Source organism: Metabacillus lacus (assembly GCF_009674805.1).
Taxonomy (GTDB): Bacteria; Bacillota; Bacilli; order Bacillales; family Bacillaceae; genus Metabacillus_C; species Metabacillus_C lacus.
In genome coordinates, this window is the sequence record NZ_WKKI01000008.1 from 57,672 (window position 1) to 107,346 (window position 49,675).

Annotated in this window: 56 protein-coding genes and 1 riboswitch (1 of these 57 running past the window's edge); of the genes, 23 read left to right on the forward strand and 33 right to left on the reverse strand. The window is 41.9% G+C overall.

Going from position 1 to position 49,675, the window contains the following annotated elements:
• The 3 genes in view from GJU40_RS06830 to GJU40_RS06840 are tightly spaced (at most 49 nt apart) and all read right to left on the reverse strand, a layout consistent with a single transcriptional unit that may run on beyond the window.
• On the reverse strand, positions 1 to 143 hold the beginning of the coding sequence (locus GJU40_RS06830; protein ID WP_154307001.1) for a MetQ/NlpA family ABC transporter substrate-binding protein. Its footprint begins 682 nt before the window's first position; 143 of the gene's 825 nt are visible here — the first part of the coding sequence; it begins with the start codon at positions 141 to 143; the stop codon falls past the left edge of the window.
• 49 nt (positions 144 to 192) lie between these two features.
• Positions 193 to 858, reverse strand: a complete 666-nt coding sequence (locus GJU40_RS06835; RefSeq protein ID WP_154307002.1) for a methionine ABC transporter permease — start codon at positions 856 to 858, stop codon at positions 193 to 195.
• Positions 848 to 1,861 carry a methionine ABC transporter ATP-binding protein gene (locus tag GJU40_RS06840; RefSeq protein WP_154307003.1) on the reverse strand — a complete coding sequence of 338 codons (1,014 nt, stop codon included), beginning with the start codon at positions 1,859 to 1,861 and terminating at the stop codon, positions 848 to 850. The genes GJU40_RS06835 and GJU40_RS06840 overlap by 11 nt, the downstream gene beginning before the upstream one ends.
• Positions 1,862 to 2,063: 202 nt before the next feature.
• Positions 2,064 to 2,171, reverse strand: a riboswitch (SAM riboswitch).
• Between the two features lie 233 nt (positions 2,172 to 2,404).
• On the opposite strand from GJU40_RS06840, the gene GJU40_RS06845 reads away from it, so the two are divergent.
• On the forward strand, positions 2,405 to 2,947 hold the full coding sequence (locus GJU40_RS06845) for a PadR family transcriptional regulator (protein ID WP_154307004.1): 543 nt from the start codon (positions 2,405 to 2,407) through the stop codon (positions 2,945 to 2,947).
• 280 nt (positions 2,948 to 3,227) lie between these two features.
• Here the strand turns inward: GJU40_RS06845 and GJU40_RS06855 are convergent, their stop codons facing one another.
• The 3 genes from GJU40_RS06855 to GJU40_RS06865 form a co-directional block, all read right to left on the reverse strand.
• A complete protein-coding gene (locus GJU40_RS06855; RefSeq protein ID WP_170289344.1) occupies positions 3,228 to 3,782 on the reverse strand; it encodes a GNAT family N-acetyltransferase in 555 nt (184 codons plus the stop codon).
• An 87-nt stretch (positions 3,783 to 3,869) separates the two neighbouring features.
• Positions 3,870 to 5,093, reverse strand: a complete 1,224-nt coding sequence (locus tag GJU40_RS06860) for an MFS transporter (protein WP_154307007.1) — start codon at positions 5,091 to 5,093, stop codon at positions 3,870 to 3,872.
• Positions 5,090 to 6,142 (reverse strand): ArsR/SmtB family transcription factor, encoded by a 1,053-nt coding sequence (locus GJU40_RS06865; RefSeq protein WP_154307008.1) that lies wholly within the window; start codon positions 6,140 to 6,142, stop codon positions 5,090 to 5,092. Before GJU40_RS06865 ends, GJU40_RS06860 begins: the two co-directional genes overlap by 4 nt.
• 586 nt (positions 6,143 to 6,728) lie before the next feature.
• On the opposite strand from GJU40_RS06865, the gene GJU40_RS06870 reads away from it, so the two are divergent.
• The 6 genes from GJU40_RS06870 to GJU40_RS06895 all read left to right on the forward strand — a co-directional run bounded on the left by GJU40_RS06870 (position 6,729) and on the right by GJU40_RS06895 (position 12,365).
• Positions 6,729 to 6,866 carry a hypothetical protein gene (locus tag GJU40_RS06870; protein ID WP_154307009.1) on the forward strand — a complete coding sequence of 46 codons (138 nt, stop codon included), beginning with the start codon at positions 6,729 to 6,731 and terminating at the stop codon, positions 6,864 to 6,866.
• 191 nt (positions 6,867 to 7,057) lie between these two features.
• Positions 7,058 to 7,741 (forward strand): response regulator transcription factor, encoded by a 684-nt coding sequence (locus tag GJU40_RS06875; protein ID WP_343031442.1) that lies wholly within the window; start codon positions 7,058 to 7,060, stop codon positions 7,739 to 7,741.
• On the forward strand, positions 7,738 to 9,147 hold the full coding sequence (locus GJU40_RS06880; protein WP_154307010.1) for a sensor histidine kinase: 1,410 nt from the start codon (positions 7,738 to 7,740) through the stop codon (positions 9,145 to 9,147). Before GJU40_RS06875 ends, GJU40_RS06880 begins: the two co-directional genes overlap by 4 nt.
• A 167-nt stretch (positions 9,148 to 9,314) precedes the next feature.
• Positions 9,315 to 9,863, forward strand: coding sequence for an SCO family protein (locus GJU40_RS06885; protein WP_154307011.1), 549 nt, complete (start codon positions 9,315 to 9,317; stop codon positions 9,861 to 9,863).
• An 18-nt stretch (positions 9,864 to 9,881) separates the two neighbouring features.
• Positions 9,882 to 11,276, forward strand: coding sequence for a PepSY-associated TM helix domain-containing protein (locus tag GJU40_RS06890; RefSeq protein WP_154307012.1), 1,395 nt, complete (start codon positions 9,882 to 9,884; stop codon positions 11,274 to 11,276).
• Positions 11,277 to 11,522: 246 nt separating this feature from the next.
• Positions 11,523 to 12,365: a methyl-accepting chemotaxis protein gene (locus GJU40_RS06895; protein WP_281350670.1), complete on the forward strand. Its 843-nt coding sequence runs from the start codon at positions 11,523 to 11,525 to the stop codon at positions 12,363 to 12,365.
• A gap of 73 nt (positions 12,366 to 12,438) precedes the next feature.
• On the opposite strand, the gene GJU40_RS06900 is transcribed toward GJU40_RS06895, so the two are convergent.
• From GJU40_RS06900 to GJU40_RS20960, 4 genes are all read right to left on the reverse strand, one after another.
• Positions 12,439 to 12,963: a DoxX family protein gene (locus GJU40_RS06900; RefSeq protein ID WP_154307013.1), complete on the reverse strand. Its 525-nt coding sequence runs from the start codon at positions 12,961 to 12,963 to the stop codon at positions 12,439 to 12,441.
• Positions 12,964 to 13,296: 333 nt separating this feature from the next.
• Positions 13,297 to 14,142: a GNAT family N-acetyltransferase gene (locus GJU40_RS06905; RefSeq protein WP_343031443.1), complete on the reverse strand. Its 846-nt coding sequence runs from the start codon at positions 14,140 to 14,142 to the stop codon at positions 13,297 to 13,299.
• A gap of 42 nt (positions 14,143 to 14,184) precedes the next feature.
• Positions 14,185 to 15,345, reverse strand: a complete 1,161-nt coding sequence (locus GJU40_RS06910; RefSeq protein ID WP_154307014.1) for a hypothetical protein — start codon at positions 15,343 to 15,345, stop codon at positions 14,185 to 14,187.
• A gap of 398 nt (positions 15,346 to 15,743) precedes the next feature.
• Entirely contained in the window at positions 15,744 to 16,007 is a 264-nt protein-coding gene (locus tag GJU40_RS20960) for a hypothetical protein (RefSeq protein ID WP_246188291.1), read from the reverse strand.
• 374 nt (positions 16,008 to 16,381) lie between these two features.
• Here GJU40_RS20960 and GJU40_RS06920 point away from each other — a divergent pair, with 374 nt between their 5' ends.
• Complete coding sequence (locus GJU40_RS06920; RefSeq protein ID WP_154307015.1) at positions 16,382 to 16,750, forward strand: hypothetical protein; 369 nt, start codon at positions 16,382 to 16,384, stop codon at positions 16,748 to 16,750.
• A gap of 129 nt (positions 16,751 to 16,879) precedes the next feature.
• Here GJU40_RS06920 and GJU40_RS06925 read toward each other — a convergent pair whose 3' ends face one another.
• The 4 genes from GJU40_RS06925 to GJU40_RS06940 all read right to left on the reverse strand — a co-directional run bounded on the left by GJU40_RS06925 (position 16,880) and on the right by GJU40_RS06940 (position 20,636).
• Complete coding sequence (locus GJU40_RS06925) at positions 16,880 to 17,614, reverse strand: anti-sigma factor (protein ID WP_154307016.1); 735 nt, start codon at positions 17,612 to 17,614, stop codon at positions 16,880 to 16,882.
• A complete protein-coding gene (locus GJU40_RS06930; protein WP_154307017.1) occupies positions 17,611 to 18,171 on the reverse strand; it encodes an RNA polymerase sigma factor in 561 nt (186 codons plus the stop codon). The genes GJU40_RS06925 and GJU40_RS06930 overlap by 4 nt, the downstream gene beginning before the upstream one ends.
• Positions 18,172 to 18,322: 151 nt before the next feature.
• Positions 18,323 to 19,252 (reverse strand): class F sortase, encoded by a 930-nt coding sequence (locus GJU40_RS06935; protein WP_212029809.1) that lies wholly within the window; start codon positions 19,250 to 19,252, stop codon positions 18,323 to 18,325.
• Positions 19,253 to 19,304: 52 nt separating this feature from the next.
• Positions 19,305 to 20,636, reverse strand: coding sequence for a copper amine oxidase (locus GJU40_RS06940; RefSeq protein ID WP_154307019.1), 1,332 nt, complete (start codon positions 20,634 to 20,636; stop codon positions 19,305 to 19,307).
• Between the two features lie 560 nt (positions 20,637 to 21,196).
• Between GJU40_RS06940 and GJU40_RS06945 the strand changes: the two genes are divergently transcribed.
• On the forward strand, positions 21,197 to 21,523 hold the full coding sequence (locus GJU40_RS06945; RefSeq protein WP_154307020.1) for a cyclic-phosphate processing receiver domain-containing protein: 327 nt from the start codon (positions 21,197 to 21,199) through the stop codon (positions 21,521 to 21,523).
• Positions 21,524 to 21,977: 454 nt separating this feature from the next.
• Here GJU40_RS06945 and GJU40_RS06950 read toward each other — a convergent pair whose 3' ends face one another.
• The 6 genes from GJU40_RS06950 to GJU40_RS06975 all read right to left on the reverse strand — a co-directional run bounded on the left by GJU40_RS06950 (position 21,978) and on the right by GJU40_RS06975 (position 25,584).
• Positions 21,978 to 23,114 carry a zinc-dependent alcohol dehydrogenase gene (locus GJU40_RS06950; RefSeq protein ID WP_154307021.1) on the reverse strand — a complete coding sequence of 379 codons (1,137 nt, stop codon included), beginning with the start codon at positions 23,112 to 23,114 and terminating at the stop codon, positions 21,978 to 21,980.
• Positions 23,115 to 23,129: 15 nt separating this feature from the next.
• On the reverse strand, positions 23,130 to 23,492 hold the full coding sequence (locus GJU40_RS06955) for a spore coat protein (protein WP_246188292.1): 363 nt from the start codon (positions 23,490 to 23,492) through the stop codon (positions 23,130 to 23,132).
• A 16-nt stretch (positions 23,493 to 23,508) separates the two neighbouring features.
• On the reverse strand, positions 23,509 to 23,715 hold the full coding sequence (locus GJU40_RS06960; RefSeq protein ID WP_154307022.1) for a spore coat protein: 207 nt from the start codon (positions 23,713 to 23,715) through the stop codon (positions 23,509 to 23,511).
• A gap of 168 nt (positions 23,716 to 23,883) precedes the next feature.
• Positions 23,884 to 24,129 carry a DUF2164 domain-containing protein gene (locus tag GJU40_RS06965; RefSeq protein ID WP_154307023.1) on the reverse strand — a complete coding sequence of 82 codons (246 nt, stop codon included), beginning with the start codon at positions 24,127 to 24,129 and terminating at the stop codon, positions 23,884 to 23,886.
• Between the two features lie 12 nt (positions 24,130 to 24,141).
• A complete protein-coding gene (locus tag GJU40_RS06970; protein ID WP_154307024.1) occupies positions 24,142 to 25,020 on the reverse strand; it encodes an SMP-30/gluconolactonase/LRE family protein in 879 nt (292 codons plus the stop codon).
• Between the two features lie 21 nt (positions 25,021 to 25,041).
• The gene (locus tag GJU40_RS06975) at positions 25,042 to 25,584 is read right to left on the reverse strand and encodes a histidine phosphatase family protein (protein ID WP_170289345.1); all 543 of its coding nucleotides are present in this window, start codon (positions 25,582 to 25,584) and stop codon (positions 25,042 to 25,044) included.
• An 848-nt stretch (positions 25,585 to 26,432) separates the two neighbouring features.
• On the opposite strand from GJU40_RS06975, the gene GJU40_RS06980 reads away from it, so the two are divergent.
• A complete protein-coding gene (locus GJU40_RS06980; RefSeq protein ID WP_154307026.1) occupies positions 26,433 to 26,675 on the forward strand; it encodes a DUF6154 family protein in 243 nt (80 codons plus the stop codon).
• A 116-nt stretch (positions 26,676 to 26,791) separates the two neighbouring features.
• On the opposite strand, the gene GJU40_RS06985 is transcribed toward GJU40_RS06980, so the two are convergent.
• Positions 26,792 to 27,127 carry a hypothetical protein gene (locus GJU40_RS06985; protein ID WP_154307027.1) on the reverse strand — a complete coding sequence of 112 codons (336 nt, stop codon included), beginning with the start codon at positions 27,125 to 27,127 and terminating at the stop codon, positions 26,792 to 26,794.
• A 173-nt stretch (positions 27,128 to 27,300) separates the two neighbouring features.
• Here GJU40_RS06985 and GJU40_RS06990 point away from each other — a divergent pair, with 173 nt between their 5' ends.
• Positions 27,301 to 27,918, forward strand: coding sequence for a cupin domain-containing protein (locus GJU40_RS06990; RefSeq protein ID WP_154307028.1), 618 nt, complete (start codon positions 27,301 to 27,303; stop codon positions 27,916 to 27,918).
• Between the two features lie 551 nt (positions 27,919 to 28,469).
• Here GJU40_RS06990 and GJU40_RS06995 read toward each other — a convergent pair.
• Together GJU40_RS06995 and GJU40_RS07000 are read right to left on the reverse strand one after the other, a co-directional pair.
• Entirely contained in the window at positions 28,470 to 29,765 is a 1,296-nt protein-coding gene (locus GJU40_RS06995; RefSeq protein WP_154307029.1) for a hemolysin family protein, read from the reverse strand.
• 329 nt (positions 29,766 to 30,094) lie between these two features.
• A complete protein-coding gene (locus GJU40_RS07000; protein ID WP_154307030.1) occupies positions 30,095 to 30,718 on the reverse strand; it encodes a YhcN/YlaJ family sporulation lipoprotein in 624 nt (207 codons plus the stop codon).
• Positions 30,719 to 30,830: 112 nt separating this feature from the next.
• Here GJU40_RS07000 and GJU40_RS07005 point away from each other — a divergent pair, with 112 nt between their 5' ends.
• The 3 genes from GJU40_RS07005 to nagB all read left to right on the forward strand — a co-directional run bounded on the left by GJU40_RS07005 (position 30,831) and on the right by nagB (position 33,274).
• Positions 30,831 to 31,166: a DUF3889 domain-containing protein gene (locus GJU40_RS07005; protein WP_154307031.1), complete on the forward strand. Its 336-nt coding sequence runs from the start codon at positions 30,831 to 30,833 to the stop codon at positions 31,164 to 31,166.
• Positions 31,167 to 31,347: 181 nt separating this feature from the next.
• On the forward strand, positions 31,348 to 32,556 hold the full coding sequence (gene nagA / locus GJU40_RS07010) for an N-acetylglucosamine-6-phosphate deacetylase (protein ID WP_154307032.1): 1,209 nt from the start codon (positions 31,348 to 31,350) through the stop codon (positions 32,554 to 32,556).
• On the forward strand, positions 32,537 to 33,274 hold the full coding sequence (gene nagB, locus GJU40_RS07015; protein WP_154307033.1) for a glucosamine-6-phosphate deaminase: 738 nt from the start codon (positions 32,537 to 32,539) through the stop codon (positions 33,272 to 33,274). The genes nagA and nagB overlap by 20 nt, the downstream gene beginning before the upstream one ends.
• A 106-nt stretch (positions 33,275 to 33,380) precedes the next feature.
• Here nagB and GJU40_RS07020 read toward each other — a convergent pair whose 3' ends face one another.
• Positions 33,381 to 33,839: a FixH family protein gene (locus tag GJU40_RS07020; RefSeq protein ID WP_170289346.1), complete on the reverse strand. Its 459-nt coding sequence runs from the start codon at positions 33,837 to 33,839 to the stop codon at positions 33,381 to 33,383.
• 184 nt (positions 33,840 to 34,023) lie between these two features.
• Entirely contained in the window at positions 34,024 to 35,124 is a 1,101-nt protein-coding gene (locus GJU40_RS07025) for a gluzincin family metallopeptidase (RefSeq protein WP_154307035.1), read from the reverse strand.
• A gap of 141 nt (positions 35,125 to 35,265) precedes the next feature.
• Here GJU40_RS07025 and GJU40_RS07030 point away from each other — a divergent pair, with 141 nt between their 5' ends.
• Together GJU40_RS07030 and GJU40_RS07035 are read left to right on the forward strand one after the other, a co-directional pair.
• Positions 35,266 to 35,820, forward strand: coding sequence for a tyrosine-type recombinase/integrase (locus GJU40_RS07030; protein WP_343031444.1), 555 nt, complete (start codon positions 35,266 to 35,268; stop codon positions 35,818 to 35,820).
• Positions 35,821 to 35,835: 15 nt separating this feature from the next.
• A complete protein-coding gene (locus GJU40_RS07035) occupies positions 35,836 to 37,320 on the forward strand; it encodes a potassium/proton antiporter (protein ID WP_343031446.1) in 1,485 nt (494 codons plus the stop codon).
• A 71-nt stretch (positions 37,321 to 37,391) separates the two neighbouring features.
• On the opposite strand, the gene GJU40_RS07040 is transcribed toward GJU40_RS07035, so the two are convergent.
• Positions 37,392 to 38,312: an LCP family protein gene (locus tag GJU40_RS07040; protein ID WP_154307036.1), complete on the reverse strand. Its 921-nt coding sequence runs from the start codon at positions 38,310 to 38,312 to the stop codon at positions 37,392 to 37,394.
• A 137-nt stretch (positions 38,313 to 38,449) separates the two neighbouring features.
• On the opposite strand from GJU40_RS07040, the gene GJU40_RS07045 reads away from it, so the two are divergent.
• A complete protein-coding gene (locus tag GJU40_RS07045; protein WP_154307037.1) occupies positions 38,450 to 39,145 on the forward strand; it encodes a DUF421 domain-containing protein in 696 nt (231 codons plus the stop codon).
• A 42-nt stretch (positions 39,146 to 39,187) separates the two neighbouring features.
• Here the strand turns inward: GJU40_RS07045 and GJU40_RS07050 are convergent, their stop codons facing one another.
• The 3 genes from GJU40_RS07050 to GJU40_RS07060 all read right to left on the reverse strand — a co-directional run bounded on the left by GJU40_RS07050 (position 39,188) and on the right by GJU40_RS07060 (position 41,402).
• Entirely contained in the window at positions 39,188 to 39,976 is a 789-nt protein-coding gene (locus tag GJU40_RS07050; protein ID WP_343031447.1) for a formate/nitrite transporter family protein, read from the reverse strand.
• A 210-nt stretch (positions 39,977 to 40,186) separates the two neighbouring features.
• On the reverse strand, positions 40,187 to 41,086 hold the full coding sequence (locus GJU40_RS07055) for an MBL fold metallo-hydrolase (RefSeq protein ID WP_154307038.1): 900 nt from the start codon (positions 41,084 to 41,086) through the stop codon (positions 40,187 to 40,189).
• Between the two features lie 61 nt (positions 41,087 to 41,147).
• Positions 41,148 to 41,402 carry a hypothetical protein gene (locus GJU40_RS07060; RefSeq protein ID WP_154307039.1) on the reverse strand — a complete coding sequence of 85 codons (255 nt, stop codon included), beginning with the start codon at positions 41,400 to 41,402 and terminating at the stop codon, positions 41,148 to 41,150.
• A gap of 142 nt (positions 41,403 to 41,544) precedes the next feature.
• On the opposite strand from GJU40_RS07060, the gene GJU40_RS07065 reads away from it, so the two are divergent.
• Positions 41,545 to 43,818, forward strand: coding sequence for a UvrD-helicase domain-containing protein (locus tag GJU40_RS07065; RefSeq protein WP_154307040.1), 2,274 nt, complete (start codon positions 41,545 to 41,547; stop codon positions 43,816 to 43,818).
• A gap of 40 nt (positions 43,819 to 43,858) precedes the next feature.
• Here the strand turns inward: GJU40_RS07065 and spoVIF are convergent, their stop codons facing one another.
• The 4 genes from spoVIF to GJU40_RS07090 all read right to left on the reverse strand — a co-directional run bounded on the left by spoVIF (position 43,859) and on the right by GJU40_RS07090 (position 46,518).
• The gene (gene spoVIF / locus GJU40_RS07070; RefSeq protein WP_154307041.1) at positions 43,859 to 44,113 is read right to left on the reverse strand and encodes a sporulation-specific transcription regulator SpoVIF; all 255 of its coding nucleotides are present in this window, start codon (positions 44,111 to 44,113) and stop codon (positions 43,859 to 43,861) included.
• Positions 44,114 to 44,237: 124 nt separating this feature from the next.
• Positions 44,238 to 44,372, reverse strand: coding sequence for a YjcZ family sporulation protein (locus GJU40_RS07075; RefSeq protein ID WP_154307042.1), 135 nt, complete (start codon positions 44,370 to 44,372; stop codon positions 44,238 to 44,240).
• Between the two features lie 109 nt (positions 44,373 to 44,481).
• Positions 44,482 to 44,691, reverse strand: a complete 210-nt coding sequence (locus GJU40_RS07080; RefSeq protein WP_154307043.1) for a hypothetical protein — start codon at positions 44,689 to 44,691, stop codon at positions 44,482 to 44,484.
• Positions 44,692 to 46,164: 1,473 nt separating this feature from the next.
• On the reverse strand, positions 46,165 to 46,518 hold the full coding sequence (locus GJU40_RS07090) for a DUF1360 domain-containing protein (RefSeq protein ID WP_154307044.1): 354 nt from the start codon (positions 46,516 to 46,518) through the stop codon (positions 46,165 to 46,167).
• 180 nt (positions 46,519 to 46,698) lie between these two features.
• Here GJU40_RS07090 and GJU40_RS07095 point away from each other — a divergent pair, with 180 nt between their 5' ends.
• From GJU40_RS07095 to GJU40_RS07115, 5 genes are all read left to right on the forward strand, one after another.
• Complete coding sequence (locus GJU40_RS07095) at positions 46,699 to 47,115, forward strand: spore coat protein (RefSeq protein ID WP_154307045.1); 417 nt, start codon at positions 46,699 to 46,701, stop codon at positions 47,113 to 47,115.
• 36 nt (positions 47,116 to 47,151) lie between these two features.
• Positions 47,152 to 47,439 (forward strand): hypothetical protein, encoded by a 288-nt coding sequence (locus tag GJU40_RS07100; RefSeq protein WP_154307046.1) that lies wholly within the window; start codon positions 47,152 to 47,154, stop codon positions 47,437 to 47,439.
• Between the two features lie 91 nt (positions 47,440 to 47,530).
• Positions 47,531 to 48,016 (forward strand): spore coat protein, encoded by a 486-nt coding sequence (locus tag GJU40_RS07105; RefSeq protein WP_154307047.1) that lies wholly within the window; start codon positions 47,531 to 47,533, stop codon positions 48,014 to 48,016.
• A 280-nt stretch (positions 48,017 to 48,296) separates the two neighbouring features.
• On the forward strand, positions 48,297 to 48,782 hold the full coding sequence (locus GJU40_RS07110) for a CotY/CotZ family spore coat protein (protein ID WP_154307048.1): 486 nt from the start codon (positions 48,297 to 48,299) through the stop codon (positions 48,780 to 48,782).
• A gap of 227 nt (positions 48,783 to 49,009) precedes the next feature.
• Positions 49,010 to 49,450, forward strand: coding sequence for a CotY/CotZ family spore coat protein (locus GJU40_RS07115; RefSeq protein ID WP_154307049.1), 441 nt, complete (start codon positions 49,010 to 49,012; stop codon positions 49,448 to 49,450).
• Positions 49,451 to 49,675 lie beyond the last annotated feature (225 nt).

Sequence of the window (49,675 nt, forward strand, 5' to 3'; positions counted from 1 at the left end):
TTGACCATATCACTGTAAGGACCTGACGTAGCACCTATTGTGATATCCTTTGATTCTCCACCCTCTGTTGAAGCAGTGCTGCCGCATGCAGCCAGCAGGGCCATCATGCTTACTAATAGTATAAAACCAGCTAATTTTTTCATTTTGTTTTGTTCCTCCAAGTTGATATTTTATATATTTTCCAAACGGCAATTACCGTTTATCCACAAGCTTCGCCACTGTGTCTCCGCCCCATTGCACAAGCTGCACCAGGCAGATTAGGATAACGATCGTTGCTATCATGACTGTATTGTCATAGCGGTAATAACCAAACCGGATGGCCAAATCACCGACCCCGCCTCCGCCGACAATCCCTGCCATTGCTGAGTAGGCAACAAGAGAAATGAGTGTGATGGTGACTCCTTGAATAATCCCGGGTCTTGCTTCGGGAAGCAGAACATCGGTAATGATCATTCCGGGAGAAGCACCTGCTGCCACCGCCGCTTCGATCACACCTTTGTCTATTTCTCTTAATGATGTTTCTACAATTCTTGCAAAAAACGGCACTGCTGCAACTGACAGGGAGACAGAGGCAGCTGTAGGGCCGATGGTTGTCCCTGTCAACAGGTTTGTCAGCGGCAGAAGAGCCACGAGCAAAATAATAAAGGGAATTGACCTGATCATGTTAACAAAAAAACCAAGTGTGCTTTTCAGCGGAACATTTTCAAGAAACAAGCCCTTGTCAGTGACAAACAGCAAGATACCAAGCGGCAATCCGGCTATAATGGCTACCAGTATGGATATGCCCACCATATACAGCGTTTCAAAAAATGCTTTATTCAGTTCCGGGAGAATGCCGATCAGCGACTCAAGCTGCATGGTGAATCACCTCCAGGCTTTTTGTTCTCTCAGTGATATAATTGATAGCTTTTGCGATTTCACTCTGCTCACCTATGAGTTCCATCACAAAGATGCCGAGCGGAATTTCCTGGATATATTCAATTTTTCCATGAAGAATATTCCCTCTGACTTTAAACTTCTGAAACACATCAGAAACAACAGATTCTTCAGCAATGGACCCTTTAAATTGAATTTTGATGATTGTTCCTGCAGGGTTCTCCAGCAGATGCGGAGGGAGGTCAAACTGCAGTACAGTACTAATGAACTGCTGAGTCAGCGGCTGCGTTGGATTCGAAAAAATTTCATACACATTTCCTTCCTCCACAATCTTTCCATCCTGCATAACAGCCATTCTGTCGCAGATCTCTTTCACAACTTCCATTTCATGAGTAATCAGCACAATGGTCAATCCCAATTTCTTGTTAATTTCTTTTAGTAAACCAAGAATCGCTTTCGTTGTACCGGGATCAAGAGCTGACGTTGCTTCATCACAGAGCAGAACAGCAGGATTGTTTGCCAGAGCCCTTGCAATTCCTACTCTTTGCTTTTGCCCGCCGCTCAGCTGCGAGGGATATACATCCCTTTTATCTGAAAGCCCCACAAGGCCCAGCAGCTCAGTCACTCTTGCCTCAATTTCTTTGCTGGATTTACGGGCCGCCTTCAGGGCGAAGCTAACATTCTCAAATACCGTTTTTGAACTGACAAGGTGAAAGTGCTGAAAAATCATGCCGATCTTCAGCCTCTGACTCCTCAATTCCCGGTTAGACAGCGCTGTGAGTTCGACGCCATTTATGAGTACCTGGCCCGAGGTAGGTTTTTCGAGAAGATTTAAGCAGCGAAGCAGCGAGCTTTTGCCCGCCCCGCTGTACCCGACAATGCCAAACACTTCTCCTTTATTAATTTTTAAAGAAACAGCATCAACTCCCGTTACAGTTCCTTTTTTTGTTGTATACACCTTACTTAGATTTCTTACTTCAATCATGCTTTACCCTCCTTTAACTTAGCTGCACAGAACAGCGGTAAAGTCCGAAAATGTGTTGAGTCAGCCTGCCTGGGATCTTAAGAGCCCGGCTGGTCTATGTATTTAGCCAATCAATAGATTCATTGAGTATCCCGTTTTACAGTAGAGTGAATAAAAAAAAGCCCCTCTCATCTGAAAGGGGCATCGTTAATGAATCAATAACGACTTATCTCTCAGAATAAATACATTCTGCAGGAAGTGGCACCGTTCCTCATAAAAGGAGGTTGCCGGACGTCAAAGGGCCTGATCCCTCGGTCTCTCTGGATAAGTGAGCTTATATAATTGTCGTCGTTACAGCGGTCTTTATTAGATAAATAACATATTAATTTGAATTGAAGCAATTGTCAATAGATTATTTCAATTACTCTTTTCCTGCACCAAACTGTGTTTTGGATAAAATTAACAGATTTTTCTTAAAAATAGATAATTTCGACTATTGTCATAGTTCCTCTTGAAATTATACAATTTCTTATCGGAGAAGTATATTTTGAAAGGAGGACCTCTATGTCCTTGCGTTACGGCCTGTTGAGTATGATTGCAAAAGATCCCCAAACCGGCTATCAGATGTTTCAAAATTTTCAGGAGCAGTTTTTATATTTTTGGAACTCCAATTCTTCACAAGTGTATAAAGAACTGGTGAAGATGGAGGGAGATCAGCTTATTTCTTTTGAATATATCTATGAAAAAGGAAAACCTGTTAAAAAGCTATATCATATTACTCCAAAGGGAGAAAAAGAACTGATTGACTGGGTTATTGAATTTGAATCAAAAGCCGCTAAAATTAAAGATGAGTTTCTGCTGAGAGCCTATGCTTTTCATATGATTTCAACCGGTGAGGCAATAGCTCTTCTTTATAAAATGAAAGCTCGTGAAGAAGGAGTTTTGTATGAAACTTCAAGGTGGAATGAAGAACGTTTTAAGCAGATACCCGAAAAGATTAAATTAGGCGAATTTGTAACAGCCGAGTTTGGAATTAGATATTCCAATATGTATATTGATTGGTGCAAATGGGCAATCGAGTTACTGGAGAGCTATCAGGAAAGCTAAAGAAATAGATGATAGCTGAAAGCTGCTTTCACAGGAAAAATCCTGTTTACTCACTTTGAGTCCTTCCCGGCCTGGCAGCCTGATACATGAAGAAGTTCTCCTATTTCGCTTACCTCCCCTCAATTTTCCTGTTTTATTTTTGGGCTGCCCCATTTCTCGCATTCTACTGCTGCTCCTTTCTGGCGGTGATCCCCGCCTGTCAATTGTGCAAATGAATTGAAAGGCAGTGTCAGCCTCACTGGAAAAGAGCTTAGTTCCTGCACCAATGCACAAAGCTGCTTCAGCTTTTAGTTTCTGTGGCCATGAGAATCAAATCATCATAATGAGTTCCGCTTTTTATCTGATCTATCAGCCTGCCCTCTTCACGAAAGCCAAGCTTTTTATATAACGCAATTGCCGGAGTGTTCGCTCCCAGCACTTCAAGCCTTACTTTTTCAATCTCTGGATTTTCCCTGCACCATTGCAGCAGGTCTGCTATCAGCTGTTTTCCAACACCCTTGTTTCTCCAGGCAGAGGTAATGCTGATGCCGAAAGAGCCCTGATGTTTTGTTTTCAGCTTTTCACCGCCATCAAAATTCAAAAACCCGATTACCTTTTTTTCATGAACCGCTACAAGAAACAGCTTGCTCTGTTGATTGGAAATATAAGATTTAATCCATTCCCTTTCACTTTTCATAGAATGATGAAACTCTTCTATACTCGTAATGCCGAGCCCCTCTTTCAGAATTTCTTCCGCGATGCTCATTGTGCTCACACTATCAGCTGCTTTCACCGGCCTTATCACTATGATTTCTCCAGTTTTCAGCATGTATTTTTTTTGTAGTTTCCCTGCCAATCGTACCACCCCGTTACCTATCATTAGCTATGATATTCGACACAGACCAGTCATTTTCATGCTGCCATTTATAAAAAATGAAGACTGCTATTTTGTCATTGATTCTTTTTTCTGCTCTCCTCTGAGAAAAGAAAAGTATGGAAGAATCAATCCTGCTGCTGAAGCCGTACAGATGATCAGTCCGATGAGAACGAACAAACCCCTGATGCCGATTATGTCTGAAAATAATCCTGCCGCAGCTACGCCGGCCGGCATGGCTGCCCTGATCATAAACAGCCTGACGGAAAATACCTTTCCCATTAAGTTCTGAGGCACTATTTTCTGAACAAGCGACGTGTTATAAATATGAAAAAATGCCATGGCTATCCCTGCTGCAGCTTCTATGAACACCGATAAGTATATACTGAAGCTAAAGCCAAGGAAAATATAGGTGCTCCCTCCTGCAAGCAGTGAAAGCAGAATAACGTATTTTGAATTAGCATTCACAAGCTTTCCCGCCAGAACTGCACCACATATATACCCGGCAGGAAATCCTGCTGCAAAATAGCCATAATCCCTGTAGTTTCCGGATAGTTCTTCTGTTATGTAAGGCAGATTTATGACCATTGAAACCCCTACTCCAAATTGGACAACTGCCAGGAACATTCCCAGCCATAAAATTGTCTTTTGACTGCAGTAAAAAGAAATTCCCTCTGCAAACTGCTTTATCCAAGTAGAACTAGGCTTAACCGCTTTCCTTTTTTCTTTTAATACAAGCAGGAAAACACTGCTGAGAAGGTACAGAGAAGCTGTCGTTGCAAGCACAGCTGTTGTTCCTGCAAACTGTATTGCAACGCCGCCAAGAACAGGTGCTGTAAACATCATGAGTTTTAACAGGCCGTCCAAGTAAGCATTTGCTGTTTCAAGCTTTTCCTGATCTATCAGCTCAGGCAGTATAGCCTGACTGGCCGGGACATACAAAGGCATAATCAATCCTATGATTATTTGTACAGTAAGAATATGCCACACTTGCAGACTGCCCTGAAAAATAGCAAGGAGAGGCAGCAAAAAAACAATACCCCTTGCTGCCTGTGAGACAAACATGATCCATTTTTTGCTCCACCTGTCAATAAAAGGACCGATAAAAAGCTGAAGCAGCAAAGAAGGCAGAAAATAAAGCAGCCACATACTACTTAGCGCTGCTTTAGATTCTGTCATTTCGTAAATTAAAATTGAGCAGCTGAACGTTCCGAACGCTCCGCCCAGTTCAGATACCGCACTTCCTGTCCACAAAATGAAAAACGGAGGATGTTTCAATAAAGATGCAGTCATGGTGTTTCGCCTTTTAAATATCCATTCAGCTCTGTCAGCAAAGCTTCCAGGGAGTTTTTCCGGATCCGGTGTTTTGATCCCTGGCTTTCAATCAGACGGGCAGCCTTCAGCAATTTTAAATGATGATGAACTGTTGACTTACCCAATTCAAGCTTCTCAGTTAATTCCTGCAATGTATGTTCTTTTTCAAAAAGCATTTTAAGTATGCGCAGCCGTACCTCATCACCAATTGCTTTGTGTTTTAACACAACCTGCTGAGGAGGGGCGTACCTGTCTTTATGGTGCAGGCTTTCATTTGAAACCGGATAGTAAAAAACCTTGGTATGTTCTATATCTGCTTCTACTGCCCATGGCCGGTAAATGAGTTGCGGAATGAGAAGAACCTCTGGGACGCCCGGTTCAGGAAGGTACTCCACCCCTCCCGTTGCACGCTCTACAAAAGCTTCAGCATGAAGTGTTTTACTTAAAGTCAGCATACTATCATAATCCCTTTTCAATACTTTCAGAATTTCTTCCTCTTGCTCTCTTACCACTTCCTCATACCAGAACGACAAAACATTCAGCAGATGCTTTTTTAAATTGCCTGGCTCCTGCTTTGCTATATATGTGAGATAATCCGGAAAAAAAGAATGGCTGCCTGCCTCTTCTATTAGTGTCTGAAGTGCAGCATCTTCCCCGTTTGCAGCTTTTTTCCTGATTTCCTGAAAAGCTTCTCCAAGATAAGGAAGGCAGATAAACAGCAGCTCAGCATCTTTTAGGCTGTTTACAAAGCTTGAAAAATCATCAAGAGAGTCCATCTTTTCAGCATGAAGAAGCTGAAGAAGCGCTTTCCATGTATTATGCCTTTCAACTCTATGCAATTCTGTCTGCAGTTCTAGGGATAAACTTTGTCCAAGATCTTCCCATTCATTTTCAGGTTTACTTAAGGTATGCAGCAGCGGTTTATTGGTATAAGCCGCTATTCCCAAAGCTGTTTCCCATAAAATACTATAGTGAAGTTGAATCGTGTAAGTACCTCTCTTTTTGGCAGTAAAATGCAATGATTTCATAAGTATCCCTCCAATTATTTCCTTCTTTTATTCTAAATGTTTAGAATATATAATTCAATATATTTAGAATTATAAAATCTAACTAGGTATCCTCACTTTTCTATACACTTTAATAGGGGATTGGCTGAGAAATCAGGTTAAGCTTCTATATGGGTAATATGTAAAAAAGCCTATAGCCGACCCTTCGTTTATGTATAAGTAGTGGCTTTCATATGGCGCCTCCTACCCTAATCAGGCAAAATAAGGGAACGCATTCCGCTTAAGCTGCTGAAAACCATCCATTTTAAGGTTTTTTAGGTGCTTAGACGGAAACCCTCCGTTTATGTCAGTCCATTTTGATTGTTTTTTCCTAATAGGCGGAGTTCCTCCGTTTATATAGCTTTTATATGGTGCCTCCCACCCTGCCAAATGTTCAATACATGTGAATAAGCATTCACACAATAAGAGTTTCAAAACGATACTGCAAACACTCTTTCACTTAGGAATACCGCGCATTCTTCTCCTCCCGATTAACTGCAGGGCATAATGGGGTAGTATAAAACAAAACGGACACACAAACACAAATTTGTTCAAAGAAGGTGAAAATATGTTCAAGCGCAGGTCATCAGAATCTCTGCTTCAAAGCACAACTCTTGCCAATACGCTCAGTTTAACCATTCTGCTGTTAACTGTTATTCACCATCTCAGCATGCAGCAAAGCATTCGCAAGCTGGAGCAAAAGTAAGACTATAAAAAATCCGCGGCCTGTTCACGAGGCTGCGGTTTTTTTGTGCTCACAATTTTTTCACAATTTGTCCTTTAAAATACATTATACTTTGATTATAAAGAGAGGCTGTTTTATGATGATTTCTACTATTCGAAGTAAAATTTCCAACAATCATATTAAAGCAGTCCATAGAAGAGAAGCGAGGAAACATGATGGATAAAGCAAATATACTGCTGATTGAAGACGAAAAGGAAATGCGCTCGCTGTTAAGGACGTTTCTTGAAAAGGACGGCTACACAGTTTTTGAGGCAGTCGACGCAATGCATGCTTTTGAAATACTAGATACTGTAACGCCTGATTTGATGCTCGTCGATGTTATGATGCCTTACCTAAACGGATTTGATTTTGCAGCTGAAGTAAAAAGAGTAAAGAATATCCCGCTTATTTTTGTGTCAGCAAGAGGGGAAGAATGGGACAAAATTAAAGGCTTAAAGCTTGGTGGAGACGACTATATTGTAAAGCCGTTTCATCCTGGGGAACTTCTTGCGAGAATTGAATCTGTGCTAAGAAGAACAAAGTCCCTGAACGTTGAAAATGAAGTCTTTACATCAGGTCCTCTTTCTTTTCAGCTTTCCTCCTACTCAGCAGAGCTGGAAAGAAAGCCGCTCAGCCTTACATTAAAGGAGTTTGAACTGCTTCTCTACCTTGCCAGGAACAAAGGCAGAGTATTTACAAGAGAGCAGCTGCTTCACAATATATGGGGAGATGATTATCAGGGAACTGAACGCACCGTCGATACTCATGTGAAAACTTTACGTCTCAAACTCAAACAGCACAGCTCAATGATTGCGACTGTTTGGGGCATTGGCTATAAATTTGAGGCAGGCACTTGAAAAGTGCACAGCTCACCATCAGCAAAAAAGTTCTCCTCCTCTTGCTGATCTCGAGCGCGGCAGCCATTTTGTTTTCTTTTTTCTTTCTTCATTATTTATATAAGGAATTGTATCTTAACACTGTCAAAGAATCGGTCATATATCAGGGAGAACGAACCGCTTCACATTACCATTACGGAACACTGAGTGATGAAATTATTGAGAAAATTCATTGGTATAACGTTGTATCACAATACGAAGTGGTGGTTATAGATAACCTGGACGATCTATCCAGCTATTTTCCTTATAAAATTAATTACGAATCCCTGCTGGGCGAAGAAGACCGGAGAGCTCTTGAAGCAGGTAAATATGTCATAAAAGATGGCTATGTGAAAGAATTTGACAGAGAAATTGTCGGGGCCGTGTTCCCGGTTTCTAATGGAGAAAGCATGATTGGCTTTATTTATGTTTATGTTCCCCTGGCCGATCTGCTTGAAGTATTTAAGGGCATTATCCCTATCCTGGTCATTGCGGGAACTTTTACATTTCTTCTATTATTTTTCATTCTCAATTCTATGACTCAGACTCTTTTCAGGCCGCTCGAGGAAATTCAGCGTTTGTCAAATGAAGTAGCAAACGGCAATTTTTCATCAAGAGTATTGCTTTATCGTGAAGATGAAATTGGCCAGCTGGCAAAGTCTTTCAATGAAATGAGTTCTTCTCTTGAAAAGCAGGAAGAATACAAAAGAGAGTTTTTAGCAAATGTTGTTCATGAAATGAGGACACCGCTAACCTATATAGGAGGTTATGCCGAAGTATTAAAAAAGGAGATGCATGCATCATCTGCTGACGCCGACCGCTATCTGCAGACTATCGGAAATGAAACACATCGGCTCAGCAAACTGCTGAATGACTTGATTCTGCTGGACCAAATGCAGGACAGTTTATATCAGCTCCACAGAGCACCTCTTTCCGCAGCACAGCTTTTATATGACACTATGAATGTATTTACCCTGCAGATTACCCAGAAAAATTTGGCGGTAGTATCAGAAATTGATGAGAATCTCATTGTGTTTGCTGATGAAAAGCGGATGCAGCAGGTGTATTACAATCTCCTTGATAATGGTATTAAATATGCAGCTGATGGAACAGAGATCAGAGTGAATTTGCGGGCTGAAGGCAATAACATGCACTTTAGTATAACAAATGCCGGCACCACAATTTCCCCTGAAGATCTTCATAAAATAGGAGAGCGTTTCTTCAGAACTGACAAAGCGCGCAATCGGTCAACTGGCGGCACAGGCTTAGGATTGTCCATCGTTAAAGAAATAGTCAGACTGCATGGAGGCAGGTTTACGGTCAACAGCAGCAAAGAGAGCGGCACAACAGCAAGCATATCACTGCCCTTACATGCTTTAGAAGACTGAGTGAATATTCTCAGTCTTTTTTTGTCTCTCATTTGAACACATTGCATTTTCCTGACTTCTTACAAATCGAGCTTACTTTTATTTTTTAAAAATACGTTTTATCCTCACAAAATTTTCACATATCCGCTTTATTCTATGTTTATAGGGGGGAAAGGAGCCGAACATCATTGAAGCATTTCTTTACAGTTATCATTTTACTATGTTTATCTGCCTGTGCTCCCGGCACCAGCAGCGGCTATCACATGCAGGAATTTACATTTAAGAATCAGAAGGGAGAGGATTTTGGGACAGATCAACTAAAAGGCAAGACCTGGATCGCTGACTTTATTTTCACAAATTGCGAAACTGTTTGTCCGCCGATGACTGCAAATATGGCTTTCCTGCAAAGTAAGCTGCAGGAAGCAGGAATAGAGGCGGAATTTGTTTCATTCAGCGTTGACCCCCAGACAGATTCACCCCAAGTACTATCAGATTATCAGCAAAAGTTTTCAGGAAATCCTGAAAACTGGAATATGCTGACCGGCTACACCCAGAAGGAAATAGAAACATTTGCCCGGGAAGCTTTTCAAACACTTGTCCAAAAACCCCAATCCTCTGATCAGGTCATCCATAGTACAAATTTTTACCTGATTGGCCCTGACGGTAAGATTTTAAGAAGTTACAGCTTTACAGAAGGCATATATGCAGAAAAAATCATCAAAGAAATAAAAAAATAATACAGCGGGAGCAGGATTATGCTGACACCAGAAAAACATTTGGAGAACTTACAGAAAAATGAGAAGAAAAAAAGCAGAGCTTCATTCTATCAATCTGTGTGGAGGTGGCATTTTTATGCAGGGTTGTTTGCCTCTCCGTTCCTTATCATCCTGGCATTCAGCGGAGCTGTCTATTTATTTAAACCGCAAATAGAAGCCAGCCTATATCAGGATCAATACTTTTCAGAAGATATTGAAGGCAGAAGACTTTCTCTTCAAACCCAGGTTGAAACGGCAAGAGAACAATTTCCAGAGGGCATTGTGACTTATGTACGAACCTTTGACGATGCAACTCGGACAACGGAGATAGGGGTGCTGCAGCAGGGAACCATGCTGTCTGCGTATATCAGCCCCTATACAGGTGAATTTCAAGGCAGTATAAAGAATCAGGAAAAATTCACAGAAATATTTAAAAAGCTTCACAGTGAGCTGATTATCGGCGGGACCTTTGCAAACAGGCTTGTAGAGCTTGCTGCCTGCTGGACAGTTATCCTGCTGATAACCGGTTTATATTTATGGTTCCCCCGCAGCAGAGCTTCTATATGGGGAACAATCCTTCCGAGACTGCACAAGAAGGGAAGAATCTTTTGGAGAGATATGCACGCAGTACCTGCATTCTGGCTTTCTATCGGAATACTGCTGCTGATTTTAACCGGACTCCCCTGGTCAGGTGTGACGGGTGAAAATATCAAGTGGCTTTCAGATGCCACCAATACAGGATTCCCCAAGTATGCGCACAGCTTCGGCGAAAAGCCGCAGTCAGCCGTGACTTCCGGAGAGGCAGCTGAGGATATTCCTTGGGCGGTAGAAAATATGCCGGTCCCTTCTTCTTCAGCGCCTGCTTATGTCGCTTTGGATATCAATGATATTGATCATATAGCAGCCACGAAAGGAATCGCGAAGCCGTATACCATTTCATACCCTCAAGGAGATACCGGCGTCTATACTATTGCCACCTCCCACTCAAAACCAGGGGACAATGCTACGCTTCATATTGATCAATACAGCGGCGCAGTATTAAGTGATGTGAGATTTGCAGACTTTGGTTTGCTTGGAAAAGCGATCACGCTGGGTATTGCACTGCACGAAGGCAGACTTTTTGGGTTAGCCAACCAGCTTCTCGGTTTGTTAGTCTGCATTGGAATTATCGGGATCGTCATCAGTTCGTTTCTTATGTGGAAAAAACGAAAAACAAAGGGGGCCCTGACTGCTCCGCCTAAACCCCACAATCATAGAACTTCCCTTGTTCTGTTTTTCACCATGCTGGGACTGGGTGTACTTATGCCGCTCGTGGGCATATCCATTATCATCGTTTTCCTTGTGGATACTTTGCTAATTAAGAAAATACCCAGATTAAAAAAATACTTACACTAATATAGATTCATATGCTGCAGCTCAATGTGATTTGGGCTGTTTTCCTTTTGAAAGAAAGCTTGTCCCACTATCCATGGAATTACAGCATAATAAACGCAGCAGTCAGCACCAGCAACAAAATCAGCCAAAGTAATGGAAAATTAGTAAACTCATTTTCCATGTTATTTGTAACACATGTTTGTTTTTACATTTTTGTAAAGCTGCCGATATCAATAGAGTAGATCAACATAGAAGGAAGGTATTTACTTGATAGCTCAAAATCATCAACTGAAGTCTTCAATAGAATTCCTTAAGCAATTAAACAATTCAATATCAATTCTTGCACCCATGCTTCCCAATGTTGCAGTAGGAATAACAGATCGAGAGCAATGGCTCGATTATTTTCCCAGCAGCAAAATTGATATTGGGGTCAGAAAAGGCACTAAAATTAACCCAAAAGAACCGCTGGCTGACTGTATTAAACATAACCGTTATATTCAAGAAGAAGTGCCGGAAGAATTTTTCGGATTTTCCTTTACCGGTTTCGCTAACCCTATCGTATACGAAGGCAGGGTCATAGGCGCGGTTGCGGTTCAGATACAAGAACAAAATGAAAGAAAACTCCGTGAGATTTCAGAACAGATTGTAGGCGCGATTCAACATGCAAATGAGAGACTGCACGGTGTTCAGCAGGGTGCTGAGGGGTTGAAGGAAATCAGCGCAAATCTTATGCAGCAATCTAACTCGGCAGGGCAGGAGATGAAAAAAACCCAAGAAGTATTAACATTTATCAAGAAGATTGCTGATCAAACAAATCTCCTTGGACTAAATGCTTCTATAGAAGCTGCGCGGGCTGGTGAAATGGGCAAAGGATTTGACGTAGTAGCCAAGGAAATCCGCAAGCTGTCTCATGAGACTGTTCAATCTACTGACCAAATAAGAGAAACACTTGTGAATCTGCAGGCTTGTATTCACGAAATGGCGGAGTCCATTGAAAAGGTAGTTTCAGTGGGAAGAGATCAGGCTCTTTCGACGCAGGAAATTCTAAATTTTGTAGATGTAGTTGAGGAAATGGGCTTGCAACTTAAATCTCATGCCAGCAAGCTATGAAGAGATCTTTCTACCAGCAAAGATAAACAGCTTGAGGAAACTACTCTTCCACAAGCTGTTTCGCTCTTTAAATTTAATGTACCACGGCGTTACCGCCTGTTTTTCCTTTACCATTACGATGCTGATTTCCTCGCTTTACAACCTTTTTAATATAAGGAATCAGCACTCTGTCTCCGCCCCATGCATACGCATCTTTTCTAACAAAGAGCAGGATAAAAGCTGCGGTGATAAGAATCGGATTTGTACTAACTGTTCCTGCCAGTAAAAAGTTTAAATTCATAAAGGCGGCCGCAAGCAGTGCAGGAATTGTTGCCACTCCTAAAATAAGTCCGATGCCGACAAGTACTTCTCCCCATGGAATCAGTATGTTAAACAGCTTCACATTTGGAAGAGCGAAACCTTCCAGAAAAGCAGCGTACCAGCCCGCAACCGCAGGAGAATCTCCTGCTGCTTTTGCGATTGCTCCGTGCAAAAATCCTTCTGCGTCAAACCCATCCACAACCTTATACCACCCTGCTTCCAGCCACTTTACTCCCAGCCAGATTCTCAACACAGTCCATGCCATTGCAGCCAGTTGATGCTCATGCCATTTTCTCATTGTAGCACTCTCCTTCATTATTATTTTGTGAAATATTTCACATAATGATTTAAAAAAATATTGCTGCCTGTTTCAGTCCATCTTTTTCTTTTTGGTTATGTTGATTGTGAAATGTTTCACATTATCTTTACACCCTTATTATACCCCTTTTTCTTTATTCTTTACACCTCTCGTTAAAATAAAAGTACACTTTTTGAACATTCTATGTAAAATTTACAACGTCACAAGCTATGGAAGAGTCACCTGAAAAGTGTTTACAGTAAGGAAGTTCCGCTAAGTGTACGGCATCCAGTGAACTGGTACCAACTCAAAAAACCCTCCATCGCTGGAGAGCTAGTGAACCAAATAATAATCTTGAGCATCGTAGGTTTTGAATCCGCATGTTTCATAAAGTTTTAAGGCGTACGTGTTTTCTGCTTCCACTTCAAGATAAATCTTGTTTTGTTTTTGAGTTTGTTCCCGTATAATGACTGCCAGCGTTTTTCGGCCGATTCCTTTTCCTTGCTCTTTTGGAGTAACAGCAAAACCGTAGATCCAGGCTTCTCCATCTTCTTCCCATATCCGGACTTTGCCTGCTGCGGTTCCTTTATGTTCAATTATGCAATAGGCAGACTGATGATCTGCATTCAGCTGTTTACGGTATCTTTCCGCTTCACTTCGTTTATAACCGAAGCAATCTACATCAAGCTGAACTTCAAGGTCAAAATCTTCGTCTCGGGAAGGACGCAGTGATACATCTGATGAATCAAGAAGTGTACCGCCCTCCCATTTCATCTGATATTCCGCTATGAGGAAGACTGCACTCGTTCCTTCGATAAACATCCTGGCAGAATCCGATTTGGCAGGCGCGTTCAGTAAAATTTTTTGATACTCCAGTTTCCTTGCTTCGTTGATGGCATCCCCAAGCATTTGAGAGAAGATTCCTCTTCTGCGGTAAGCCGGGTCCACCATTCCGCAAATCTCTGCTTTGTTTCCAAATCCGTAAATGGCAGCAAAAGCAATCAATTCTCCATGTTCATATAAAAAGAAGTCTTGTTTTAAGCCGGTCTCCCGTTTCCGAAGCATATCCCAATTCAGCTTCAGTTCAATACCATCGAATGTTTCACATACTTCCTGCAGCTTTTTAATCTCACTAAGCTGGTTTTCATTCAGCATTGCGTAATCCTCTTCTCTATCCACGAACAATATTTCCCGTGAGAACCATGGCTGCTTCTTTGTCTGTTAATGGATTATTTCAAAATCATACAAATGAACACGGCTATTTTGATTAACGATTTTGCCAATATCTTTAACCGGGGTTACTTCCGTAAGCTTGCCGTCCTGCAATCTGTATTTTTCAATCATACCGTCCTGCCCTCGATTCATAGAAAAAAGGAATATTGAGTCTCCCTCAAACTGCAAATTTTTGAGCCCTGAATTTACCGATTTAGAGTTTAGATTGTATGATCCTTCTATCTTTCCATTCTTTTTATTAATTTTTACTACTTCTCCAAAACCATCGGCGAAATAGATAAAATCATTCTTTAAGTAAGCAGGTATTCGGTCAAAAGGGACAGCTTGATGAGCTTGTTCTTTGTATTTTCTATAGGTTTTTATATCAAAAGTTTCAACCACTTTATTTTTTTGATTAATTTTCGCAAGCTGATAAACAGCTTCGCCCTTTGCTCCATTAAAGAGGAAGTAAATAAATTCATCATCAACCATTAATTGTGATAAAGGACTAGCATTCTTACCTAATGATACCTCAGCTACTTCTTCTATTTTCATTTTATTTCCTAAATGAATTTTTTTAAATTTGAACTGTCGTGACTTATCTGCATCATGCGTCTGGGCAGTAAAAATTGTATCGTCATAAAAACCTTTTTCTCTAATATAGTACGGTATAACGTCAGATTTCATTTGGCGCCCGATATTCCAATACACTTCAGATTTATAGCTCTTACCATCATCTGCATATCCCGAGTTATAAATAGTATAGAATGAACCAGTCTTGTTTATATATCCATTTTGATCTCCAGTGTGCTGTGAATTGCGTTTGTACTTCCCTGCTTTATTGCCTAAAATAAAAATATTTTCTTTATCCTCTATGAGTACTTGATCGTCATGGACTGCAACAGAACCTAGTTCAAGTGGCTTCATACTCCGGTAAGAGATTTCACCTTTTTGATCAACAAAAAATGCTATGCTTTTTCCAGGATTTATATCAATAGTTGTTGAAAAAAATAGTATGGCTTTTTTATCTGTTAGAAAATTCTTTTTGGACATCATTCCTTCCTCCGCTGAATATTTCCACGAATTTACATTCAGATAAATGTATGTAATTCCGGAAACTAACACCACAATAGAAATAAATATCAGCCAGATTTTCTTTCTGCTTTTCATTATACCAAGTCCCTACTAAGGATTTCAGAATTGGAGGCAAAACCTCCTCCTCCAATTCTGATATTAGTAATCTTATTGTACAGTATGAATGGTGGTGGTATATATTGATGAGGTTATATCTCTAGGATAAACCCCTAATCCTCCATTGCTATCAATGTCAATATCAGCAGCTTGCGTAAATGCAGACCATAAAAGCTTGGAGCAGTTCTTGTCTCCTTCATGTGGAGTGGTCCGATTTGTAGCAAAATTGTAGGAGTATTTGTCTCCTTTATGCGACCTAGCCCAATACGCAGCGCGGTCTCGCTTATCTGTTGCAACCTTTTGAACAAAAGCCCCTGCTTCAACATTGCGTCCTCTATAATCAATAACGCGAACGCCTATTTCTGGAACTGCTTCGGTTATTTCATTAGTCTTGGTTTAGATTCCGACGTGCCCATGGTTATAGTATGCAATATATGCATTGGTATATATTTTTCTCCTGCAGACCCCCCAAGCATTACCATTCCTTCTTCTGTAGGAGCGTTGGTATTCTTTGCAAGAATGTCCCCCTCCTTTTTACCATCCATAAGTTCTTTATGCATTTGTTCTAATGTCTCGCTTGGAGTTAGTCCTAATTGTCTAGAAGCATCATCAGCAGACCGAATAACTTCTTCACTACTCAAATTCTAATACTCACTTAAATCTTGAACAAATAGCGAATCTGATGCTTGTGCTGGTGAGAACGCAGAAAATGACAACAAATTACAAGATAATACAACTTCGGGCAATAACTTTTTACTTTTCACACTCATTCTGTTCTTTGGATAAATATAAATAATAGCATTTAATTGTATATATTTCCTTTTTTGTATACCTAACAGATTATATACTCCGGAAGATAATTAATATAGTCAATTACTATTTTTCCCTATTAAAATAGTATTTGGATCCGAAGAAAAACGATGGAGAGGAAGATCCCCTTTTTCACGAATTTACATTTGGAGATATAGGGGCGAATGGAAGAAAACTGCTTCAGCATGTACATAAAGGAGATTATTTGTTTTTTCATACAACCATCCACCATAAGCGATACATAACGGCTTTTTATGAAATAGAGACCGTCATGCCCATTGGTGAAGCGAAAAGCAATCCGCTGATTAAAAACAAATACCAAAATCCATATTTACAGCAGAAACACAAGAGCCTAGAAAAGCTCTGCTTCCGGAAAGCTAAACAGCAGAAAGATGATAAGGTGAAATACTGGCTTTATCTGTTGCGGCTTACCTTGACCTTATCTACGGATGGAATTTGGAAAAGGTTTCAATTTGTTTCTCTAAATCTGCTGTGGCAAAAACTGCATTGCCTAATTTTAAAGAGATCGCAAAAAAAGAAACGCCCAACAGGTACCCCCTCAGTCAGATGCTGATAATCTATGGGAACAGAAACAGCAAAACGCTGTTAACTGCCATGGATCATATAGTTGACAAGATTCTTTGCCCAGCTCCAGCCCAACAGCCTTTTCTGCTGAAAAAGAAAAAGAGCCATATGGCCCTTTTTACAGTTCTCCCGCCAGCACAACTTCTCCTTGTGGTGCAGGAAGGTTTGGTTCATTTTCTATTGTGACAGCAAGCGTATGCCAGTTTTCTCTCTTTTCACCAAGATTATATACAAGGCTTCCTTTTCCTGTTTCGTCAGGTGTGAAATAGCCGGTCGGCTCAGGTGTCTCTCCCACAATCAGCCAGGCCTGATAATACTGCCCTTCTTCTAAAGGAGGAAGATTTGCCGCCTGAAGAATAATTTTTTGCTCACCCTGCTGTGAGGTAAGCAGCATTGCCATAGCGTACACGGATGAATCCGGTGAAGTTGGCTGAAGAGAGAGTGCATCTGCCACGACTTCCTGAGGCAGCTGTTCACTGTCAGGAGGAGAATTTAATAAATATATATTTCCCGCCAGAGAGAGCATCAGTGCGGCAGCCATGCCAATGAAAGGCCCTTTTCCCCACGAAGCTATTCCTTTTTGAGGAACTTCTTCAGTAGTCTGTTTCACTGTACCTTGACTACTCTTTGTTTCACCATACACATTTTCCAAAATGCGTGTTTTCATTTCTCGAGGAGGATCCACAGGCTCAGACAAATAAGGCAGATTTTCAGTTAAGTCCATAAGCTCCCGATATTCTTCTTCACATTGTTTACAACCTGCCATATGCTGCTCAAATGCTTCTTTGTCCTGTTCAGTTAATGAACGGCTTATATAATCAATGAGGTGATCGCATTGTTTTTTATCTGTCATTGCAAATCCCTCCCTTCAGCGCTCATATGATCTCTTAAATGTTTTAAAGCCAAGCGTATTCTCCCCTTCACAGTCCCAAGCGGAATTTCACACTGATTTGAAATGTTCTGTTGACTAAGTCCTTTAAAGTAGAATAAGTCAATAATTTTTTGCTGATCTTTTTTCAGTTGTTTGACAGCTGCCAATATACTGCTGCGCTCTTCCTGCCACTCCACTTCTTCCGCTGCTGAAGCTGCAGGCTGCCTTGCATCGTCCTTTTCTAGCAGTTCAAAATGTTCATGCCGCTTATTTTTCCTAATCAGATCAATCGCTTTAAACCTGGCCATTGTCAGCAGCCAGGATGAGAACTTCCCCTTGCTTTCATCATATTTCTCAGCTTCATTCCAAAGCTTAAGAAAAATATCCTGGACCACTTCTTCCGCCAGGCTTTCATCTCTTGTCATTTTATAGGCAAAAGAGTACAGGAGCTTTTCATAACGGTCATATAGTGCTTCGAATGCTATCTTATCTTTTTGCAACGATCTTTTGTATAATGCTGCATCATCAATATCAACCATATGTTTCTCCTTTAATTAAAATTTACCAAATTTACTATATCATTACTGCGGGACGGAGGATAGGAAAAATAGACTACTGCCGGTAAAAGTGCCCAGTCATGTAAGAAGATAAAAAATAGCGACCGTTATATACGCTCACTATTTTTCAACTTTATGGGCTGTTCTCATTCGTAAGGACAGCTTGTGAAGGTTCTGATTCATTGCCGTACACATCTACCGCTGTAACATAATAGACAGAGGAATCCAGATTCTCTATTGTAAAGCTTTTCCGCTCATGTGCAGAAATACTTTTTATATGACTGAAGTTTTCAGCAGAGTCTCCACGATAAATCCGGTAGCCTGCAATTTCCTCATCTCTCACTGCATGCCAGGTAAGAAACGACCCTTGAATCTGAACATTTTGAGGGCTTTTCGGAAAGAGCTCCAGTTTATTTTCTTTTAAGACTGTAAATACAACCAGCCTTTCTTCATGCGTTCCTTCTGCTCTATTAAAGGTGCCCGAACAGGTAATAACATTTAAACTTTTCTGATCTGATGGGCCGAAAATTTCCTGAATGGGGGCATCGCTGCGGGGAAAACTTTCTTTTTTCTGAACTATAAAAGTCAGCGTTTTTCCTTTTTGATCCTTCACCATAATTTCATCATCTTTTTCCAGATGGCCCAGGTTAAAAAAAACAGCCGGACCAGTTTTGCTGTCCACATGTCCTGCGAGTACTGCATTTCCTTTTTCGCCAGGCATTACGCCGGGCTGAAACCAGCCAACCTGCTGAATATCCCCTGGAACACCCATCTGGCCATTTTCCAATATGCCCACAGCTTCAATTGCTGCGTTTACTTTGAGCTTTGGAATTTCAATGAAAGCCGGTTCAATTGGCTGAACAGCTTCCGCCCTTTTTTTAACCTGTTCTTTTATTAACCGGAATTCATCCCCTTGACTCGGAGGCTTTCTATTGATTAACTCCCCTGCCTGCATCTCTTCTCCTCCATCTGAAGAGAGTGAAGAGGAGATAAAGCCAGTGTTGTAGCCTGCAAGAATCAGACAAAGTATACTGCTGATTCCTAATATAGAAGCTCTTTTCAAATTCATCACCCTCCATTTGGAAAAGAAGAGAGGGAACTCCTCTCTTCCTCAATTATTCTGCTGTTTCTGTTTTCCTTCTTGCTGCAAAGCCGGCTCCGATTGCAAAAGCCGCAGCGATTCCTGCCCACATCATTCCTGCAGTATTTGAAGTCCCGCCCATGCCTGTTTTCGGCATTTCTTCAGGTACAGCTGTGCCTGCAAATTTCTCTGGCATCTGAGTAACAATGGCATTTCCCAACGCTTCTCCTACACCGTACATAAGTGCATAGCCTTCGCGGAATGTGCTGTAAGCTTCTTGAAACTCACCGGATGAATATTGTTCAAACGTTTTGATTACAGTTTCTTCATGTGCTTTTACTGCCGCTTGGGCATCTTCTTCAGGAAGATTTCCCTCTGTTGCAGCTGACAGAAAGCTTCCAAAGTTAGCAGAAAAGGCATGAAGTTTTTCCTTAGCTGCTTTTTCACCCTCTTCATTTCCTTCAAGTGAAGCACTTACAAGCTCTGCCTGTGCATTAATGTGTCCATCCTGCCAAACCTTTTCAAATTGTGCAGCACCTTCTTCACCATATATGCCGGCCAAAGCTTCTTTAAATTCAGCGGTATTTTCATCCTCTGCCCAGCTGACAAAGTCATAATCCTCGCTTTTGTCATATCCTTTTTGCATGCCGATTGCAGCTAGAGCAAAATGTTCCGCAGCCAGGCTGTTTAACGTTGACCGAAGCTCTGCTGCCGGTTCGTCTACTTTGGTATGTTGGAATTTTTCAGGCATTTGAGCAACGATTGCTCCTGAAAGAGCCTTGCTGATCACATACATATGTTTATAGCCTTCTCTGAAGGTTTTATAGGCTTTTTCATATTCACCTGCTGCATAATAATCAAAAACATTCAGTACTTGTTCTTCATGAAGCCGAATTGCTTCTTCTGCAGCTGTTTTTGGAAGATTTCCTTCTGTAGCAGTATCAAGAAATGTTGAAAACTCCTGCACAAACTCTTCCACTTCTTTTTCTGCTGCATCGCGGGCAGCACCATCATTTTCTTTCGCTGCAGCTACAAGATCAGCCGTATAGTCGTTATGTCCCCCGAATATTCTTTGAAACTCGGCGGCTCCCTCTTCACCATATACAGAGGCAACAGCCGGCGTCATATCTGCTGCATTTTGGTCGAGTGCATCCATGGCCTGTTCAGCATCTTCTGCAGAATCAAATGATTTCGTCATTGCCGTAACAGCTAATACATAATGTTCTGAAAGCAAATGGTCAAATGTTGATCTTAAATCAGCTGCGGGCGTACTAACTGTTGGATTTTCCATAGCCTTCGCTCCGCCTGCTCCCGGAACAATCAGTGACATTGCAAGCAGGGGTGCTATCATTCTTTTCAATTTCATTTCTACACTCTCCTCATTTTTTGTTTTTGTTATTTTCATAAAGCTAACGAAACAAAAATGAATTTGGATCAGTTTTTTTAAAAAAATTTTGAAATAAAGAGGCAAATGCGAGGTAGAACCTGTCAAATGCTGAGAATGTGGGGAGCTTTTTCGCTAAGGCATAGACGGAGAATTTTCGCTTAAGTAACAAATATTATAAAAAAAGCAGTGAATAGCCGGTGGCATTCCGTCTATCTGCTTCAACAGCATGAAATAAAGGGCTTTTCATCGGCTTAACCGGAAAAGCTTCCTTTATTTTCACGAAAAAAAGCGGAATATTGAACTTAACCGGAATAGCTCCGCTTATTTTTCGTTGGAAGATTGCCTAAAACAAAGATTAACGTTTTTGCTCAGACTAGTAACTGTCTGAGAAAACAGAGTGGAAAGTAAATGTTGAAGTATAAAAAAGAAAATCCCATGAAAATCTGGAGATACAATCATTCTAAATTTTCAAAATATTTTTGTGATATATTTCATTTTGTGTTAGACTATAATAGTGCCTTGATAAGGGGGAGATCGGTTTGAACAAAATTAATGTATTTCTTGACGATTACCGCAAGTGCCCCGACGGATATCAGTTGGCTGAGACAATTGACGATTGCCTGGTTTTAATGTCAACCTATGATATAGGACTTCTTTCACTGGATCATGATTTGCTATGCAAGACAAGAAACGGATTACTTCTTGTTGAAATAATGGTGAGAAAGCAGCTGTTTGCTGACAATATAACAATTCATTCCGCTAATGCTTCCGGCGGAAAAGCAATGTACCGTTATCTGAAGCAGGCTCAGGAAGACTGGCAGATGCCCAGAAGCATCCCGGTGCGCCTGAGACCGCTGCCAATCTAGAAAAGCGGAAGCGCCCGACTAGCGGCGTATGGACTGGAGCACCCTAATCCAGCTGCGGCTCCTAGTCCCTTGAGTCATAAGCTGTACTGCTATGCGGCAAATCCCGCCGCGCCGCATTCCATCTTATGCTTGTCGGTCCTGGGCAGTCGCCTCCGCTTTTTGCGTCTGAGATAAAGGAAACACGAAGAGCAAAAGCGATTACATGTTGACTTATCGCAGGGAAGGGGGCGAAGTCCAATAGCCGCTGGGCGCTGGCCGGCTAAGATCGGCACATCCTGTGCCAATGCCGGCACTAGGACGTCCTGTCCGTCGCAGCTAGACAATGAAAAGCGGAAGCGCCCGACTAGCGGCGTATGGACTGGAGCACCCTGACATATTGCTGGAGAGAAAAACAAACCGGATCAAGCTCTGCTTGCTCCGGTTTTTTTATTGTGCAAACCATCTTGTACTGTCTTTATGGTTTGAGGATGACTTTTATACAGTCTTCGGTTTTCGTGTCAAATACTTCATAGCCTTTTTCCGCTTCGTCAAGAGGCATCACGTGCGTGACAATATCAGAGGGATCTACACTGCCGTCTGCTATTAAGCCGTATAAATATGGCATATAAGGAATAACCGGTGCCTGTCCCATTTTTAAATTAATATTTCTGTTAAACAAATTACCGAGAGGAAAAGCATTGTATCTTCCTCCATACGCACCTGTTACCTGTATCACTCCGCCTTTGCGGACTGCCTGCGCAGCCATCACTAGCGACTGCATCGAGCCTCCCTGCATCTTGACACCAGTTGCCAGGTATTCCATCGGCGTCATCTTTCCGTCCATTCCAACACAGTCGACCACTACGTCTGCACCCCCGTTTGTGATCTCCTTTAAATGGAGCCCCATATCTTCTTTATCCTCAAAATTAAAAATTTCCACTTTATTATGTTTTTTTGCGTGCTTCAGCCTGTAACCGACATAATCAACAGCAATTACGCGTTTAGCACCTTTCAGCCATGCAAATTTTTGAGCAAGCAGCCCTACAGGACCGCATCCCAGCACGATGACTGTATCGCCCTCTTTCACCCCAGCATTATCAATGGACCAATATGCTGTTCCCATTGCATCCGCCAGCAGCACAAGACTCTCATCCTTTACTTCACTATTCTCAGGAATTTTAAAGGGAGTAAAATTTCCGTACGGGACACGCAGATATTCAGCCTGGCCTCCTGCATATCCTCCAAACGTTTCCGAATATCCAAAAAATCCGCCGCTGTCGCCGTGAGGGTTGGAGTTATCACATTGGCTGGTTAAGTCCATTTTGCAATACAAGCATTCTCCGCAGCTGACGTTAAAAGGAATAATGACTCTGTCCCCTTTTTTTACTTTGGTCACATTTCTTCCTGTTTCCTCTACAACACCCATAGGTTCATGTCCAATGACATAGTCTTCAGGAAAATTGGGCATCATTCCATGAATTAAGTGTAAATCGGAACCGCAGATGGCAGTTGTCGTGACCCTGACAATAATATCATCATGATTTTCAATTTTGGGATCACTTACTTCCTTCACCCTAACGTCCTTGATTCCTTGAAAAGTAACAGCCTTCATCAGTATCCTCCTTTTTTACTCGCCTAAATCTGCCATCATTCCCCGCTTTGATGTATCATCGGCATACAGCTTCATTGCACCGATCATCAGCGCTGCTTCTACAGACTTTTTGTCCAGTTTGAACTGATCTGTAACTTCATAGGGATGAAGCCACCCTTTTGAAATCATAAAGTTTGATGTTTCCTCATGAAGGTCAATTGCGAGGTCCAGCTGTTTTTTTAACAATTTGCGCAGCGCAGGTGTAGCAGTTTCAGTTAAGGCAATGGCCGTGTTTCTTACAGCAGTTTTCGTCATAAGTAAAAACTCCAGTGCAAGTGTGGTATCAGCCAATTCCGGCATACCTTCCGCGTTTTCAACTTCCAGGTAATCTTTAATCAAGAAAGACCCCTCCTTTCTATTGAATTTCCTCCTCAGGCAGCAATGCCTGTAATGCTGTGATTGCAACAATTGACTGCTTCACATCTTTATCCATCAAGGCCCGCAGATCCTGATCAAAAACAAGGCCCTGAAGCATCTTGGATTTAACAAGGCTGACCGTTTTAAAATTAACCAGTTCATGCACTTCCATCATTTCGTGAATTCCAAGTTTTTTCATTGTCATCACCTCCGTAAAAGCATTTCTTATTATTTGGACGGTAACGGACAATATACCAAGCAGAAACAGGCAAAAATTTCATCAAGGTGCTGAAATTCAGCTTTGAAATTGTCATTGAAACATAAAAAAAGCTGCTTTAAAAGATCTTGACGATCCTTTAAAACAGCTTTCATCTTATCTCTTCAATTGTTTTTCCAATACATAAAGCTCTTCCGTTACCGACGCTAAACGGTCGTCAAGCAGTGTTTTCGCATGATCAAGGGCTTGATTGTAATAATGAGGTGCAATGCTTTCCTCAATAAAATCGAGAACATGCCCGGCAGCAAGCTCACCGATTTCTTCTCCTCTTGTATCATAAAAAAACCTTTGAATGTCTGACAGCATTTGCTGTCTTTCTTCCTTAGATAATGTTTTTTTCACTTATTCTCGTCCTTATCCTTTAAAATAATTCAAAACCGTCCCTGCTACAGATGGTTCATACTGAAATAGGCTGCCGGCTTTCGGAAATTTTTCCAATTCTTCATCACTCATGCCAATGCTGGCGGTTGTGATGTACAGCGTATTCAGGTTCTCCCCTCCGAAAACGCAGGAAGTCACATTAGGTGCAGGAATACTGACCTCTTCAAGCATCTGACCGCTGTCAGGATTCCATCTGCTGATTCTTCCTCCTCCAAAATGCGCAATCCATAGCATGCCTTCTTCATCTATCGTCATGCCGTCAGGTGAGCCAGCATCTTCCGGAAACGTGATAGCAGTTCTTTTCTCGCTGATGCTTCCCGTATCCAGCTGATAATGAAATTGAAACACCTTACTTTCAGGTGTATCTATCAGATAAAAATATTTGTTATCTCTGGACCAGGCCAGCCCGTTCGAAATACTGAGATTTTGGAGTTTTCTTTGAGCCGTCATGTCTGTATTGAGACAATATAGAGAACCTTGGTGCTTCTTTCCTTCTTCCTCCATCGTCCCTGCCCAAAACCGGCCTGCCGGATCTGCTTTGCCATCATTAAAGCGGTTATTGGCTACATGTTCTTCAGGATTTGTAATTTCTTCAAGCTTGCCGCTGCTCATATCCAAAAAGAAAAATCCATTTTCAGCCGCCAATACTGCCCCATCTGTTTCCCGCAGCACCAGAGCTCCCGGCCTCTGCCCAAGAGACATTTTATTTACTTGCCCTTCCCTAGAAGGATCTAATGAATAAAGCGCTTGTCCCTCAATATCAATCCAATATAGGAGACTGCTCCGAGGGTCCCATACCGGCCCCTCTCCAAGAAGGGTCCTGACATCTGCTGCCACACTTGCCGTTTTCATAGTTCTCCTCCTTTTACCTCATCAATTCCACATTCTGCAGATCTCCGGCTTTTCTGATAAAAACTCAAGGGTGTACACATCCGGTGAAGTCAGAGCTTTCCAATGCTGATAGCCAAACTCTTTTTGAAAATGTTTAAGAATCAGAATGAGCAGATTGCTGTGTGTAATGATGGCTGCACTTTTCCCTGTATGAAGGAGGGTATCCTGCAAGGCAATTACTCCCCTTTTCATCGCTTCATTGCTCGACTCTCCGCCTGGAAAAGTCAGGTCAAGATCTGAAAAGGATTTTTCCACCATCGTCAGCCAATCTTCCGCATTTTCAGTACAAAGCACTTTCTCCGATAACCGAATGTCTTTAATCATTTTAAGCTGAAGGCGTTCACTTACATGCATAGCTGTTTCACAGGCTCTGATAAACGGACTTGATACAATTAAATCCACATCTTTGTCATAAAGAAAATCTGAAAGCTTTTGGGCGGCCGTTCTCCCCTCTGAGGTAAGCTTTGATCGAAAAGCCAAACCCTCTGCCTCGCAATGAAGAATCAAGTATATTCTTTTTTTCATTCTCATTCTGTACCCCTTGAACATTTGTTGTACTCTATTTTAAAGAATTTTCGGCCATTTCTCCAATGATAGGGTTGGTTTTTTGAAATTTGGCTTTATACCCCAGGATTCGGGAAAGGTAAAAATAAAAAGCGCTTTCCCAGCAAATCCTGCAGCAAAGAACAGATGAGGATAATGGTTATGCATTGCAAGGAATTTCCGCTTTTGTAAGAAATAGTGGGGTATTTAACATAGGATTGAGATACTGCAGGAGTAGAATCCGCAAATGCAGTCAAAGTAAAAAATCCAGAACTGTGTGAGGACTACTGTTGAATAGACGGAGAATTTCCGCAAGTGGTTCTGGTTTTTTTAAAAGAGTGAGTAGGCGTCATATGAAAGCGACTATACATAGATAAACGGAGGAATTCCATCTATTCAAAAAAAACAACCAAAATGGACTGAAATAAACGGAAGAATTCCGTCTATGCATCAAAAAGCCTTAAAATGAAGTATTTTCAACAGTTTAAGCGGAATTCATTCCCTTATTTTCTCTAAAAAACAGCCTAATTTGAATGTAACCGGAATTCTTCCGCTTATTTTTTCTTTGTGAGGGTGAGGGGCGTCTTGTGAATTTAGAATTTCTAACATATTCTTTAAAACGTCATGATTTCCGTCGCTGAAAACAGTGTTGCCAAGAGTAAATAAAATGACCTTTCCTTACACCAAACCTTTTAAAAAGCCCCTGGAAATCAACACACTGTTGTTCCCTGTAGATGCGTCTCTCACCTGCTTTCAGCTGAGTGCGCAAACTTTTAACATTGATCTCTATCGGGTATATTATAGTAAGACAACGTAGAGGGGGAAAACCATTGAGGTTCATTGATGAATTGTATGAATTTTACCGAAGTCAGTTTTCAGGCGAAGAGCTGGATGCTGAGATTGTGGCCGCCTCCGTTTTGGAAGAGCTTGATCGTAAAGAGGTTATTAAAGTGCTTGGAGAACTTGATGATGAAGAACTGTACGGCTTGCTAGGCTTTTATCTTGTAGAAAGCCTGAAAGCCCGGATGGCCCGTGACGGTGTATTTGAGGGCGAAAAACCTAAACTTCATTAATCCAGCTTGTAAAGCAAAAAGTTATACTCCTGTATGGAACAAAAATCCGTTTTATGATGAGACGGGTTTTTTTGTTATAGAGTATACAGCGGCCTTTCCGACTACGAGCAGGAAGGTTATCTTTTGTAGCGAATATAGCTGTAATGTCCTGTAGGAAGGGATTTTACTTCTCTGCCGTTTTCATCAGTATACACCTCGTATTCCTCGTATTTTTCAATAATGTATACCACTCCGTTTTCTACTGATTTTTCAGAGCTTACATATTTATCTTCTAGCACAGGTACAGTACTGCTTGCTGATTCCGCCCCCGCATCCACTGATTCAATTTCTTCTGCATCAAAAACAGGCTTGATTGGATTAGAATACTCATCCTGAAACACATCTATTTTCATGAAGATAATCATAGTAATAAAGGCTGCTCCAACAATTGCCGTGAATTTTGTTCTCATCATCCATCCCCCCTGAGATCTTGTACTATTACTATATGCAGGGATTTTCTTTACTAGTAGAAGTTTATGAAGAACCCCTTCTACAATTCCTTCATTCACGTCTATAACACTCTTTATCACAACGAAGTGGATAGACTCATATCATGCTGATATCTCAATTAGGGAGCTGGACGGTCATGACTGCAAACAGCGATTACACTTCACCTCAATACTTCTTTGACGTAAATAAAAGTAACTTGTTTAAACAAGATCAACACAATCTGATTAATGTAATGGGAAAAAAACAGTTGAACACACTTGAAAACGTATCTCTTCTTGATATTTTTCTTAGTGCTGAGCACGTTGTAGAGCCCCACTATCACCAAAACGCAGCTGAACTAGTTTATTGTATCTCGGGATCCGCAACTGTCTCTATACTAAACCCATATACAAAGCAGCTGCTGAATATCCCGATAACACCAGGGCAAGTAGCAAATGTTCCAAAAGGGTGGTGGCATTATGAAGTAGCCTCCGTTAACAACACTCATCTTCTGGCCATTTTTGATGCACCGAATCCAGAAGTGATTTTAGGTTCTGACCTCTTAAAATTCACCCCATCAAACATCATGGCTCATACTTATTGTATCAATGAAGAACAGTGGAAAGCTGTCACTCATTCCATCAAGCCAAGTACGTATATAGGGCCCTATAAGAACTGCAATAAACGTAATCTTGCTCACCATCAAAATCAATATGCACAACAGCCCTATCAGCCTTATCTTCAATACCCGCGTTATCCCAACTACCCATATTGATTCCACAACAGTCATCCACAAAGTGACTGTTGTTTTTTTTCTTGTTTGCTGGTTTTACACCCCGCGCTGAATTTTGTAACAAAAAGAGCGGCTTTGTTATAGTAACTTGGAATTTTGACCGGATACTATAACAAAGCAGTGGGTTTTGTTATACTATCTCAAAAATCGTATAACAAAGAGAGCCCGTTTGTTATACTATCTTGGAATTTTGACCGGATACTATAACAAAGCAGGGGGTTTTGTTATACTATCTCAAAAATCGTATAACAAAGAGAGCCCGTTTGTTATACTATCTTGGAATTTTGACCGGATAGTATAACAAAGCAGGGGGTTTTGTTATACTATCTCAAAAATCGTATAACAAAGTCAGAAGTTTTCTTATAGCTTCTTCAAAATCGTACAACAAACCAAACCACATTGCTCCTTTTCAGCCCTCTCCAAATTCCCATGAAACTTCTTCTAATAGAAGGTAACATAGAAAAAAAGCCTGCACAGGTTCATTCCGCCGGCTTCTCTTCATTATCATTTCCCTGGTACGGGGCACCAGCTGACTAGCCGGCTTTGGTTACCTCCAAAAAGTGGATATGGTGTCCGTCAATGGCTGCTACTTTAAAAATAAAGCCCTCTGCCTCTAGTTCGTCTCCCAGCTTGGCATCAATGTTCCTCGTAAGAAACCAGCCGCCGATAGTGTCTACATCTTCATCAGAAAGATGAGTGCCCAAAAGGTCATTTACATTGCCGATTAATACTTTCGCATTAAAGATAAAATGATCGTCTTTGATTTTCCGGATTTCGGCTACTTCATCTGCATCAAATTCATCACGGATTTCCCCAACAATTTCTTCAATAATATCTTCTGCTGTCACAAGGCCCGAGGTGCCGCCGTATTCGTCAACGAGAATAGCAAGGTGGCTTCGCTCTTTCTGCATTTTTACCAAAACATCGCGAATTGGAATTGTATCAATTACTCTAATAACAGGCTTCGTATAATTTTCCAGCCTGATGATGTCCTCTTTTTGCAATATTTTAGCTGTCATCAGCTCTTTCACATTTACAACGCCCAGTATGTGGTCTTTATCTCCGTCTTCTATGACCGGATAGCGTGTATATCTTTCATTTGCAATGGTCTGAAAAATTTTCTCCATTGGCTCATGAATGGACAGGCTCACCATTTCAGTTCTTGGCACCATAATTTCTCTGGCAAGTCTTTCATCAAAGTCAAAAATATTATTCATATACTTGAGCTCATTTTGATTGATTTCTCCGCTTTTAAAGCTTTCAGATAAGAGAATGCGGAGCTCTTCTTCTGAATGAGCGAGCTCATGCTCTGAGGCTGGCTTTAACCCAAATATGCCTACGAGCAGTCTTGCTGATCCATTCAATACCCAGATAAATGGATACATGATTTTATAAAACAAGATAATCGGCCTGGCAAAAATCAGAGTAACAGCCTCAGCCTTTTGAATTGCCACGGTTTTAGGGGCCAGCTCACCCACTACTACATGAAGGAAGGTGACCAGTGTAAAGGCGATCGCAAAAGAGAGAATTGTTGTGACAGATTCAGCTAGATGAAATTCTTCAAACAGTGGATGAAGAAGCCGCTCAACCGTAGGCTCACCCAGCCACCCCAGTCCAAGCGCTGTCACAGTAATCCCCAACTGACAGGCAGAAAGGTATTCATCGAGATGGGTGATGACCTTTTTTGCCGGAAGTGCACCCGCTCTTCCTTTAGCTACGAGCTGGTCAATTCGTGATCCCCTGACTTTCACAATGGCAAATTCAGTAGCGACAAAAAACGCGGTTAATCCGATTAAGAGTGCGATTAAAAACAAATTAAATATCGTCAATGGCTGCCCGCTGCAAAGGGGCTTACACCTCCTGAGAAATAAAAGAATTATTCTTCTCTACCCTGCATAAAGATTATGATAAACTTGAGCAGCTCAAAAAGAGAAAAGCAGCATCAATTATCAGGGCTGCAGCTTTTGGGCTGACTTGCTTCCGTTTCCTGTTACTTTATACTGTGCCCAAAGAAATATTTCCAATGCTTACAGAGAGGATGAAAGCGCCCCTGAATCGTTCATTGAGACGAGGAGTGAGTGCGATTTTGCAATTTGCTTTCTGTACGCAAAAATGCCCGGATGATGGCACATCCAGGCGGTGGAGCTTTCATTTTTTTCTAGCCTTCTTGATTAGGGAAAATTCTTTGTACCATCTCATTGAATTCTTCAAAAAGACCCTGTACCGGCTTTCCTTCTTGAATTTTATCTCCATAATCGGTCATTCTGTCAGCAAAATCCGGGTTGGAAGAAACAAATACGTTCTGCACGCCTTCATCTGTTTCTTTCACCTGATCTGCTATTTTCTTTTTCAATTCTTCTCTTACTTCTCCCTTTGGCTGATTCTTCAGTACAACTGCTACATAGGCATTATTGTCAGTCATAATGACGTTTGCATAGTCAATCTCATCCAAATCTTCCACTTTGTCTTCCGCTTCTTCAGAGACTTGCATATTGCCATTATTATCACCGTTGTTATTGCCATTATGATCACCGTTGTTATTGCCCTGTCTGTTTCCATGTGCGCCTGCACCTTGGCGGTCCTGGGCATCTTGGTTTACGTTCGTACCCCCAATCAGGCCGTTATCATTCTCGCTGATATTTTCATTATTGTTATCAACATTTCTTGTTTGGTTAGCTTGATTTCCGTTGTTATCATTTTCTCTGCCCTGATTGGCCATGCCGCAGCCAGCAAAAACGAGAACAGCTAACAGTGTAATTAAAAATGCTTGTATAGTTTTCATAGTGTTTACCTCCTTTTCATATTGCTATTACCTTCTCCTTCCAGTTAAGTTTTATGTATGAATAAATAAAAAAGCATAAAAATATACAACCTAGCAGGAAAAGGGGGGCTTTATGATGAGAGCATTATTGACCGGAGTTCTACTTATATCTATCTTATTTTTCCCTTTCGCACAAACAGCTCTTTGCTTCCAGGCAGAGGCTGCGCTGGAGACTCCCTCCCATGCCAAATGGGGGAAGCTTGCTGTGGAAAAAGTGCGAGAGGCGTATCCATCAGCTAATATTGCAGACTACTTCCATATTGGGAGGACGGAGGAAGCAAAAACTGCTGTTGAGAGTTTTAGATTATGGATGAAAGAAGGCAGCAAAGAGTATGGACTACTTGTGATGATTACCTATGATAAACAAACAGAGAGGGTGATTAGCATAAAAATCAGCAAGATATCATAGGATCCTACCAGGGGCTTGTCTTCACTCATGACGAACTCATTTCATATTGTTGAAGCTTTTCCTTAGTAAATCTCATAGCAGTCTCAAGAATCCGCAAGTTTTTGAAGTCGCCGCAACTGGCTGTACAACAATAATAGTCAGTTGTAAAATGGTAGTGATGAAACACCATAGGGGTGAAAAAATGGGATTGAATGAGCAGAAAACAGCTATTTTACATACAGAAATATACTGTGAGAACGAAATTATTGAAAATGGGTATGTAATAATAAGAGATGGCGTCATTGAGGAAGCCGGGGATATGTCCCACGCTCCTTCTTTTAACAACTGCACTTTGATTCAACTGGATGAGCGTTCGACGGCGGTTCCCGGCTTTATAGATATTCATATTCATGGAGCAGCCGGGGCAGATACCATGGATGCGACAAGAGACGCTCTTCAAAAAATGGCAGCCGCGCTCCCCGCTGAAGGTACGACCAGCTTTCTTGCTACCACAATGACTCAAGATTCTGCAGCAATAGACGCAGCTCTTATCAGCTGCGCGCAATATATCGGGACTCAAACTAAAAAAGGCGCTGAAATGGTCGGCATCCATCTTGAGGGCCCATTTGTAAATCCAAAGAAAGCCGGCGCGCAGCCGGCAGAACACATACTTCCGCCAAATCCGCTTCTTTTTGATCACTGGCAGACTCTGTCAGGCAGCACCATTAAAATTGTCACCATGGCACCTGAAATGGAGGGGGGAATGAATTTTACGAAAAAGCTGACCTCTGAAGGTGTTATTCCGTCGATTGGCCATTCTAGTGCCTCCTATTCAGAGGCAAAGGAAGCAGTCATGAACGGAGCAAAGCAAGTGACTCATCTTTTCAACCAGATGTCGCCGCTTCACCACAGAGAGCCTGGTACAGCAGGGGCAGCTCTTCTTGAGGATTCACTTTCAGCTGAAGTTATAGCCGATGGCGTTCACATTAGCCCTGAGATGGTTCGGCTTGCCTTAAAGGTAAAAGGTCAAAACGGCCTCATCCTGATTACGGACGCAATAAGGGCGAAATTTATGCCGCCTGGCACATATGACCTTGGAGGCCAGCAGGTCACTGTTGGGGAAGGCAGAGCTGTTCTGCCAGACGGTACACTCGCAGGCAGTATTTTAACAATGGATACTGCTGTCCGCAACATGATGCTTTTCACGGGCTGTTCACTTCGTGATGCTGTCAGAATGGCGTCCGAAAATCCGGCAAGGCAATTAGGCTTATTCCACAGAAAAGGCAGCATTAAGGAAGGAAAGGACGCTGATCTTGTTTTTCTGGATGCTAGTCATGAGGTGATCATGACAGTAACAAGAGGGATGATCTCTTACAGGAGGGGTGAGCAGATTGAACATAATAGAAGTTGAAAATTATGAAGAATTAAGTATCGTTGGAGCTGAAATAATTAGCGGAAGAGTAAAATCCCAGCCCCATTTAACAATGGGGTTTGCAACCGGGGGAACACCCGTTGGAACATATCGTGAACTGATTAGTGACCATTCAACAAAAAAAACCTCTTACAAAAATGTAACAGCATTCAATCTTGACGAATACCTGGGGCTCTCCGGTGATCATCCCAACAGTTATTGTCACTTTATGAAGGAGCATTTATTTCAGCATATTGATATTCATAGTACTTCAACATTTATACCAAATGGGCTCGCAGAGAATCCCCTGGAAGAGTGCAGAAGATATGAAGAGCTCATCGAAGAAAAGGGCGGCATAGATCTTCAGCTTTTGGGCATAGGATTCAATGGTCACATAGGCTTTAATGAACCTTACACTTCCTTTTCTTCAAGGACTCATATTGTTGACCTTGCTTTATCTACCAGAAAAGCCAATGCCCGTTATTTCAACAGTATTGATGATGTACCCTCGCAGGCTGTCACGATGGGAATTGGCACAATCATGGAAAGCAGGGAGATTCTTCTGCTAATATCCGGAGCTGGTAAGCAGGCTGCCCTCAGCAGACTGCTGGATGGAGATGTGAATGAAGAATTTCCTGCGTCTGCATTATTATCACATTCTGCCGTCACAATTGTGGCAGATGCAGCCGCTTTAGGGACAAGGGGACGGTTCTCTTAGGGACAAGGGGACGGTTCCATCGTCCCAAAGTTCCCGTCCAAGCAGCCCCACGACATGTCCCATGTCCGGCTGCATTCCAGAGGACAGCATCAGCAAATCAAGGTCTCTAGTGATGTGAAGAGGCTTCTTCTGTTTTCTGCTGCTGTTCTTCTTCCCCCGCTCTTTCCCACTCTTCCGGGTCTATAGTTCCGACTGCGGCCTTGACCTTTGGCATGCTATGCATGTTCCTGGCAGTCACATGGGCTTGAATGTAGTAAACTCCCTCAGCAGAAAAGAAAGCATCACCAGAGTAAATTCCGTTTCCTTCATGATTTCCTTCCACTAAGTAACTGTCTTCTTTTGAGCCCGCTGCCCAAATTTCGAATTCAACTTCATTCGCATCTTCCACTTTTTCATTTCCCTGAGTCACTGCAGCGGATATTTTCGTTTTTTCATCTGTATTAATAGAGTCCGGTAAAGCAATTACAACTTCAATAGCCGTAAGTGTATCCTCCTGCTGTTGGGATGCTGTGCAGCCTGTAAGCAGCAGCATACAGCAAAAAAGAAAGATTCTCCCCCTGTTCAAACGTTTCATCTCCTTTGTTTCTTTCGCAAGACTATCATATCAGAACTCCAATTAGCAGTTGTGAAATAATTGTGAGGCAGGATTTTATGACAGGTTTTGGTTTTTATAAAAAACTCTATCCATTCCATATTTGCTTCCTAAAAGCACCAGGTGCAATCCGTACACATTTTTTAAGAGTGTTCCCTTACTGAATGCGTCCGTCTTTCTTCATCTGCTCCAAAAAGTTCGCTTCATACTCTGTAAAAGGCTTTGTAGTTACCTTCTCAAATGCTTCATCAAAAGTACTTTTGTTCATTTCTGTTAAAAGCCTTTGCAGAATGTCTGTACCTTCCTGCTCAAGAAAATACGTAACAAACAAACCGCTTTGAAAATAAGGGGAATAATCAAAAGAAATACTTTTTTCCCATTCTCCCGGCGTTGTAAGAGAATGAAACGGCTGATATGCGGTCTCACTTCCCTCCAGGCTGTTTCCTTCAAAATAAACAGCAGTGCCTTCATTCAGCCAGACCGGAACTTTCAGCAAACTAACATCTTTCTCATTCATCAAACTATGAAACAGAAAATGGGCATACTCATGGCGGAATGTTCTCTTAAATTCCTCTTCTCCGCCAAGTGAGTCTGGCGTTAAAAGATGGATGCTGGCTGTAGCTTCATGGTATGCACCCAGCATGGTTGTATCTGTTGAAACATTATCTATTCTGGGAACTTCTATTTCATGATCATAAAAAAAGATGCTTAATTTTCGTTCGGGAAGCTTGCTGAAAACTATAGCATATTGATCTCGATTATCACTTATTTCATCAAGGACCTTCTGAATCAGCTCCTTGTTTATTTCCTCTTTAAAATAAAAGGTAACAGAACCCTCTTTTACCTGAATGTAATTCTCCAGATTTTGATTCTCCCCCGAATAACTTTCCAGCATGTATTTGTAATGCTGAAGCTTTCTGTCAGAATCAATCGGGGCCGAGCTGACACTCGTATACCTGTCAGCAACCTGCAATGTGAGATTCAGAACCGCCGGGGCTAATGTCAGGGGAATTGCGAGAAATGAGAACATCAGCAGAGTGATATTGATGCTTTTGCGATGCAATGTGCCTTTCAGTTTAAAAAATCCTGATATGGCATAGCCTCCTATGATAACCATGATTACTGAAGTAACTCCCCACAGGATCACCCCCTGCGTACCCGTTAAAAACAGCATGGCCAAAAACACAGCGGATACGATGAGCAGTAAACCTGCAAGCAAAGCAGTGCCCTGAAGCAAAAAGGACAGTATTTTTTTCACCAATTTTCTCCTCTATATCGTTTTTCTCTAAGTTTAACATTCTTTCCCAACCTATGAATAGTTCATGATAAGCATATTCTGATTAATGTAACAAAAAATGTGTTAACATAAAGTTATGTTACATTAGGAGGTTTTCTTACCGTGAGATCTGTTGAAGCAATTAAATGTGAAAAAAAGCTGCAACTGATTAAATGCTACTTAAAACAGCGTTCCATCCGCGACTATTGCTTGTTTGTTCTTGGAATTAACACGGGGCTGAGGGTACAGGATCTTCTTCATCTTCATGTAAGAGATATCGCAGACAACGATGGAAATATACTTCTCTCCATGAAACAGCCATGTGAAGGACTCCCTGTTTATTTAAACAGTGAACTAAGGCACGTTCTTGAAAGCTTTATCAAGAATAATAACCTTTCGATAGATGATTACTTGTTTCAATCACGCAAAACTAATGAGCCAATATCAAGGCAGCAGGCCTACAGAATTATAAATGAAGCTGCCACCAGCGCTGGAATTTCTGCTCCCATCGGCACACACACCCTCAGGAAAACATTTGGCTATCATGCTTACCGAAAAGGCATTGCCATTTCCCTGATTCAAAAAAGGCTTCAGCAGTCAGCTCCTTCAGAAACACTTTACTATCTTGGCATTCATACATATGATCCTTCAGAAATTCTGCTCGACGTAAATTTATAGTAAGAGGTGATAGGAGTGTTTAACAGTACTTTTCAGACAGATGCATTTATTTTACTACTCGCTGTCCTCTTTATTTCCGGGGTCCTAACGACAAAGTTCTCAGCACGGCTGGGAGTCCCCGCCCTGGTCCTGTTTATGCTTGTCGGGATGATAATGGGAAGCGACATTCTTGGACTGATTTATTTTGATAATGTGCGAATTGCGCAAATACTGGGTATTTTTGCACTCATTATTATTTTGTTTGAAGGCGGCCTCCAAACAAACTGGAGAACGTTGAAGCCGGTGATTGCCCCTTCTATATCCCTGGCAACAATCGGGGTGCTTTTGACATCGGGTATTGTCGCAGTGGCTGCAAAACTAATACTGGATTTGAACTGGCTGGAGGCAGGACTGTTCGGGGCCATTGTCGGTTCTACTGATGCTGCAGCTGTTTTTGCTGTTTTAAAAGGGCAGAATGTTGATTCGCGGCTTGAAGCTACTCTTGAAGCTGAGTCAGGCTCCAACGATCCAATGGCTGTCTTTTTAACTATCGCCATGATTGAACTAATCTCTGTTCCAGAAGCGAGTATTTTAAAGCTTACTGGAAGCTTTTTTCTGCAAATGGGGCTTGGCCTTCTGTTCGGGCTCGCTTTCGGTAAGTTTGCTGTTTACGCCCTTAACAGGCTGAACCTGGATTCCAGCGGACTTTATCCTGTTTTTGCTACGGCCTTTGCTTTGCTGACATACGGTATTACAGCTTTTGCAGGAGGATCTGGACTGCTGGCTGTTTATGTGGCTGCAATCATCATTGGAAATAATGAAGTCGCCTATCAGCACTCCATCTTTCGTTTTTCAGAAGGCTTTGCCTGGATGATGCAGATCGCCATGTTTGTGATTCTGGGGCTGCTCGTTTTTCCATCAGAGCTGTTTACACTGGATATCGTCCTTAAAGGATTGCTGATTTCCGGTATCCTGATCGTGATTGCAAGGCCTGCGGCAGTCTTCCTGTCATTGATTGGCTTAAAGTACAGTGTAAAGGAGAGAATATTCCTGTCCTGGGCTGGACTGAAAGGTGCCGTTCCAATTGTTCTTGCCACATTCCCGCTTCTTGCAAACATTGAGGGAAGCTATCTTATGTTTAATGTCGTGTTCTTCGTAGTATTGACAAGCTGCTTGATTCAAGGGTCAACCATTACGCTTTTGGCAGAAAAGCTTCAGCTTGTCGGACCTAAGAAAAACACCCCAATGCATTCAATTGAACTGGTTTCCCTCGGAAAAGCAAACGCGGAAATTATTGAATATGAAATGGAACACTCAGCCGCCATAACCGGTAAAACATTGAACGATATTCCCTTCCCGGACGGAACATTGGTCAACGCCATTATCCGCGCCAATCAGCTCATTACGCCAACAGGAGACACAACTGTGCAAGGCGGTGACTACCTTTATATTCTCACGGACCGGAAAAGCAAAGGTCCTTTAAAGGCACTGCTTAGACAAAAGGATTCTTCTTCTTCCTAAAAAGTGCCAGACACCAGAGGGGCTGCATTTTATCACTGCTGCCCCGGCAGGCGTCTGGCATTTTTGTCCCCTCAGGTTCCTGGCACCTGGACTGGCACCGCTTCAAGGAATTCCAGTATGGCTTCCTTATTTGCGGGGATGTTCATCTCCAACACGGCGCCCGAGTGCTCATAAGTTTCATCTATGAATGTATTCTGGACTGGAATTCTCAAGCTCTTTACTTCAATCCCTGTATTCAGAGCGAGCTTGCCCAGCAGCTGCAGCATCGTTCCCATTGGCATGTCAGTTTCAACATATTTTAATGCCTCTCCCAGCAGCTCCGGCATTGCAGCAATGCCATCAATAGACTGCAGGCGTGAACTCACATGATCTTTCATCATCAAAAGCACTTCCTGCTGGCGCTGAACTCTGCCAAAATCACTCTCTGAATCATGCCTGAACCTCACGTATTTAAGAAGCTGCTCTCCTTCCAACGGCTGAATTCCCGGCTGAATGTTCATGTTCATATCATCAATCATTTCAGGTGTGACATGTACCTTCATTCCATCCGGCGCCAAATAATCGATTAAACTGATAAATCCTTTAAAATCAATAACAGCTGTATAATCAACATCTATGCCGAAGTTAGCAGAAATCGTGCTTTTCAACAGGTCATTGCCTCCCAGATAATAGGCGGCATTGATTTTATTATAGCCTTTTTCATAATCCGGAATTTTGACAAAGCTGTCCCTCATAATCGAAATGACCTTCACCGAAGCTTCTTCCGGCACATAATCAACAACCATAATAGAGTCAGAGTTGGCCCTTTCTCCATCTCTGTTATCACTGCCTATCACCAATACCCTGACTGATTCTTCTTTTTGTCCATTCCTGGGCTGCTTCTCTGCTGCCGGCTCCGGACTTTGCTGTTTCTGAAAAGGATTGCAGGATATAAGCAATGTGCCTATCATTAGCAGAAGAATTTGCACCTTCAGCATTCTCACTACGTTCATAACTGGAAAACCTCCGTTCAGTGGAAATTTTTACTATCATCTCCATTTCCTTTTGTTTTCATTCTGAACTTCCCTACTATAACTGCTTCTTACATAATTTTCCCCCTGATGACAAACACTAGGGGCAGGTGATAACAATGGACTTTGCACGAATTGGAATAGAATTGATTGTAGGTTTTTTTGGGTTGTTTGTTGTTTCCAAATTTTTAGGGAAAACACAGATTACTCAAATTACAGCCTTTGATTTCATCTCAGCCCTCGTGCTGGGAGAGCTGGTAGGCAATGCAGTTTATGATAAAGACATAGGGCTAAGTGAAGTCCTGTTCGCCATCACAGTATGGGGAGCACTCATTTATATGATAGAAATGGTTACGCAAAAATCGCTGCGGGCCAGAACATTTTTTGAAGGTAAACCCACAATTATTATTCACAAGGGCAGAATTCTCAGAAAAAATCTTGGGCGTGAAAAACTGGATTTGAATCAGCTGCAGCATTTGCTTCGTGCAAAGGGTGTTTTTTCTATTACAGAAATAGAATTTGCCATTCTGGAAACAGATGGAAGCATCAATGTTATGAGAAAGTCTGAGTATGATACACCTACCAGAAAGGATTTGCATGTACCTTTTGATCCAGCTGTTTTTCCAATCACCTTAATTGTTGATGGTGATGTACTGTGGTCAAACGTAAAAGCTGCAGGCTTTAGTGATGAGTGGCTGAAAAACCAGCTTACCTTGCAGGGGATAAAAAATGAGAGAGATGTTTTTTTTGCTGAATGGATTGAGGGAAAGGGGCTGCATATCCAGACTCTTGCAGGCTCTGTTATGGAAGACTAAAAAACCCGGCTCTCTAATAAAGAGGACCGGGTTTTTGCTGTGTCAAGCTTCTTCATCTTCTAAAAAAGGTTTGTTGGCGTAATGATACATCCAGCCCATCATCAGTGCTCCGCCAATCAAATTTCCAATTGTGACAGGAATCAGATTATAAACCACTCCTGAAAAAGAAACGCTGTCAGGAGAATTCAGGACCAGGCTGATTGCAAATGTACACATATTTGCAATGCTGTGCTCATAGCCCGAAATAAAAAAGCAAAAAACGAACAGCATCATTGCAAATATTTTGGCACCGTCACTCTTTAGAGACATTGGTACAAAGAACGCCATACAAACCAGCCAATTACAAAGAATTCCCCGAAAAAAGAGTTCAAGCACAGGTGCGTGAGTTTTCTTTTCTGCCACACTGAGCAAAAATCCATTCACGGAAGGATCGTTGAATAGTCCCGTTGTATAGATCAGAAAGGCAAATATAATCGCACCGATAAGATTGCCTGCGTAACTGAAGAACCACATGTTTGCAACCTGCGGCCATGCCATTTTCTTTCGCAGAGCAGCATATGTATAGTAAAACGTGTTTCCTGTAAAAAGATCTCCGCCGCCATATGCAATTAAAATGATTGCTGCTCCAAAAGTGATCGCAGCAATAGGGTAGGTAAAAGGAGACTGTTCCAAATAAAAGAAATTGCCCGTTCTGAATGCAACAATAACCCCAAAGCCTATAAACATGGAGGCAAGTGCTGCTCTAGCCAGGTATCTTGTTTTGCTGTGTGTAAAAAGGCGCTGTTTTTTCAGGGCGAGCTTTTCGACTTCTTTCAGTGCTTGCACTTCCACCGTCATCACCACATTTACGTATTGTATTGCTGTTTGCAGTTATCTTACCACAATCGCCTGCTAATTATTGCAGCTATCTGTGACTATTCCCTGACAGCCGTAAGTAAATACTTGGTGTACTATGTTTTTATCAGTATCAGCTCACCCTGTTTCACCTTTTTGACCCGGTTATCAATCTCTATATGTCCGACATCGCTAAAGAGGTGTTTTCTACTGCTCGCTGACCGCTTTTATCAGCAGCCGGTTAGCCTCTATCACTATTACTAGACTGCCTGTATGAACAAGCAGCGTGATATAAGCCATGGCCGCAGTCCGGTATAGCAGCCACGAAGATAAATGCTTACAGTCCACTTGCCATTCCTCAAGAAGCTGGACGAGATAGTCCTCAAAAGACAGGGTGCCCCGTTTCGCAAAAAGCTGTTCAACCCAGCTGAGAATTTCCTGATGACAGCGTTCATTTTCTTCCACAGTTTCTATAAAACTGCATTGAAAATTACCATGGCCGGGCACTGCACCATAGCATTCTATTTGCTTTAAGTATGTTAGCGAAGCCAAAGTATCTTCTGCGCTAATGATAAAGGGAATTCTATGTTTGGCGAGCTGCTCCCTCCCAAAGTACGCATCTCCGCAGTATAGAATATCTGAGACTAGTACACCCATTTGGTTGATGCTGTGTCCGGGAAATGTGAACGTTTTGCAGGAATGGCTCCCAAATTGAATCAATGCCCCTGCTTCCTCGTCCACTCTCATGGTTTCTCCTTCAAGAAATTTATTTCTAAGCTCTGATATCGGCTTGTTTCCCTGAAAAAGATACAAAGGCTCGAGGATAGGGTTGCGGAGAATGGCTTCTTCAATGGGAGGTGCAATTGTATGTACATGTTTCTGTGACTGAAGATAGCCCGCACCTCCGAAATGGTCGGTATGCGCATGCGTAATGAATAAATGAGTAACCGGAAGTTGTTTTTCTTTCAACAATTTTAAGACTTTTTTCATAGACTGTTGATCAAGTCCTGCATCAATAAGCAATCCGTTTTCTTCATCCCTGACATACCCGATATTGACAGCTCCTTTAAAATAAAAGCAGTCTCCTTTGATATGCAGCAGTTCCATATAATCCCCTTCTTTTCACAGGAGTATGAGCCTCCCCTGTCTTTACAGCAGGGAGGCTGATTTAGATATATTCGTTGATAGTCAGACCCTTTCCTCCAGGAAAAGGAAATTTTGCCTGTTTCATCTCTTTCTTTTTCACAGCTTGCAGAATGTTTGCAAAACGTCTTTGATCTCCTCGTCTTTCTTCCTCTACAAACTGGCTGTTCAGTGAAACAGCTGATGCTTTTGAAAGCTCAGCATAATCGTTTTTGTATGTAACCATACGGTTTGCATATTGGACTGATTGTTCCAGTACTACAGGAGCCACCCAACTCATAACATCACCTCTGTTTTGTTTTTCCTTACTCTCAGGAATTTCAAACCTTTCTTACAGGTAAATACTTTGTTATGATAAGTTTTGCTGTATAATTTACTAAAATAAATACGCACCCTAATGTGAATTTATGGGAGGTGCTTTCATGTTTTGTGCAAATTTTCAAAATAATATCATTCAATTGTCTGAATTGCCCAGAAATCAGTTTCAGCAAATATATGATGCCGGACGCTCAGGAAAGCTTACCTGTCCCCTCTGCCAAAAAGAAGTGAGATTATACATAGGATTGAAGCAATCACCACACTTTTACCACGCAGGCAAGGGAGACTATTCAGACTGTGTAGAATACTGCTCTACTCTGCAGATTGAACCTGCTTCAGCTGTCACTGAAAAGGAGGCCGTCCACAGCGGGAGCTTCAGGCTGCCGCAAGGACGTTCAATCAAGGATGAACCCGCGGAAACACAGGGATTCACTCCTGCAACCCCGGTGACGATTAGCAATGTTTATACTGATCAAGCAGAACTGCAAAGCAATACGCTGTTCCCCGGCATAAGCTTTAACTCTTCACAATATGAAGCCATTACAAATGTAGAGGGGCCAATGCTCGTCTTATCTGGCGCAGGAAGCGGAAAAACCCGAGTGCTTACAGCAAGGGCAGCCTATATGGCTGTTCACCGGAAAATAGATCCTCGCTCAATTATGCTGGTTACCTTTACGTCTAAAGCTGCTAAAGAAATGAGGGACAGGCTTTCACAATCATACGGAATGATGCCTCAGCAGCTGGCAGGCATTGTTGTGGGAACATTTCACAGCATCTTTTACAGAATGCTTGCCCACTATGATGGAGCAAAGTGGAACGGAAATAACTTAATAAAAGGGGAATGGCAAAGGGAGCAGTATATTAAAACAGCCGGAAGAGAAAAGGGGCTTGATGAAAAGGATTTTCCCTACGATCTTGCTCTTCAAAAAATCAGCTATTGGAAAAATACGCTCTCGATTTCTTCATCGTTCAAGCCGAAAGATGATTGGGAAGAACAAGTTTTTTATCTTTATCAGCGCTACGAAGAAATGAAAAGGGACCGAAATCAGTTTGATTTCGATGATATGCTGATTGGGTGCTATGACTTGTTAACTGAAAACAAGGAACTCCTGGAGCGGTATCAAAAAAGATTTACCCATTTTCTAATTGATGAATTTCAGGATATTAACACCGTTCAGTATCAGCTGATGAAGCTTTTGTCAGAGCATACCCGCCACATTTGTGCAGTGGGTGATGATGATCAATCCATCTATTCTTTCAGAGGGAGCGATCCCGGGTTTATTCTTAATTTTCAAAAGGATTTTCCGGACGCAGCAGTGATACAGCTTACAAAAAATTACCGGTCCAGCCACCCGATTGTAGCAAGTGCAAAAAAAGTGATTGTAAGAAACCGTAACAGATTGAATAAAAATATCCAAAGCAGCTTTAACCATGAACAGCAGCCCCTCTTTTTTTATCCTTATGATGAAGAGGAAGAGGCAACCATGATTGTTAACGATATAAAGGAAAGAATTCAGGAGGGTGAAGATCCCGGAAGCTTCGCCGTTCTGTACAGAACCCATTCCGCGGGTCGTGCTGTTTTTGAGAGACTGTATCAGTCAAGCCTTCCCTTCTCCATGGAAAAGGAAACAGCAGGATTTTATGATAGAAGGGTTGTGAAAACCGCTGCGGCATATCTGACATTGAGCAGGGATCCTGACTCAGTTGAAGCTGTTACTTCCCTGTTATTTGCCTTTTTCATCAAGCAAACCGCCCTTTCTGACTTAAAAGCGATTTCGATATTGGAAGACTGCAGCTTGCTGGAAGCACTGCTGAAGCTTCCTCAGCTTCAGCCCTTTCAGAAAAAGAAAATTCAGCAGATTCTTCCCCGCTTTGCCAGGCTCAGAAGCATGAAGCCGGTCGAGGCACTGATTACAATCGAAAAGGATATGGGACTTGGAGATTACCTAAAGAAACGGGGAAGTGAAGGCAACTCCATTGAGAAGGGATCTGATGATTTGCAGGATCTAAAGGTTGCAGCGAAGGAGTTCCAAACCGTTGATGCTTTTCTGGATCATATTGATCATATGAAGCATGCTGTTAAGGAGATTAACAGCCTTCAGCGTAGTCCTGAAAATTCCATCCAGCTCATGACCATTCACCGGTCAAAAGGGCTTGAATTCAAGCATGTATATGTATTAGGAGTGACAGATGGCTCCCTCCCCCACGATTTTGCTCTGGATTCTCATAGACAGGGGGATTCCTCTCACCTTGAAGAAGAGAGACGTCTGCTGTATGTAGCGATGACGCGGGCAAAAGAAGGGCTGTATTTATCACTGCCATCTTATCGCAGATACAAAAAAGCTGTTCCATCAAGATTTATCAAGCATTTAATGTGAAAATATAAATAAGAAAAGCCCCCAATTTGGGAGGCTTTTCTTATTTTTTATTTATCATTTTAGAAATGGTTCCAAAGTCAAGTTTCTCTTTGCCGTTTACAATGGAATTGACAATTTTGTCCTCTGTATCCTTTGAAACAGGCTTGCCGGCTATTTGGGAAACCTTTTTAATTACGTTTCTCACTGTTTTTTCATCTTGAAAATTGGCTCCCTGAAGAGAGTTGGCAAGGTTAAACACATCCTGCATATTGACGCCGGTTTTCTTTTCAATATTCTTAAAGAAATTGTTATCCATTTTGAAGCCTCCTTACGTCTTGGTATATCATATGACTATGTTTGCAGATTGTGATACATCAGGATTGGAAAAAGTAAGAGCACGGGTTTGCACCCGTACTCTGTCTTCTTGCTTGTAGTGCCGATTAATGGTGGTAGTAAGAAGCACCAACAATGATCAACAAGATGAAAAGTACAACCAGCAATACGAAAGCTGATCCACCGTAGCCGTAACCGCCTCCGCCATAACCGCCGCCGTAGCCGTAGCAACCGTAACCCATTCAAAAGCACCTCCTCTTATCCTAGCTCCCTAACAGAATATGTCCTTCAGGGAAATTGGTTTGGACAAATGCATAGGGCTTTTGCGGAAATACCTGAAAACATATTGTGTCAGCTTTTTTTCATTTCAGAAGGGCCTTGTTCTGCCATCCGCTTTTCCACCTGATCAGCAAGAGCATCCATCTGACTTTCAAAATCCCCTGCCACTGTTTCCAGCCGCTCCCATTCCCGATCTTTCTCACTTTGCCACTTCTCAATTTTCTGCTGATTTTGGTTGTGTTTCTCATACCGTTTGTTCAGCCATCCCTCAAAGCTCCACAATAGCAAAACCCCTTTTCTTGCAGCATTTTCGTATAGTATGCAGAAGTGCTGCATGTAGCAGCTTGTGTGAAGATAGCAGCTTGTGTGCAGATAGCGTTTATATTGAGGGGCTCCGGCATCACATGCAAACCTGCCGGAAAACGGCGGCTCCTTTCACTCACAGTTTCTTTACGTATATTTTAGGACGGGGTAAGAGCTTATGCAGCGGGGTGAAACCTAAGATAGAAACTACAGAGAAATCTGTTTCAGCTTCTCACCTGATAATTAGATGTGGAATATCCGATTAATAAAAGAATGGCTTGAAAAAAGCTTTAAATAAACGGAAGTATTCCGGCTATTGATCTCAAGCAGGCAAATACTTAGTTACACCAATTCGAAATAGGTAAATAGGTTAAAATTGTTCTTTTTGTTAGAGGGAGGGGCGCCTTGTGAAAGTCACTCTGCATATATAAAAGGAGAAATTCCGCCTATGTAGAAAAAACAACGAATATAGATCGAAATAAACGGAGGGTTTCCGTCTAAGCAGCTAAAAAAGCCTAAAATGGATGTTTATGAGCAGCTTAAGCGGAATACATTCCCTTATTCTCTCTCAAAAACGGCTTATTCTGGGTTTAAGGGAAATTCTTACGCTTATTTGTGATGAGGAGGCGCCTTGTGCTTGCTGTTCCACTCAAATTTGTCCTTCATCGCACTGATGAAGGACATTTCTCTTGCTATTCCACTCAAATTTGTCCTTCATCGCACTGATGAAGGACATTTCTCCTGCTCTTCCACTCAAATTTGTCCTTCATCGCACTGATGAAGGACATTTCTCTTGCTGTTCCACTCAAATCTGTCCTTCATCGCCCTGATGAAGGACATTTCTCTTGCTGTTCCACTCAAATTTGTCCTTCATCGCACTGATGAAGGACATTTCTCCTGCTCTTCCACTCAAATTTGTCCTTCATCGCACTGATGAAGGACATTTCTCTTGCTGTTCCATCCAAATCTGTCCTTCATCGCACTGATGAAGGACATTTCTCTTGCTGTTCCACTCAAATTTGTCCTTCATCGCCCTGATGAAGGGCATTTCTCCTGCTATTCCACTCAAATCTGTCCTTCATCGCACTGATGAAGGGCATTTCTCCTGCTATTCCACTCAAATCTGTCCTTCATCGCCCCTGGGACAAGGTACCCGTCCCTGCGTCCCCATAAAGGGAATGTTACCGACGGGCTGGGACAAGGTACCCGTCCCTGCGTCCCTACGTCCCTGCGTCCCTAACGCGAGCGCCTCTTCTTTTTTCCACACCCACAGCCGCCTTTTTTTTCTTTTTTCACAGGCTGAGGCTTTGCAACATGCTTAGATTGATTGGAGGATGTTTCATAATTGGAAGGATTAATGTATGGCTTGTGCATAAGTAAAATTTCCGCCTTCCTTTTCTGACTTACTGTCATTCTATGATAATGAGAAAAGGTTGTTTCTAATTGGAAAGCCTATTCTATCAATCTTTGGACAGCTGCCTCAAGGATTCCAGCCAAACCTGCAATGGCAAGAATAGCCGCCAGCGGCTCACCCCACACAGGATAGACACTGTAACATATATATAAGAAGGCCGTGCACCAGACTCCGGTGCACCAGAAGCAGCTCAGCAATTCACCAAAAAAGGCTTGAATGCCCTTTCCCTTGATGGTTAAGTAGGTAACCTCTTCCCCTGCATCATTCACCTCGATGCTTTCTTCATGGAATGGCTTTCTGAGCCAGCCGGTAATCTTGTCATAGACGAGCAGACGTGTCAGCCGGAACGAGGCTAAAGACAGCATTAACAATGTTAAAAAAGACCCTGACATATCCTTCCCTCCCTGTTTTCACCTTTTACCTTATGTTCCTTGCAAAATAGATATGTCACATACTCTAAAGCCCGCCCCTCCATATTTGCCTTAAAAATGGGTGAGAAATTGTACTATTTCCTCAGTCCAATGAACCATTACCTGCATTAACTAATCATATAAAGGAAGGGAGTGAAGATAATGACTGAAAAATGGTCCGCTCTTGATTATTGCAGCTGCAATAAAGATGGAGTAACGCAAGAAGCAAAACAGGTCAGCGAGATTATTCAAGCCTCCAGTGAAACAATTATCATTAAAGATTCCTGTAAAGTTCATGTTGAAACAACTGAAACACAGGTTGCTGCTTCACTGCAGGCAGCAATTCAAGTTGCTATTGCACTGGTGGTTAACTTGTCAATCGCTGACAGCAGCAGAGCAGAAAGAGTCACTCAGGAGCTGCTTCAAAAATCACAAATCAAGCAGGCAAATAACCAAAAAATGATCATTGAAAATTCTTATAATGTTAATGTGACGACAACTGATACGGATGTTGCAGTTTCTCTGCAGCTGCTGATTCAACTGCTGCTTGCTTTGATTGTTTCAATCGATATTCTTTAATCCCGATGAAAATGCCGTTAAAGGAGGTTTGCTGATATGTCTGAACACAAAGATAAAATGAATGAAATTTCAGCTTCGCTCATGAAGCTGTTCGTAGCAGATGTTTTTTCCAGACACAACATTACTGACTCTGAAAAAAGAAAGCTTTCTAAGGAACAAAAAGATCAGATCAAAGAAATTGTTGCAGATCTAAAAGACAAAGTTGAGGACTTTCTTGAGAATCAAAAAACAAAGAAAATAACAGAAGAAACATTTGAACCAGAAACACCGCAGAATGTAACGCTGAGAGAACTTTTGAAAAAGAACAAAAAGAAAGACGACTAACTAAAAAGGGCCATTGACCCAAGATGTTTGTCTCATGCCAAATGACTTTTATCATCATTTAATGATAGTAAATGAGAGGAGGAAACAAATAATGGAAACAAGACCATATTCTTGGGTTGCACATGACACTACTTCATGTCACCCAACTGAAAAATGTGGAGGCACCAAATCTCCTTCAAAAGATCATTATGATTCAAGCTTTTTTGATGGGGTTGATCAGGAAGCGGATCAGGTAAGCACAACAAAGCAGGTATCATCAGAAACAATCATTATCAGAGATTCTTGCAACGTAGATGTAGAAACGACTGAGACACAAGTTGCAGCTTCTTTGCAGGCAGCAATCCAGGTAGGTATTGCCCTTGTTGTAAACCTGTCTATTGCTGACAGCTCAAGAGCAGAAAGAGTTACTCAGGAATTGCTTCAGAAGTCCACAATCAAACAAGTTAACCATCAAAAACTTGTCATCGAAAATTCACGTGATGTATCTGTGATCACGACAGACACAGACGTAGCAGTTTCTCTGCAGCTCCTAATTCAATTGCTTCTTGCATTGGTTATCTCAATCGACATCCTATAATACCAGCAGAAAAGCAGAGGAGAGCCTCTGCTTTTTCTTTGTGATCAGGAAACATCTTTGAGCTAATAATTCCCTGAAGGCGTTTCTGCACTTTTAAGGCTGCTGCTGCGAACTTAAATGTCAATCTTAAGCATCTGTTTTAATCGTTTTAACTCCGCTCTTTTACTGTCCTATCCGAAACAGTCAAATACGTAGACGAATGCCCACACCAACTATGACGTTTACACATATGTTGTTAAGGACTAAAGTCAATAATTATTTCTTGAGGAGTTGAAAAAGAATGAGCTGCGGAAAACATCATAAATCTGATTTTGACAGCTGTGTATGCGACGCTGTTGAAAAGATTCTTGCTGAACAGGAAGCTGTAGAAGAAAGCTGTCCTACCAGCTGCTTCAGTAACTTGCTTAGCCCAACTACAATTCCAGGAAGAGACACAATCCCATTCCTTCTATTCGATAAAAAAGGGAAACTATTCTCAGCATTCGGCAATGTTGGAGGCTTCGCAGATGATGCAGCATGCTTCGAAACCATTTTCTTTCGTGTAGAAGCGCTGAAATACTGCTGTGCAACCCTTTCTTTGCTAAGACCAGTTAACGTAAGCGGCCACACATTGAGCGTGTGTGATCCTTGCCAGAGTGACTTCTTCGGTCTTGAAAAAACAGACTTCTGTATTGAAGTCGACCTTGACTGCTTCTGCGCTATCCAATGTTTGTCACCGGACTTGGTAAACCGTGTAGCACCAGGCAAAAAACACTATCATGGCTGATGACCTGACTGCCCTTAAGGCAGTCTCTTTTCATTTTTTACAGGTCCGACCTCCGTTCAAAATGCTTAGAGGAAACTAAAGCAGCTCCTCTTCACAGCGGATAGAAAAGCCTCAAGAAATCCAAAGCTGAGGAAATTATGTAATTTGGGCATTCGCACTAGCACCATTAGCCTTGTACCTGCCTATCCTAATACAGACGAAATACTTATTCAAAGGAGGAATTAAGCATGAGCTATAAAAAAGACTTTTCTTGTGTCTGTGACGCAGTTGAAAACATCAACGACCTTCAAAATGCAGTAAAAGAAGAATGCCCGCTCAGCTGCTTCAGCAACCTGCTGAATCCGATTACTGTCCTTGGAGATACAATACCTTTTGTTTTGTTCACAAAAAAAGGAAAGCCATTCACAGCGTTCGGAAATGTGGGTCAACTATCTGCCGGTCCTTGCTTTAACACAGTCTTCTTCAGAGTAGAAAACGTTCATGACTGCTGTGCCACTCTACGTCTGCTGATTGCATTTGATGAACACGCAAACATACTCGACTTTGACAAAAACACTGTCTGTGACGTCTTCAGGCTGGAAAGAACCGACTTCTGTATAGAAGTAGACCTTAACTGTTTCTGTGCAATACAATGTCTAAGTCCGAGACTCATTAATAGGACTCATTGACAAGAAAAGCGGAGCCGGCTTGCTCAGGCCTGACAAGCATAAGGCAGCTTGGGCATGAGGTCGCTCTTTGACCTCTTGACCAAGATGACTTATGACCTCGAGGGCCTAGCCGGTGGAGCTGGACAATGTAGAAAAGCGGAAGACGCCTGCTCAGCGGCGACAAGCATAAGATGGCTTGGACGGAAGGTCGCTCTTTGACCTTTTGGCCAAGACAGCTTATGACCT

Excerpts from the sequence above, each read along its gene's own strand:
- GJU40_RS06835 (WP_154307002.1), bottom strand. The coding sequence starts at position 858 with ATGCAGCTTGAGTCGCTGATCGGCATTCTCCCGGAACTGAATAAAGCA.
- GJU40_RS06840 (WP_154307003.1), bottom strand. The coding sequence starts at position 1,861 with ATGATTGAAGTAAGAAATCTAAGTAAGGTGTATACAACAAAAAAAGGA.
- GJU40_RS06845 (WP_154307004.1), top strand. The coding sequence starts at position 2,405 with ATGTCCTTGCGTTACGGCCTGTTGAGTATGATTGCAAAAGATCCCCAA.
- GJU40_RS06860 (WP_154307007.1), bottom strand. The coding sequence starts at position 5,093 with ATGACTGCATCTTTATTGAAACATCCTCCGTTTTTCATTTTGTGGACA.
- GJU40_RS06865 (WP_154307008.1), bottom strand. The coding sequence starts at position 6,142 with ATGAAATCATTGCATTTTACTGCCAAAAAGAGAGGTACTTACACGATT.
- GJU40_RS06870 (WP_154307009.1), top strand. The coding sequence starts at position 6,729 with ATGTTCAAGCGCAGGTCATCAGAATCTCTGCTTCAAAGCACAACTCTT.
- GJU40_RS06875 (WP_343031442.1), top strand. The coding sequence starts at position 7,058 with ATGATGGATAAAGCAAATATACTGCTGATTGAAGACGAAAAGGAAATG.
- GJU40_RS06890 (WP_154307012.1), top strand. The coding sequence starts at position 9,882 with ATGCTGACACCAGAAAAACATTTGGAGAACTTACAGAAAAATGAGAAG.
- GJU40_RS06900 (WP_154307013.1), bottom strand. The coding sequence starts at position 12,963 with ATGAGAAAATGGCATGAGCATCAACTGGCTGCAATGGCATGGACTGTG.
- GJU40_RS06910 (WP_154307014.1), bottom strand. The coding sequence starts at position 15,345 with ATGAAAAGCAGAAAGAAAATCTGGCTGATATTTATTTCTATTGTGGTG.
- GJU40_RS06925 (WP_154307016.1), bottom strand. The coding sequence starts at position 17,614 with ATGACAGATAAAAAACAATGCGATCACCTCATTGATTATATAAGCCGT.
- GJU40_RS06930 (WP_154307017.1), bottom strand. The coding sequence starts at position 18,171 with ATGGTTGATATTGATGATGCAGCATTATACAAAAGATCGTTGCAAAAA.
- GJU40_RS06940 (WP_154307019.1), bottom strand. The coding sequence starts at position 20,636 with ATGAAATTGAAAAGAATGATAGCACCCCTGCTTGCAATGTCACTGATT.
- GJU40_RS06950 (WP_154307021.1), bottom strand. The coding sequence starts at position 23,114 with ATGAAGGCTGTTACTTTTCAAGGAATCAAGGACGTTAGGGTGAAGGAA.
- GJU40_RS06960 (WP_154307022.1), bottom strand. The coding sequence starts at position 23,715 with ATGACAATGAAAAAACTTGGAATTCACGAAATGATGGAAGTGCATGAA.
- GJU40_RS06970 (WP_154307024.1), bottom strand. The coding sequence starts at position 25,020 with ATGAAAACGGCAAGTGTGGCAGCAGATGTCAGGACCCTTCTTGGAGAG.
- GJU40_RS06975 (WP_170289345.1), bottom strand. The coding sequence starts at position 25,584 with ATGAAAAAAAGAATATACTTGATTCTTCATTGCGAGGCAGAGGGTTTG.
- GJU40_RS06985 (WP_154307027.1), bottom strand. The coding sequence starts at position 27,127 with ATGATGAGAACAAAATTCACGGCAATTGTTGGAGCAGCCTTTATTACT.
- GJU40_RS06990 (WP_154307028.1), top strand. The coding sequence starts at position 27,301 with ATGACTGCAAACAGCGATTACACTTCACCTCAATACTTCTTTGACGTA.
- GJU40_RS07000 (WP_154307030.1), bottom strand. The coding sequence starts at position 30,718 with ATGAAAACTATACAAGCATTTTTAATTACACTGTTAGCTGTTCTCGTT.
- GJU40_RS07005 (WP_154307031.1), top strand. The coding sequence starts at position 30,831 with ATGATGAGAGCATTATTGACCGGAGTTCTACTTATATCTATCTTATTT.
- nagA (WP_154307032.1), top strand. The coding sequence starts at position 31,348 with ATGGGATTGAATGAGCAGAAAACAGCTATTTTACATACAGAAATATAC.
- GJU40_RS07040 (WP_154307036.1), bottom strand. The coding sequence starts at position 38,312 with ATGAACGTAGTGAGAATGCTGAAGGTGCAAATTCTTCTGCTAATGATA.
- GJU40_RS07045 (WP_154307037.1), top strand. The coding sequence starts at position 38,450 with ATGGACTTTGCACGAATTGGAATAGAATTGATTGTAGGTTTTTTTGGG.
- GJU40_RS07055 (WP_154307038.1), bottom strand. The coding sequence starts at position 41,086 with ATGGAACTGCTGCATATCAAAGGAGACTGCTTTTATTTTAAAGGAGCT.
- GJU40_RS07060 (WP_154307039.1), bottom strand. The coding sequence starts at position 41,402 with ATGAGTTGGGTGGCTCCTGTAGTACTGGAACAATCAGTCCAATATGCA.
- GJU40_RS07065 (WP_154307040.1), top strand. The coding sequence starts at position 41,545 with ATGTTTTGTGCAAATTTTCAAAATAATATCATTCAATTGTCTGAATTG.
- spoVIF (WP_154307041.1), bottom strand. The coding sequence starts at position 44,113 with ATGGATAACAATTTCTTTAAGAATATTGAAAAGAAAACCGGCGTCAAT.
- GJU40_RS07075 (WP_154307042.1), bottom strand. The coding sequence starts at position 44,372 with ATGGGTTACGGTTGCTACGGCTACGGCGGCGGTTATGGCGGAGGCGGT.
- GJU40_RS07090 (WP_154307044.1), bottom strand. The coding sequence starts at position 46,518 with ATGTCAGGGTCTTTTTTAACATTGTTAATGCTGTCTTTAGCCTCGTTC.
- GJU40_RS07095 (WP_154307045.1), top strand. The coding sequence starts at position 46,699 with ATGACTGAAAAATGGTCCGCTCTTGATTATTGCAGCTGCAATAAAGAT.
- GJU40_RS07100 (WP_154307046.1), top strand. The coding sequence starts at position 47,152 with ATGTCTGAACACAAAGATAAAATGAATGAAATTTCAGCTTCGCTCATG.
- GJU40_RS07105 (WP_154307047.1), top strand. The coding sequence starts at position 47,531 with ATGGAAACAAGACCATATTCTTGGGTTGCACATGACACTACTTCATGT.
- GJU40_RS07110 (WP_154307048.1), top strand. The coding sequence starts at position 48,297 with ATGAGCTGCGGAAAACATCATAAATCTGATTTTGACAGCTGTGTATGC.
- GJU40_RS07115 (WP_154307049.1), top strand. The coding sequence starts at position 49,010 with ATGAGCTATAAAAAAGACTTTTCTTGTGTCTGTGACGCAGTTGAAAAC.